Raw genomic sequence first — 46395 nt, 5'->3', positions numbered from 1 at the left:
CGTAATGAATTACGCATGTTCACTCAGAGACTTGGTATTCATTTTTCGTCCGAGGACGTTAAGAATCCATGTCACTTTGAGTGCCCACACAGATTGTCTGATAAATTGTTAAAGAGCAGTGCAACGCGGCTTTCGCTCACCGTTGCGAGGTCCCGTATATTACGTTTTCCTCATTCAGAGTCAAGTGATTATTTTCGCTTTTCTCTGTTGGCGTTCATCTCTGAACCCCGCTAACCCGGCGGCCTGTAAGCCGTTGTTCCGTGTCAGTGGAGGCGCATTATAGGGAGTTCTCAGACGTTGACAACCCCTCTTTTAAAAAAAACTTTCAACCGTCTCTTTTTTGCTCAAAACCGTGCTATAGCGCCAGTTTTTCGAGCGTTTCAAAGCCATAACGGCGTAAAACGGGTAAAAGTTGTTCAGTTTCTTTTGTTAACGCCATACAAAACGCGATATTCGCATCCGTAGATTTCGCATCCGGGGCTTCATGCTCCAGCAACCAGGCCGTACGACGGGCAATAGCCGCTCCGGAATCCACCAGGCGTGTCCCCTCCGGCAGCACCTCTAATAACTCTTCATGGAGTAGCGGGAAGTGGGTACAGCCCAACACAACGGTATCCGGGGGTTCAGGCATCCGCAGCCACGGACGAAGAATACGACGCAGCTCGTCGAGTGATACCGCCTTGCCATGCAGCTTCGCTTCCGCCATCTCTACCAGCTCAGCCGAACCGAGCATCGCAATCTGGCATTCGTTGGCGAAACGGTCGATCAGCTCGCGGGTATAAGGACGCTTTACCGTACCTCGCGTGGCCAGCAGGCCCACAATGCCGTTCGCCGTCAGACGCGCGGCAGGCTTTATTGCCGGGACGACGCCCACAACCGGGAACTGGAATTTTTCACGCAGGGCGGGAAGAGAAACGGTGCTCGCCGTATTACACGCGATAACGGCCAGCGCAAGGGGATAACGCTGTTGTACCGCAGTGACGATTTCCACCACGCGTTCGACAATAAAATCTTCGCTCTTTTCCCCATACGGGAAAGCGACGTTATCGAAGGCGTAGATGTAATGGAGATCCGGCAGGAGATGCCGAATCTCATCATAGACCGAAAGCCCACCGACGCCGGAATCAAACACCAGCACGGTAGGGCGCGGATTAGAAGGTGTAGCTGCCAGACAAGGTGTATTCCCGTCCTGCAGTTTGGTAGCCATAAACTGTCTCGTAATCTTTATCGAACAGGTTGGCTATTTTACCACGAACTGTAAGGTGTGAGGTGACAGGATACGAAACTGCGACATCCCACAGGCTTACACCGCCCATTTTTACTTTCTCAGACGGGTAAGTACCAAAGTCAGTGTCGTAACGCGTACCGAGATAGTGATAAGTCAGACTCCAGTCGAAATCATAGATCTGCGTGTCGAGCTGATATTTCACCTGCTGCTTAGCACGACGATCCAGAAGTTCGTTGGTTGCGGCATTTCGGGCATCTACGTAGTCATAGCCAACAGTATGCGTCAACGGACCCGTATCAAACGATGCTGTCGCTTCCACACCTTTAATGCGCGCTTTACCGACGTTGTAATATTGCTGAAGGTTATTATCGAAGTCGATGAGATTATCAACGTCATTACGGTAGCCGGATACGCGCCAGCTCACGCCCGCCGTCAGGCCTTCAAACGCACCTTCCCACTGCTTGCTCTCTTCTGGATCAAGATGGTCATTGCCATAGAAACCGTAGAGTTGACCCAGATTCGGTGCCTTATAGGCCGTACCATAAGAAGCAACGAAACGGTAACCCTCCACGAACTCCCAGGCCGCACTGCTTTGCCAGGTGCCATGACGACCGAACTGAGAGTTGTCATCGCTGCGAACCGCCCCTTCCAGGGTGAAGTCACCAAACTGCTGCAGCCCGGTCAGATAGACGCCGGTGTTACGCAGGTCGTAGCCGTTGGTCACGTAGTTTGTACCCGGCTCGGTGCTCTGCTTCTGCCAGTCAACGCCCGCGCCAATGTTCCCATGGCCAACATCAACGGAGTTGAGCCACTGGACGTTGTACTGCTTGATTTCATCCAGCGTGGCTGTCGAATCGTAGCGGCCTAAATTTGGGTCGTAGTTATAGTCCTTGCTGTGGCTATAGCTGGTGAGCAGTTGCGAATGAAAGATGTCATCGTTGAAGCGCAATCCTGCATCCCAGGTCTGGCTATAGAGCTGGCGGGTATCGACCAGCACGTCAGGCGTAAATGAGCTGTAGTAGCCGTCGTAGGCCGTACGGTTGCTGTAGCCAAAGCCGCGCACAAAACCGCTCCACTGGTCTGAGAATGCGTGATCCAGTGCGCCGTAGAGCGTTTTATTCATAAAGCCATCGCGATCGGTCTGGGCAAGGCCACCATTGTTGCCGTCCGCAACCACATCAAACCCTTTGGTATAGGTGTAATCACCCGCAAGCGTGACGCGCGTGCTGTCGCCCAGTGTTTGCTGAGTACTGCCGCCATAATTCTGATAGCCGTGTGAGCCTACGCCAGCATTCAGCGTGGTACCGTCCTTCGCACGAGTAGTAATAATGTTTACGACACCACCAATCGCGTCTGAGCCGTATACCGCCGAACGCGGTCCACGAACATATTCGATTCGCTGCACCAGGGAGATTGGGAACTGGCTGAGATCGGACGACCCCGTGACGCCCGCCTAGTTAAGGCGGATCCCATCTACAAGGATCAGGACGTGGCTGGAGTTGGTGCCACGGATAAAGAGAGAAGAGAGTTGCCCCATCCCACCACTTTGCGCCGTATCCACGCCGGGCAGGCGACGCATAACGTCCAGCACCGAGGTTGACTGCCAGCGGTCAATATCGGCACGCGTCACAACCGAGGTTGCAGCCAGAATAGTTTTTTCAGGTTGTTCAAAACGATTTGCCGTCACCACCAACGAGTCTGCGCTATCCTTCGCCCAGCCCGAAAATGCCGTGACGGACAACGCCGTCAGCAGCGTTACTTTTTTAATCATTGTTAAAGCATCCACAATATAAGAAGGATGCCGCAGGCCTCATCGATAGCACGCGATGATGAAACCAAATGCGACGTGATCCCGGCAGGTCTTCGGGCTAGGTGGCTATATAAGGATGAAGACTTCCCATTTTCACAGTGTCTACAACGCTCATCCCGCCAGTCTTTACCGCTGCGCGTCAGCTCCAGATTTACACTGGATTCCCTTTTCACTCTCAGGAGACCGGAAACAGAATGCTACAATTAGACACGTATGGATGTCCAGACAGCTATTGGCCATTAACTCTGGACATCCCCTGAACAATGCCTACAATCGCCGCGTAATTCTTTATCACTCAGGACGCATCATGACCCCAGAACACCTCCCGACAGAACAGTACGACGCGCAGCTGGCAGAGAAAGTCGTCCGCCTGCAAAGTATGATGACGCCTTTCAACGCGCCCGTTCCCGAGGTGTTCCGCTCTCCTGTCAGCCACTACCGCATGCGTGCCGAGTTCCGCATCTGGCACGACGGTGACGACCTGTACCACATCATTTTCGATCAGCAGACAAAATCCCGCATTCGCGTGGACAGCTTCCCGGCAGCGAGCGAGCTTATCAATCAGCTGATGACGCTGATCGTTGAAGGCGTGCGTAACAACCCGGTACTGCGCCACAAGCTGTTCCAGATTGACTACCTGACCACGCAAAGCAATCAGGCGATTGTCTCCCTGCTGTACCACAAAGCCCTGAACGACGAGTGGCGCGAGCAGGCGGAAGCGCTGCGCGATGCGCTACGTGCGCAGAACATCAACGTTCACCTGATTGGCCGCGCGACAAAAACCAAAATCATGCTGGATCAGGACTACGTCGACGAGCGTCTGCCGGTGGCGGGTAAAGAGATGGTGTATCGTCAGGTCGAGAACAGCTTCACCCAGCCGAACGCTGCAATGAACGTGCAGATGCTGGAGTGGGCACTGAAGGCGACGGAAGGATCAACGGGCGATCTGCTTGAACTCTACTGCGGTAACGGCAACTTCTCGCTGGCACTGGCGCGTAACTTCGATCGCGTTCTGGCAACGGAAATCGCCAAACCGTCGGTGGCCGCCGCGCAGTACAACATTGCCGCCAACCATATCGACAACGTGCAGATCGTTCGTATGGCCGCAGAAGAGTTCACGCAGGCAATGAACGGCGTACGCCAGTTTAACCGTCTGGAAGGAATCGATCTGAAGAGCTACCAGTGTGAGACGATTTTTGTCGACCCGCCGCGCAGTGGCCTGGACAGCGAAACCGAGAAGATGGTGCAGGCGTACCCGCGTATTTTGTACATCTCCTGTAACCCGGAGACGCTGTGCAAGAACCTGGAAACGTTAAGCCAGACGCACAAGGTTGAACGTCTGGCGCTGTTCGATCAATTCCCGTATACGCACCATATGGAGTGCGGCGTTTTACTCACGGCGAAGTAATGAAGACCTTGTAGGGCAGGTAAGCGAAGCGCCACCTGCCAAAAAGCCGGATGGCGCTTCGCTTATCCGGCCTACAATGACAAAAACCTTTACTCCGGTAATTGGCTCTTACGGCTACGCATGCGCGAGCCAATCCAGAACACCAGCGCAACAGACAGTACCGCAGGGAAGAAGTTAGAGCCGATATCCGGATACTCCGCGCGCACCACCGTGCTGTACAGCAATACGCCCAGAATAAAGCAGGCGGCGGCCAGCCCCGGTAACCCCACCGGCATGGTGCGGTTCAGGTAGCGTTGATGCAGGCAGTACACCGTCAGCACCAGCGCAATAAGCGGGAAAATCGAAAACGGCACGATGGAGCTAAAAATAGCGGCGAACGTACCATTAATGGATAAGCCAGCGATCAATGCCAGCAACAGCGTCCCTTTATCCTGACCTGACTGTTTCATTACTCACCTTCACTCTTCGGTTTGATGTGCCAGTTTCTCTTGTTCACGGCGATACCAGTAGTACGCGCCTTTGGAGATCATCCTGAGCTGCAATACCAGTCGCTCTTCAAGCTGCTTGCGTTGTTCAATGCTGACGTCCAGCGCTTCGGCACCTGCGCTGAAAACAATCGTCACCATCGCCTCGGCCTGTGCTTCGGTAAACGCACGCGGCATATGGTTTTCGAGTTCAAGATAGTCGGCAAGTTCCGCGATGAAGTGCTGAATTTCACGCGCGACGGCGGCACGAAACGCCGCCGACGTGCCCGAACGCTCGCGCAGAAGCAAACGAAACGCGTTGGGGTTGTTGCCGATAAATTCCATAAAGGTCGACACGGAGGTACGGATCACGCTGCCCCCTTTGGCGATACGCTGACGCGCCTGGCGCATCAGCTGGCGCAGCATCAAACCGCTCTCGTCGACCATGGTCAGGCCCAGTTCATCCACATCACGGAAGTGACGATAGAAGGACGTTGGCGCAATCCCGGCCTCGCGTGCGACTTCGCGCAGGCTCAAACTGGCAAAACTTCGCTCAGCACTCAGTTGACTGAATGCGGCTTCCACCAGCGAACGCCGGGTTTTCTCTTTTTGTTGTGCTCTTACGCCCATCACGATAGTTGAATCCTTCCAAAGGCCTGATGGCACTATACCAGAGAATAAAATTAATCTGTTTACCTGGCTTTGTGAATGATTGTTTACGTGCGGTTTGTGCTCCACTGCCGGAAAAAAGCACAACGATAATTGGGTTACTCGGGCAATGATGTTATGATTCTGTTGCTTTTATGTATAAGAACAGGTAAGCCTTACCATGCCACATTCCTACGATTACGACGCAATAGTTATTGGTTCCGGCCCCGGCGGCGAAGGCGCTGCTATGGGTCTGGTGAAACAGGGAGCCAGAGTAGCGGTCATTGAGCGCTACCATAATGTCGGCGGCGGTTGTACCCACTGGGGCACCATCCCTTCGAAAGCCCTCCGCCACGCCGTTAGCCGCATTATCGAATTTAACCAGAATCCTCTTTACAGCGACCACTCCCGACTTCTTCGTTCCTCTTTTGCCGACATCCTGAATCACGCGGATACCGTCATTAACCAGCAGACGCGCATGCGTCAGGGGTTTTATGAGCGTAACCACTGTGAAATTTTGCAGGGCAACGCGCATTTTGTGGATGAACACACCCTGGCACTCGAATGCCACGACGGGTCGGTTGAAACCATCACCGCTGAAAAATTTGTGATTGCCTGCGGTTCACGCCCGTACCATCCGGCCGACGTGGACTTCTCGCACCCGCGCGTCTACGACAGCGACTCGATTCTGAGCCTGCACCATGAACCCCGCCACGTCATTATCTATGGCGCAGGGGTCATTGGTTGCGAATATGCGTCGATCTTCCGCGGAATGGACGTCAAAGTTGACCTGATCAACACCCGCGACCGCCTGCTGGCCTTCCTCGATCAGGAGATGTCGGACTCCCTCTCCTACCACTTCTGGAACAGCGGCGTCGTGATTCGTCACAACGAAGAATACGAGAAGATCGAAGGCTGTGACGACGGGGTGATCATGCACCTGAAGTCCGGCAAGAAGCTGAAAGCGGACTGCCTGCTGTACGCCAACGGCCGTACCGGCAACACCGATTCCCTGCAGCTGGAAAATATCGGGCTTGAAACCGACAGCCGCGGTCAGCTGAAGGTCAACAGCATGTATCAGACCGCCCTGCCGCACGTTTACGCGGTCGGCGACGTGATTGGCTACCCAAGCCTGGCCTCCGCCGCTTACGACCAGGGCCGCATTGCCGCTCAGGCGCTGGTGAAAGGCGAAGCGACGGCGCATCTGATCGAAGATATCCCGACGGGTATCTACACCATCCCGGAAATCAGCTCAGTCGGCAAAACCGAGCAGCAGCTGACGTCAATGAAGGTGCCTTACGAGGTGGGTCGTGCGCAGTTTAAACATCTGGCGCGGGCGCAAATCGTGGGGATGAGCGTGGGAACGCTGAAGATCCTGTTCCATCGCGAGACGAAAGAGATCCTTGGGATTCACTGCTTTGGTGAACGCGCCGCGGAAATCATTCATATCGGCCAGGCGATCATGGAGCAGAAAGGTGGTGGTAACACCATTGAGTACTTCGTCAACACCACCTTTAACTACCCGACCATGGCGGAAGCCTATCGGGTAGCCGCGCTGAACGGCTTAAACCGCCTGTTTTAACGCGCTGTCAAAATGGCCATCCATCGCACCGCGGATGGCCTCTGCCAGCTGCTCATAGCGGCTGCGCAGCGGTGAACCCGGGCGATAAACCAGGCCAATTGTACGACGCGGCTCTGGCTTAATGCACGGCAAGTAGACCACGCCATCACGTTTACGCTCGTGCGGCACCGCCAGCGCAGGCAGCAGCGTAATACCGCTTCCCGCCGCGACCATATTTCGCAGCGTTTCCAGACTGGTTGCGCGGAAGTGGGTATCTTCATCAGCACCCGCTTCGAAACAGAAGCCCATCGCCTGGTCGCGCAGGCAGTGGCCATCTTCCAGCATCAGCAGCTTTTCGCCCGCCAGATCGGCCATCGGCACGCGATCGCGGTTCGCCCACGGGTGATCTTCATAGATCGCCAGCATCATCGGCTCATCGAACAGCGGCACTTCAATAAAGGCTTCACTCTCTTTTACCAGTGCCAGAATGGCGCAGTCGAGCTTGCCGCTGTCCAGCTGCGCCAGCAGCTGATGCGTCTGCGCTTCATGCAGGTACATTTCGAGTTTCGGGAACGTCTGGTGCAGCATCGGAATGATGTGCGGTAACAGGTACGGGCCAACGGTTGGGATCAGGCCAATATGCAGCGGGCCGGACATGGCCTCCCCCTGCTGGCTTGCCATTTCCTTGAGCACTTTGACCTCGCGCAGCACGGTGCGCGCCTGATCCACCAGCAGAAGACCTGCCTGTGTGAACAGAACCTTACGACTGGTGCGCTCCAGCAGCATCACGCCCAGCTCGTCTTCAAGCTTGCGGATCTGGCCGCTCAGCGTGGGCTGGCTGACGTGGCAGGAATCTGCCGCGCGGCGAAAGTGACGATGCTCGGCTAACGCTACCAGGTATTCAAGATCACGAATATTCATTATTCATCCTCCGTCGCCACGATAGTTCATGGCGATAGATAGCATAGCAACGAACGATTATCCCTATCAAGCATTCTGTTGAATAATACACCACATAGACGAGGCGGCACGTGTTTGACCCTTGACGTCCCCGCACCGTCAGCGAGTTTCTCTCAAAACTCGAACAACTAAAGCCAACGTGAACTTTTGCGGACCCCGTGGTCCGCTTTTTTTTTGCGTAAAAAAGCCCAACTCAGGGTTGGGCTGGGGTTTTGTAGATCGGGTAAGGCGAAGCCGCCACCCGACGTTTCAGGCATCAAATCAGGCGGTTTTTCGCCTCCGCAATGGCCTGCGCCACCTGCTTAGGCGACACGCCGCCTTTCGCCGCACGCTTGTCGAGGCAGGACTGCAGCGCCAGTATCGGATAGACGTCATCCCCGATAACCGCACTGAATTTTTGCAGGTCGGCCAGCGCCAGATCTTCCAGCGGTTTACCCTGACGAATGGCTTCCACTACCGCTTCACCGACAATATGGTGCGCTTCACGGAACGGTACGCCCTTCGCCACCAGATAATCCGCCAGCTCGGTCGCGTTCGCATAGCCCTGCTGCGCCGCTTCCTGACAGCGCGGACGCTTCACCTGAATGCCGTCCAGCACCAGCGCGCCCATATGCAGACAGTCGAGCCAGGTGTCGAGCGCGTCGAACAGCCCTTCTTTGTCTTCCTGCATATCTTTGTTGTACGCCAGCGGCAGCCCTTTCAGGGTCATCATCATACCGGTCAGCGCGCCCTGCACGCGGCCACATTTCCCGCGGATCAGCTCCAGCGCGTCCGGGTTTTTCTTCTGCGGCATCAGGGATGAGCCTGACGTCACGCGGTCGGACAGCTCAACGAAGCCCGCTTCACCGGAGTTAAAGAAGATCAGGTCTTCGGCAAAGCGCGACAGGTGCACCATCCCGATAGAGGCATTGGAGAGCAGCTCCAGCACGTGGTCGCGGTCAGAGACGCTGTCCAGGCTGTTACGGGTGGCGGAGGCAAAGCCCAGCCAGCCTGCCAGCTGCTCGCGGTCGATTTCGTAAGCGGTACCCGCCAGCGCGCCGCTGCCCAGCGGGCTGACGTCCAGACGCTTCAGGGTATCCTGCAGACGGCTTTCGTCACGCGCCAGCATCTCAACGTAGGCCAGACACCAGTGCGCAAAGGTCACCGGCTGCGCGCGCTGCAGGTGGGTATAACCCGGCATCACCGCGTCCTGATTGTTCTGTGCGGTCTCCACCAGCGCGGTCTGCAGCTGACGGTTAGCCGCCAGCAGCTCCGCGACGGTATCTTTACACCACAGCTTCAGGTCGGTGGCGACCTGGTCGTTACGGCTACGCCCGGTGTGGAGCTTTTTACCCAACTGACCGACCTTGTCGATCAGTTTGCCTTCCACCCAGCTGTGAATATCTTCGGCATCGCTCTGCAGGATTTGCTGCGGATCCAGACGCACCTCTTCCAGCAGGTTGTTCAGCGCCTCTTCCAGCTGCAGCTGTTCCTCCGGGGTCAGCACGCCAACGGTCACCAGCGCTTTGGACCAGGCCACAGAGCCGACGATATCCTGTTCGGCCAGGCGGTAGTCGAAGCGCAAAGAGTCGTTGAACTGTTTGAACCGCTGATCCGCTGCCTGTGTAAAACGCCCACCCCAAAGTGCCATAACGAATTTCCTTAATGATGATATTTTTGCCCGGTGGCGCTGCGCTTACCGGGCCTACAAAATTCACGTAGGCCGGATAAGCGAAGCGCCATCCGGCACAGAATCTTAAGCCAGAATACGCGTGCCAATCGGCGTGCCGTTAAACAGCGCCGGCAATTGCTCCGCGTGACGCCAGGAGGCGATATCAACCGGGCGGCCCAGCGTGCGCGCCGCATCCAGCGCGGCGTTCACTTTGACGATCATGCCGTCGGTGATGATGCCCTGCGCAATCAGCTGCTCGGCTTTTGCCGCAGTCATTTCCGCAATGCGCTGGCCTTTACCGTCCAGAATGCCGCTCACGTCGGAAAGCAGAATCAGGTCCGCGCCCAGCGTTGCCGCCAGTGCAGTTGCCGCCTGGTCAGCGTTTACGTTCATCAGCTCGCCCTCTTCGGTCACGCCGATAGAGCTCACCACCGGCAGGAAACCGCCTTCCAGCAGCGTGTTAATCAGCTTAGGCGAACCCGGCTGCGCCAGTCCAACGTGACCGAGCGCTTCGTCGAGCTGGGTCACTTTTACGCTGTCGCCATCGCCCAGATAGAGGCCAACGGAGGCAATGCGGTGTTTCTTCGCCCAGGACAGCAGGGTTTTGTTCGCCGTACCCGCCAGCGCACCGGTGATAATGTCAATCTGATCCGCAGGCGTCACGCGCAGGCCGTTCTTCTTGATCACCGGCAGGTTGAGCCCTTTCATCAGCTCATCCACCACGCAGCCGCCGCCGTGCACAATCACCAGCGGACGTTGGTGTGATTCGCGATAGTTCACCAGCGCGGTAAACAGACGCTCCAGCGCTTCTTCGCTGTCCAGCAGTACACCACCGAGTTTGATAATTAATGGGTTCATCATCACACCTTAAATAAGAGCCTGCGTTTCCGGGAAACCGAAACGAATATTTGCACACTGCATTGCCTGAGCGGCAGCGCCTTTCAGTAAGTTATCTTCTGCGGCCACCACGATGAGATGCTCACCCTGCACGGCAAAGCCGATGTCGCAGAACGGCAGGCCGACCACATTTTTCAGCGCCGGCACGCCTTTGTCGTACAGGCGCACCAGCGGTTTGTCCGCATACGCCTGCGTGAAGACCTCATTCACCTGCTCTTTGGTCACGCCCGGCTTCAGGCGGCAGGTAATGGTTTCGAGGATCCCACGCGGGAAGCTGCCCAGGTGCGGGGTGAAAATGACGTCCGCGCCCAGATGCGTCGTGATTTCAGGATGATGACGGTGGTTAAACACGCCATACGGCTGAAGGCTCACTTCGCAGAAGCTGTTGGAGATGGCGGCCTTGCGCCCTGCTCCGCTCACGCCGCTGGTGGCGTTGATCACCGGCCACTGGTTCAGATCCAGCAGCCCGGCTTCGATCAGCGGTTTCAGCGAAAGCTGTGCCGCCGTCGGGTAGCAGCCCGGGACAGCAATCAGATCCGCTTCTTTCAGTTTGTCAGCGCTCCACTCCGCCAGGCCGTACACCGCTTTTTCAAGCAGATCCGGATGCTGATGGGTGAAACCGTAATATTTTTCGTAGAACGCGCCGTCGTTAACGCGGAACGCGCCGGAGAGGTCGAAGACCACGCAGCCAGCCGCCAGGAACTGCGGCGCCAGGTCGTGGCTGACCTCGTGCGCGGTGGCTAAAAACACCACGTCGACGCCGTCGGTAAACTCGCTGATGTCAGACATGGGCTGCAAAGGCAGATCGACCAGCCCCTTAAGCTGCGGATGCAAATCGGAAATTAACTTTCCTGCATCATTGCTTTGCGCTGACACGGTCAAAGCGGTTATGGTCATATGTGGATGGCGATTCACGTAGCTTACAAGCTCTGCGCCCGCATAACCGCTAGCGCCTACAATCAGCGTATTCAACATCGGGTTCCTTTATGCTCAACGTTAATGTATTTTTATTCACATTTATTGCATGAATATTGATACTATCACGACCTAAGGTGTGTCAACAATGAAAATGAACTTACCGCCATTTATCGAGATCTACCGCGCCCTGATTGCCACACCGTCCATCAGCGCAACGGAAGAAGCGCTGGATCAGAGCAATGAGTCTTTAATCAATCTGCTGGCGGGTTGGTTTAGCGATCTTGGGTTTAACGTTGAGGTTCAGCCCGTCCCCGGCACTCGCCACAAATTTAACCTGCTCGCCAGTACCGGAACCGGTGCGGGCGGCCTGCTGCTGGCCGGTCACACCGACACCGTGCCGTTTGACGATGGCCGCTGGACGCGCGATCCGTTCACCCTGACCGAGCACGACAACAAGCTCTACGGTCTGGGCACCGCAGACATGAAAGGCTTCTTCGCCTTTATCCTCGACGCGCTGCGTGACGTGGACGTGACGAAGCTGAAAAAACCGCTCTACATTCTGGCGACCGCTGATGAAGAGACCAGCATGGCGGGCGCGCGCTACTTCTCAGAAAACACGTCGATTCGTCCGGATTGCGCGATCATCGGCGAGCCTACGTCTCTGCAACCGATTCGCGCACATAAAGGCCATATCTCTACCGCCGTGCGCGTGCTCGGCCAGTCCGGCCACTCCAGCGATCCGGCGCGGGGCGTCAACGCCATTGAGCTGATGCATGACGCCATCGGCCGCATCATGACCCTGCGCGACGATCTGAAAGAGCGTTACCACTATGAGGCGTTCACCGTGCCGTATCCAACGCTCAATCTCGGCAGCCTGCACGGCGGTGATGCCTCGAACCGTATCTGCGCCTGCTGCGAGCTGCACATGGACATCCGACCGCTGCCGGGCATGACCCTGAGCGATCTGGATGGTTTACTGAACGAAGCGCTGGCCCCGGTGAGTGAGCGCTGGCCGGGCCGTCTGACGGTCTCGGAACTGCACCCGCCGATCCCGGGTTATGAATGCCCGCCGGACCATCAGCTGGTCGAAGTGGTGGAAAAGCTGCTCGGTGAAAAGACTGACGTGGTGAATTACTGCACCGAAGCGCCGTTTATTCAGACGCTGTGCCCGACGCTGGTTCTTGGCCCTGGCTCCATTAACCAGGCGCACCAGCCGGATGAGTATCTTGAAACCCGCTTTATCAAGCCCACCCGCGAACTGATTACCCAGGTTGTACATCATTTCTGCTGGCATTAATGACCTTTCCCCTCTCGGAAGAGAGGGGAAAATCCCGCGATCTCCGTCACATTTCCATAAGCATCTCTTATCTGACGCAATGCGAATTAAATTTCGTAAATTGCCCACATTTATTCGTTTGCTGAACCGTTTTCGCAGCAATTGACGACGGGGGTTTTACGTGGCTTTATAAAGGGAGATGACAAAATAATGTCCAGAAGATTTTCGCCTGGGCATAAACAAAAATGATGGGGTGACTGGGTTTTTATGAACGAACAATATTCCGCGTTGCGTAGTAATGTCAGTATGCTCGGCAAAGTGCTTGGAGATACCATCAAAGATGCGTTGGGGGAGAACATCCTCGACCGCGTTGAAACCATCCGCAAGCTGTCTAAATCTTCCCGTGCCGGTAACGAGGCCAGTCGTCAGGAGCTGCTCACCACCTTGCAGAACCTCTCGAACGACGAGCTGCTGCCCGTTGCACGCGCATTCAGCCAGTTCCTGAACCTGGCCAACACCGCTGAGCAATACCACAGCATTTCGCCAAACGGCGAAGCGGCCAGCAACCCGGAAGTCATTGCCCGCACCCTTCGTAAACTGAAAGACCAGCCAGACCTCAACGAAGCCACCATCAAAAAAGCAGTGGAGTCACTTTCGCTGGAGCTGGTACTGACCGCTCACCCAACCGAGATCACCCGTCGCACCCTGATCCACAAAATGGTGGAAGTGAACAACTGCCTGAAGCAGCTGGATAACAAAGACATTGCCGACTATGAACGCAACCAGCTGATGCGCCGCCTGCGCCAGCTGATTGCTCAGTCCTGGCACACCGATGAAATTCGTAAGCATCGCCCAAGCCCGGTCGACGAAGCTAAATGGGGCTTTGCGGTGGTGGAAAACAGCCTGTGGGAAGGGGTACCGAACTACCTGCGCGAGCTGAACGAACAGCTGGAAGCGAACCTGGGCTACCGTCTGCCGGTCGACTTTGTGCCGGTCCGCTTTACCTCCTGGATGGGCGGCGACCGCGACGGCAACCCGAACGTCACCGCAGAAATCACCCGTCACGTCCTGCTGCTGAGCCGCTGGAAAGCGACCGATCTGTTCCTGAAAGACATTCAGGTACTGATCTCCGAGCTGTCGATGGTAGAAGCGACGCCGGAACTGCGCGCGCTGGCCGGTGAAGAAGGTGCCAGCGAGCCGTACCGTTTCCTGATGAAAAAACTGCGTGGTCAGCTGATGGCCACTCAGGCCTGGCTGGAAGCGCGCCTGAAAGGCCAGCGTCTGCCAAAACCAGAAGGGCTACTGAGCCAGAACGAACAGCTCTGGGAGCCGCTGTACGCCTGTTATAAATCGCTGCAGGCCTGCGGGATGGGCATCATTGCCAACGGCGAACTGCTCGACACCCTGCGTCGCGTGAAGTGTTTCGGCGTGCCGCTGGTACGTATCGATGTTCGTCAGGAAAGTACCCGTCATACCGAAGCGCTGGGCGAGCTGACCCGCTACCTCGGCATCGGCGACTATGAAAGCTGGTCCGAAGCCGACAAGCAGGCGTTCCTGATCCGCGAGCTGAACTCCAAGCGCCCTCTGCTGCCGCGCAACTGGGAGCCAAGCAACGATACCCGCGAAGTGCTCAACACCTGTAAAGCGATCGTGGACGCACCGAAAGGATCGGTCGCCGCCTATGTGATCTCCATGGCGAAAACCCCGTCCGACGTGCTGGGCGTTCACCTCCTGCTGAAAGAAGCGGGCATCGACTACGCCCTGCCTGTCGCCCCGCTGTTTGAGACCCTCGATGACCTGAACAACGCCAACGACGTGATGAGCCAGCTACTGAACATCGACTGGTATCGCGGCTTTATTCAGGGCAAACAGATGGTGATGATCGGCTATTCCGACTCCGCAAAAGATGCGGGCGTAATGGCGGCATCCTGGGCGCAGTATCAGGCGCAGGACGCACTGATCAAAACCTGCGAGAAAGCCGGTATCGAGCTGACGCTGTTCCACGGACGCGGTGGCTCAATTGGCCGTGGCGGCGCGCCTGCTCACGCGGCGCTGCTGTCACAGCCGCCGGGAAGCCTGAAAGGCGGCCTGCGCGTGACCGAGCAGGGCGAGATGATCCGCTTCAAGTACGGCCTGCCGGAAGTGACCATCAGCAGCCTGTCGCTTTATACCAGCGCGATCCTCGAAGCCAACCTGCTGCCACCGCCGGAGCCAAAAGAATCCTGGTGCCGCATCATGGACGAGCTGTCAGGCATCTCCTGCGATCTGTACCGCGGCTATGTGCGTGAAAACAAAGATTTCGTCCCTTACTTCCGTTCAGCCACGCCTGAGCAGGAGCTGGGTAAACTGCCGCTGGGCTCGCGTCCTGCCAAGCGTCGTCCGACCGGTGGCGTAGAATCTCTGCGCGCCATTCCGTGGATCTTCGCCTGGACGCAGAACCGCTTAATGCTGCCCGCCTGGCTGGGTGCCGGTGCCGCGCTGCAAAAAGTGGTGGAAGACGGTAAACAGAGCGAACTGGAAACCATGTGCCGCGACTGGCCGTTCTTCTCTACCCGTCTGGGAATGCTGGAGATGGTCTTCTCGAAAGCCGACCTGTGGCTGGCGGAATACTACGATCAGCGCCTGGTGAAGCCCGAGCTGTGGGCGCTGGGCAAAGAGCTGCGCGAACTGCTGGAAGGCGACATCAAAGTGGTGCTGGACATCGCTAACGACTCACACCTGATGGCGGACCTGCCGTGGATTGCCGAGTCTATCCAGCTGCGTAACATCTACACCGACCCGCTGAACGTCCTGCAGGCAGAGCTGCTGCACCGTTCGCGTCTGGCGGAAGAAGAAGGGAAAGAGCCGGATCCACGCGTTGAACAGGCGCTGATGGTGACGATTGCGGGCGTTGCGGCGGGTATGCGTAACACCGGCTAATGCTTTACGCCCGGCGGCGCTGCGCTTGCACGGGCCTACGATAAGTAGGCCGGGTAAGCGTTAGCGCCACCCGGCAAATTTCGGTAGTCTCCTTATGCATTCCGATATCACCCAGATTTTGACAGACCTGGTGAACCGCACGTTACCGCTGGGTCAGATTCATTTCTCAGCGCTGGCTGAACAGCATCCCCGAACCTCTCCCTGCCTCGGCATTACCCTTGACACACCCTGCGAGGCGATTTTTTCTTTTTTTGGACAAATTACGCATCCTGCGCCTCACGTCCTGAGCATACATTTCGGTAAGCAGCAGCTTACAATCGAGTTACAGCATGACAATGTGCTCTTACAACAACTCCAGGTTGCCCGACGTGGTCCGCGAACGGGGGCTTTTCTTCTGCAAACGCTCACCGAATTACAGATGCAGCCAGAAGAGCAGGACACAGCAAGGCTGGTGGTTTTAAGCCTGCTCAGCCACTGCCGGGATCTGCTTGGAAGCGAAATTCACACCGACAGCCGCAGCCGGGCACTGTTCGAAGCCGTTCGGAGCTATATCGAAGAAAATTATGCCTCTTTGTTAACTCGCGAATCCGTGGCACAGGCGTTCTACATCTCACCAAACTACCTTTCCCATCTATTCCAGAAAGTCGGCAGCGTCGGATTCAATGAATATTTAACAAAAACGCGCCTGGAACATGCGCGTCAGCTGCTGAAAGGCTACGATCTCAAAATTAAAGATATCGCCACACGCTGTGGATTTACGGACAGCAACTACTTTTGCCGTCTCTTTCGCAAGCACACCGAACGTTCCCCTTCCGACTATCGACGCCAGTACCACAGCCAGCTGATCGCCAAAAAGTAGCATTGTGATCGCTCTCTCACTTCGCCAAGGACATTACATTTGTCCAGTATTTGGCAAAATTGACCTGTATTCGCCGCGCCTGGGTGCGCCGTATCCTTTATTCAACCTTTCTGACTTAAGGAAAAATAATGGAACTGTACCTGGATACCGCCAACGTGGCGGAAGTTGAACGCCTGGCGCGCATTTTTCCCATTGCGGGCGTCACCACCAACCCGAGCATCATTGCCGCCAGCCGTGAATCCATCTGGGACGTGCTGCCGCGCCTGCAACAAGCCATCGGGCCGGAAGGCACGCTGTTTGCTCAAACCATGAGCCGCGATGCCGAAGGCATGGTGGCAGAAGCCAAACGTCTGAGTAACGCCATTCCGGGCATTGTGGTGAAAATCCCGGTGACGGCTCAGGGACTTATCGCAATTAAGGCCTTGAAAAAAGAGGGGATAACCACGCTGGGCACCGCCGTTTACAGCGCGGCGCAGGGCTTGCTCGCCGCACTCGCAGGGGCGAAATATGTCGCGCCGTACGTCAACCGCGTCGACGCGCAGGGCGGTGACGGCATTCGCATGGTTCAGGAACTGCAGTCCCTGCTGGAGCTGCACGCGCCGGACAGTAAAGTGCTGGCCGCCAGCTTCAAAACGCCGCGTCAGGCGCTCGACTGCCTGTTGGCAGGATGTGAAGCAATCACGCTTCCCTTAGACGTAGCGCAACACATGCTCGGTACGCCGGCGGTAGAGTCAGCCATAGAGAAGTTCGAGCAGGACTGGAAAAACGCGTTTGGTAACCTCAACCTCTAAGGGAGAACTGTTATGGACCGTATCATTCAATCGCCGGGGAAATATATCCAGGGCGCGGATGTGCTGACCCGTCTCGGCGAATATCTGAAACCCCTGGCAAACCGCTGGCTGGTCGTCGGCGATAAGTTTGTGCTGGGTTTTGCCGAAGAGACCCTGCGCCAGAGTTTTAAAAAAGCCGAACTGCATGCCGAAATCGCGCCGTTTGGCGGCGAATGTTCGCAAAATGAAATCGATCGCCTGAAAAAGCTGGCCGACAGCGCCGACTGCCTGGCGGTGCTGGGTATTGGTGGCGGTAAAACGCTGGATACCGCGAAAGCGCTGGCTCACTTTATGGACGTGCCGGTCGCCATTGCGCCGACTATCGCGTCCACCGACGCGCCGTGCAGCGCCCTTTCCGTTATTTACACCGACAGCGGCGAGTTCGATCGCTACCTGATGCTGCCGCACAACCCGAACATGGTCATTGTGGATACGAAAGTGGTTGCAGGTGCGCCTGCACGTCTGCTGGCCGCCGGGATTGGCGACGCGCTGGCGACCTGGTTTGAAGCACGCGCCTGCTCGCGCAGCGGCGCGACCACTATGGCCGGGGGTAAATGCACACAGGCGGCATTAGCGCTCGCCGAGCTGTGCTACAACACGCTGGTTGAAGAGGGTGAAAAAGCGATGCTGGCGGCGGAACAGCATGTGGTGACGCCTGCGCTGGAACGCATTATCGAAGCCAACACCTATCTCAGCGGCGTCGGCTTTGAAAGTGGCGGGCTGGCGGCGGCACACGCTATTCATAACGGCATGACGGCGGTGCCGGACGCGCATCACTTCTATCATGGGGAGAAAGTGGCGTTTGGTACGCTGACGCAGCTGGTGCTGGAAAACGCGCCGGTAGAAGAAATTGAGACCGTCGCGGCGCTTTGCCACAGCGTAGGGCTGCCGATCACCCTGGCACAGCTGAACATCAAAGAGGATATTCCGGCCAAAATGCGTCTGATCGCCGAAGCCTCTTGCGCGGAAGGAGAAACGATCCACAACATGCCGGGGGGCATCACGCCGGATCAGGTGTATGCGGCGCTGCTGGTGGCAGACCAGTATGGACAGCGATTCCTGCAGGAGTGGGAGTAATAAAAAAGCCGGGTGGCGCTGCGCTTACCCGGCATACATGGCACTTTAATTTGTAGGCCGGGTAAGGCGTAGCCGCCACCCGGCACACTGGCTACTTCACGTCAAACCGATCCAGATCCATGACCTTCGCCCAGGCGGCAACGAAGTCGCGGACAAACTTCTCATGCGCATCATCGCTGGCGTAAACCTCGGCCAGCGCGCGCAGGACGGCGTTAGAGCCGAAGACCAGATCGGCGCGGGTGGCGGTATATTTCACTTCACCGCTGGTGCGATCGCTTCCGGCAAACAGCTCATTGGACTCATCGGTCGCCTTCCACTGCGTGTTCATATCCAGCAGGTTCACGAAGAAATCAGTGCTCAGCACGCCCTCACGGTTGGTGAACACGCCGTTCTTGCTGCCATCAAAGTTGGCACCCAGTACGCGCAGGCCGCCGATCAGCACCGTCAGTTCTGGCGCAGTCAGCGTCAGCTGTTGGGCTTTATCAATCAGCAGAGACTCCGTGGTGGACACATCCACCTGCGCACGGTAGTTGCGGAAACCATCGGCAATCGGTTCGAGCAGGTTAAACATCTCGATATCCGTCTGATCCTGACGCGCATCAACGCGGCCCGGCGTGAACGGTACGGTGACATACACACCTGCCGCTTTTGCGGCCTGCTCAACGCCTACCACGCCCGCCAGCACGATGATATCGGCCAGGGAGGCTTTGTTGGTGGTGCGCTGGATAGCTTCCAGGGCTGGCAGCGCGCGAACCGCCGCAGCGTTCACGTCCCAGTCACGCTGAGGCGCCAGCGCCAGACGCGCGCCGTTGGCACCGCCACGCTTATCGCCACCGCGGAAGGTCGAGGCTGACGCCCAGGCAACGGAAACCAGTTCGCTCACGGAGAGACCAGAGGCAGCAATTTCCGCCTTCAGGCTTTCAATGTCTTCTTTCGTCGGATTGAACACCGCCTGCGGCAGCGGGTCCTGCCAAATCAGATCTTCTTTCGGCACTTCCGGGCCAAGGTAACGCGATTTTGGCCCCATATCACGGTGGGTCAGCTTGAACCAGGCACGCGCGAAGGCTTCGTTGAAGGCCTGCGGATCGTTCAGGAAGCGGCGGGAAATCTTTTCGAATTCCGGGTCGAAGCGCAGCGTCAGGTCGGTGACCAGCATGGTAGGCTTGCGTTTTTTCGACGGGTCGAACGGATCGGGCATGATTTCCGGCGCATCCACGGCTTCAAACTGAATCGCCCCTGCCGGACTGCGGGTCTGTACCCATTCGTATTTGAACAGGTTCTCGAAGAAGTAGTTGCTCCACTGGGTCGGGGTTTGTGACCAGATGACTTCCAGACCGGAGGTAATGGCATCAGCGCCAACCCCCGTGCCGTGCGTGCTGGCCCAGCCCAGGCCCTGTGCTTCAATCGGTGAGGCTTCGGGGTCGGTACCCACGTGGGTGGCTTCACCCGCGCCGTGAGTCTTCCCGAGGGTGTGGCCGCCTGCAATCAGCGCGACGGTCTCTTCGTCGTTCATGCCCATGTTGCCGAAGGTTGCGCGAATCGCTGCCGCCGCTGACAGCGGTTCACCGCTGGCGTTCGGCCCTTCCGGGTTCACGTAGATCAGGCCCATTTCGGTGGCTGCCAGAGGACGCTTAGCCAGCGCTTCCGGGTCACGGTGGGTCAGCCAGGCTTTTTCATCACCCCAGTTCACGTCCAGATCCGGTTCCCAGACGTCTTCACGCCCGGCACCAAAACCAAAGGTACGGAAGCCGGAGTTCTCCAGCGCCACGTTACCCGCGAGGATAAACAGGTCGGCCCAGGAGATTTTTTGTCCGTATTTTTTCTTGATAGGCCACAGCAGACGGCGCGCTTTATCGAGGCTTACGTTATCCGGCCAGGAGTTCAGTGGCGCAAAGCGCTGTTGACCGCGTCCTGCCCCACCGCGCCCGTCCACGGAGCGATAGGTACCCGCACCGTGCCACGCCATACGGATAAACAGGCCCGCATAGCTGCCCCAGTCGGCAGGCCACCACGGTTGAGAGTCGGTTAAAAGTGCTTTGAGGTCGCCTTTAAGGGCAGAGTAATCAAGCTTGCTGAATTCTTTGCGGTAGTCGAAGTCTTCACCCAGCGGGTTCGAACGATTGGAATGTTGGTTAAGAAGATCGATGCGGAGTTGTTTTGGCCACCAGTCGCGGCTGCCTGTACCTGCGCCCGCGCTGTGATCGACGCCGCCCTGATGGAACGGGCATTTGCCGACTGATGCCGCTTTATTGGTCTCGTCTGACGTGCTCATCGCTATGCTCCCTTTTACAGTGTTACCGTTACGATATACACCACTAGCAATAAGTTATAGTTGAATTAATCCACAGATTCGATAGCTGATACCTTTTAACTTTTTACCCTGTTAAAAAGCCCTCTATTTAAGAGGGCTTTCGGTGTTTTACGCGGGGCGAACGCCCAAAGTATGGCAGATGGCATAGCTCATCTCCGCGCGGTTTAGCGTGTAGAAGTGGAAGTCTTTCACCCCTTCACGGCTTAAGATTTTCACCATGTCCATGGCGATATTGGCCCCCACCAGCTTGCGGGTTTCCGGGTCATCGTCCAGACCTTCGTACATTTTGGACATCCACAGCGGAATGCGCACGTTGGTCATATCGGCGAATTTCTTCGCCTGTTTGAAGTTAGAGACCGGCAGAATGCCCGGGATAATTTCAACGTCGATGCCCGCGGAGACGCAGCGGTCACGGAAGCGCAGGTAGCTTTCGACATCAAAGAAGAACTGGGTTATAGCGCGGTTGGCACCAGCCTCCACTTTACGCTTGAGGTTAAGCAGATCCGCCTGGGCGCTTTTCGCTTCCGGGTGAACCTCAGGGTAAGCAGCCACGGAGATATCGAAATCTGCCACCTCTTTCAGCAGCCCGACCAGGTCGGCCGCATACATCTCTGGCTTGCCGCTGCCGGGCGGGAGGTCGCCGCGCAGTGCGACAATATGACGGATGCCGTTATTCCAGTAGTCCTGGGCGATGGCACGCAGCTCGTCGCGGGTAGCGTCGATACAGGTGAGGTGCGGCGCCGCTTCCAGACCGGTACGATCTTTGATGCCTTTAATGATGCTGTGCGTACGGTCACGCTCGCCAGAGTTCGCACCGTAGGTCACGGAGACAAACTTTGGTTTCAGGCTGCTGAGACGATCGATAGAGCTCCACAGGGTTTGCTCCATTTCACTGGTGCGCGGCGGGAAAAATTCAAAAGAGACGTTAATCTGACCGTTTACTTCGGCCAGGCTCTGGTTCAGTGCTTCCCGCTGGTTGGCGTGAAAAAAGCTCATACCCTACCCCTATCAATCGCGTGTCATTGTCTGTTGTTTTGTGAACTTCTATACGTTTAGACGTCCAGATGTAAAAATGACGGAAAAGCGGAGGGACGTCAATAGAAATAATCAACAATAACGGTGAGGTTTGCTCAGGGAAGATGAGGGAAATTCATGATGGGGGTGAGTGCATCAGACTGCACTCACCCTAACCCTCTCCCACAGGGAGAGGGAAATTGAGTTTTTACAGCAGCTTAGCCAGACGGTTGATGTCGGACTGGATCGCCCCTGCGGTGACGTCGCGCCCGGCGCCCGGGCCGCGGATCACCAGCGGGTTATCGCGGTACCAGCGGCTTTCGATGGCGAAGACGTTATCGCACGGCAACAGCGCCGCCAGCGGATGTTCAGGACGCACCGCCTCGACACCGACGCGCGCTTTTCCGTTGGCCTCAAAACGTGCCACGTAGCGCAGCACCAGCCCCATCTCGTTCGCCGCTTCCAGACGCTGCACCATCTGCTCGTTAAGCTCTTCACCATTTTCAAAGAAATGATCCACAGAACCCTCTTCACAACCGGCAGGCACCAGCGACTCGACGCGGACGGAATCCGGCTCGATGTCATAACCGGCTTCGCGCGCCAGGATCACCAGCTTACGCATCACGTCTTTACCGGAGAGGTCAACGCGCGGATCGGGTTCCGTTAAGCCCTGCTGCCACGCCTGATCCACCAGGTCAGTGAACGGCACGGTGCCGTCAAACTGCAGGAACAGCCAGGAGAGCGTGCCCGAGAAGATACCGCTCAGCGCCAGAATGCTGTCACCGCTTTCAATCAGGTCACGTACCGTGTGGTTAACCGGCAGGCCAGCCCCAACCGTGGCGTTGTAGAGCCAGTGGCGTCCTGTTTTTTCAAACGCGTCGTGGATCTGGCGGTATTTATCGGTGCTGCTTGCCCCCGCCAGCTTGTTGGCGCTGATGACGTGGAAACCGTGGCTGGCGAAATCAAGATACTGATCGGCAAGCTGTTCGCTGGCGGTAACGTCCAGCACCACCAGATCGTCATACGGGTGCGCGCGCATCCACAGGAACAGCGACTCTTCATCCTGCTCAACGGCTTCATCATTAAAGAAGGCAAGCGCGCGGCTGGCATCCAGCCCTTCGTAGTTCAGCAGGCTGCGGCGACTGTCCACCACGCCTGCGAGAATAAATTCAAACCCGGTACGCGCCGAGAGCGTGACCTGTTCGCGGGCGAACAGCTCCAGCCAGCGGGAACCGATGTTGCCTTTACCAAACAGCACCAGGCCGATGCGTTTTTCCGCGCGGAACAGAGAGGTATGCAGACCCTGAATCAGGCTTTCGGTTGGCCCTTTGCGCAGAACGGCAACCAGGCTGATGCCCTCTTCCGACTGCCAGGTGAACTCTACCGGCTGGCCTTTCAGCTGCTGCCAGAAGCGGTGGCAGTGCAGCGGGTTACGGGTGACGCCCGCGCCCACCATCGCCACCAGCGCCAGCCCCTGACGCAGGCGAAGTTCGCCCGGCAGGCCCGCTTCATCCAGAATTTTCAGCGCGCTGTCCGCCACTTCTGCGGTATAGCAGAACTGCAGCAGCTGGCGGTCATTATGAACACCCACGGCCAGCGGACGCACCTGGGCGCGTTTCAGGATCGTGTCGATCTCTTTATGTGCCAGCCTGAAGTCCTGGCCCGCAGGAACCTGGAACTCAATCAGGCAGATGTCGTCGTGGCTGGTAACAATACGCGCCCCGGTTCCGGAGGCCAGCACGCGCTCAATGCGCGTGGAGCCTTGATCCGGGGTGTAGCTGCAGCGCAGCTGCAGGTCAATATCGCTACCGGAAACCGGCTGCAGCGTACGGGCGTGCAGCACCGGTGCCGCCAGACGCGCCAGCTCGCTGGCTTCATCCAGGCGCAGCAGCGGCAGCAGGCAGGCATCTTTTACTTTGCGCGGGTCCGCGCTATAAACACCGGCCACGTCGCTCCAGATGGTGACGCGGGACACGCCCGCCAAAGCACCGATTTGCGTCGCCGAGTAGTCGGAGCCGTTACGGCCCAGCAGCACGGTTTCACCCGCGTTGCTGCGGCTGATAAAGCCGGTGACCACAATGCGTTTGCCCGGATGCTGCACCAGCAGCTGTTGCAGCAGCGGGTAGGATAACCCTTCATCCACCTGCGGCTGCGCGGCGCGTTCGGCACGCAGGAAATCACGCGCGTCGAGCCAGGCGGCGTCCACGCCCAGGTGTTGCAGAACCGCAGCCATCAGGCGCGCGGACCATACTTCACCGTGGCCCACCACTTCGGCATACACCGCATCGGTAATGCCGCTGTCCAGCAGGGCAGCCAGACGCTCAAGATCGTGCGTAAAGGCGCTGATCAGCCCGTCCGCCACGTCCGCAGGCAGCAGGCCGGCAATCAATTCGCTCTGATAGCGACGTAATGACTGTTGCACCTGATGCGCAGAAAGGCGATCGGTCTGGCTCAGTTTCAGCCAGCTAATCAACTGGTTGGTGGTGCTGCCCGCCGCCGAGACAACCATCATGTCACCCGGCTGTGAATATTCCGTCATGATCCCTGCGACACGCAGGTAACATTTCACATCAGCAAGACTACTACCACCAAACTTGTGCAGCTGACGACCCTTCGCCCCTGCCTGCGCTATCACACTCATGATTACCCCTTGGCTGCGACCCGGAAGCCATTTTCCAGATCGGCAATTAAATCTTCAGAATCTTCGATACCGGTTGAGATCCGCAGCAGCGTCTCAGAAATCCCGGCGGCGGCACGTGCTTCGGGTGCCATACCTGCGTGCGTCATGGTCGCGGCGTGGGAGATCAAGCTTTCAACCCCACCTAAGGATTCCGCCAGCGTAAACAATGACAGCCCGCTCAGGAAGCGACGCAGCGTTTGCTCGTCACCGTCCAGTTCAAAACTTAACATCGCGCCAAACCCTTTCTGCTGGCGCGCGGCAATCTCGTGCCCCTGGTTTTCCGGCAGCGACGGGTGATACAGCTTCTTCACCAGCGGCTGGGTTTTCAGGAAGTCGACAATCGCCTGAGCATTACGCTGCGCCACGTCCATGCGCGGCGACAGCGTACGGATGCCGCGCAACAGCAGGTAGCTGTCGAAGGCGCCTGCGGTGACGCCAATATTATTGGCCCACCATGCCAGTTCGGTGACAACGTCAGGATCTTTGGCAATCACCACACCTGCCACCACGTCAGAATGGCCGTTCAGATATTTAGTGCATGAATGCAACACCAGATCGGCACCCAGTGCGAGTGGGTTCTGAAGGGCCGGACTGAGGAACGTATTATCCACTACACTTATCGCTCCCGCATCCCTTGCGAGCTGACAAATTTTCGCAATATCGACAACGCGCAACAATGGATTGCTTGGACTTTCTACCAGAACCAGCTTCGGTTTCTCTGCCAGCGCCTGTTTCAGCGCCTGTTCATCGTTTTGATCGACAAACAGCACGCGATAGCAGCCGCGTTTTGCCAGGCTATCAAACAGGCGATAGCTGCCGCCGTAGCAATCGTGCGGCGCAACCAGCAGGTCGCCGGGTTTAAGGAACACCGTGGTCACCAGGTGAATGGCGGACATCCCCGTGTTGGTTAATACGGCGCCTGCGCCCCCTTCCAGCTCGGCCAGCGCGCGCTGGGTTACATCACGCGTAGGGTTGCCACGACGCGAGTAGTCATGCGCGCGGGGTTCATTAAATCCGGTGAAATTGTAGGTACTGGAAAGATGAATGGGCGGGACAACGCAGCCGTACTGCTCGTCATCATTTAATCCGCTACGCACTGCGATAGTGGCCTGTTTACGCGTCATGGTGAGGGCTTCCTGGCGAATGAGGTGAAAAGTCAGGCACCAGAGTAAACATTGAAAGTATGGACGTCAATACATCTGGACATCTAAACTTCTTTGCGTATAGATTGAGCAATGCGCAAATAGCCGTTAAAATTATATGCTTTAGTGCACGCTGCAGCGGCAATATCCGTGCCACGGTATCGTCTCTACGGTAAACTAGGCAAGATTGCGGTTCAAAACGGGTGGTTACTGGTTTTGCACCTTTAGATAAATGACTGAGAGGATTAAAGGTATCTCATGGCTGAATGGAGCGGCGAATATATCAGCCCATACGCTGAGCACGGTAAGAAGAGTGAGCAAGTAAAGAAAATTACGGTTTCCATTCCTCTGAAGGTGTTGAAGATCCTCACCGATGAACGTACGCGTCGTCAGGTGAACAACCTGCGCCACGCAACCAACAGCGAACTGCTGTGCGAAGCGTTTCTGCATGCGTTTACCGGTCAACCGTTGCCGAACGATGACGATCTGCGCAAAGAGCGTAGTGATGAAATCCCGGAAGAGGCGAAGGTGATCATGCGTGAACTGGGTATTGACCCGGAGACGTGGGAATACTGAGAAGCGGATACAAAAAAGGCACCTTGCGGTGCCTTTTTTTCGGGAAACTTATTTAGCGCCCGGGATGCTGAAACGCTTGTTGAAGCGGTCAACACGGCCACCGGTTGCAACATCACGCTGCTTACCAGTGTAGAACGGGTGGCATTTGCCGCACACGTCCAGGTTCAGATCGTGACCCACGGTAGAGCGGATCTGGATAGAGTTACCGCAAGAACAGTTTGCAGTAATCATTTCGTATTTCGGGTGAATATCTTTTTTCATGGGAGAACCTCAGTTAAGGCCGCGTCGCTTTTCCAGCCCTAACGCCAGACACCACGCGATGTTGATTGTAAGTTCTTTGGCGTAAAGTACACCAAAGGCGGCGAATCATACAGAATTTGACCAACGTATGCAAACTGATCCGCACGCCGCTTTTACTAATGTGTATACTAACGCGCCACTTTTCAAGTCAGGAAGATTCGATGCCCGTCGCTCACGTTGCCCTGCCCGTTCCGCTTCCCCGCACCTTTGACTATCTGCTGCCCGACAGCATGAGCGCCAAAGCGGGCTGTCGCGTGACCGTGCCGTTTGGCAAACAGCAGCGCGTGGGGATCGTCGTCTCCGTCAGCGATAAGAGCGAACTGCCGCTTAACGAACTGAAATCGGTCGTTGAGGTGCTGGACAGCGAGCCCGTCTACTCCACCAGCACCTGGCGACTGCTGCTGTGGGCGGCGGATTATTATCATCACCCCATCGGCGACGTCCTGTTCCACGCCCTGCCAATTATGCTGCGTCAGGGCAAGAGCGCCAGCCATGCGCCAATGTGGTACTGGTTTGCCACGGAGGAAGGCCAGGCCGTCGACATCAACAGCCTGAAGCGCTCGCAGAAACAGCAGCAGGCGCTGGCGGCGCTGCGTCAGGGGAAAATCTGGCGGCATCAGGTCGACGAGCTTGAGGTCAGCGAAACGGCGCTACAGGCATTAAGAAAGAAAGGGCTGAGCGACCTGGCAAGCGAGGCGCCTGCCCTTAACGACTGGCGGGAGAGTTTCTCCGTTTCAGGGGATCGCCTGCGTCTGAATACCGAGCAGGCCACCGCGGTAGGCGCAATTCATAGCGCCTCCGATCGTTTCTCTGCCTGGCTGCTGGCTGGGGTCACCGGTTCCGGCAAGACCGAAGTTTACCTGAGCGTGCTGGAAAACGTGCTCGCGCAGGGGAAACAGGCGCTGGTGATGGTGCCGGAAATTGGCCTGACGCCGCAAACCATCGCCCGATTCCGCGAACGCTTTAACGCGCCGGTTGAGGTTCTGCACTCCGGCCTGAACGACAGCGAGCGCCTCAGTGCCTGGTTGAAAGCGAAAAACGGCGAAGCGGCGATTGTAATTGGCACCCGCTCGTCGCTGTTCACGCCGTTTAAAAATCTTGGCGTAATCGTGATCGACGAAGAGCACGACAGCTCCTATAAACAGCAGGAAGGCTGGCGCTATCACGCCCGCGATCTGGCCGTCTACCGCGCGCACAGCGAGCAAATTCCCATTGTTCTGGGATCCGCCACGCCTGCGCTCGAAACGCTGCACAACGTGCGCCAGCGTAAATACCACATGCTGCGCCTGACGCGTCGCGCGGGGAATGCCCGTCCGGCCATTCAGCACGTGCTGGATTTGAAAGGTCAGCAGGTCCAGGCGGGGCTAGCGCCCGCGCTTATTACCCGCATGCGCCAGCATTTGCAGGCGGGGAATCAGGTCATTCTGTTCCTCAACCGTCGCGGATTTGCACCTGCCCTGCTGTGCCACGACTGCGGCTGGATTGCCGAATGCCCGCGCTGCGATCACTACTACACCTTCCATCAGGCCCAGCGTCATCTGCGCTGCCACCACTGCGACAGCCAGCGTCCGGTGCCGCGCCAGTGCCCGTCGTGTGGCTCAACGCATATTGTGCCGGTCGGTCTGGGGACGGAACAGCTGGAGCAGGCGCTTGGGCCCTTTTTCCCGGACGTGCCGATTTCGCGTATCGACCGGGACACCACCAGCCGCAAAGGCGCACTCGAACAGCAGCTGGCGGAAGTGCATCGCGGTGGCGCGCGCATCCTGATTGGCACCCAGATGCTGGCCAAAGGCCACCACTTCCCGGACGTGACGCTGGTCGCCCTGCTGGACGTGGACGGCGCGCTGTTCTCGGCAGATTTCCGCTCCGCCGAGCGCTTCGCCCAGCTTTACACCCAGGTTGCCGGACGTGCAGGACGCGCCGGTAAACAGGGCGAAGTGGTGCTGCAAACGCACCACCCGGAGCACCCGCTGCTGCAAACCCTGCTGCACAAAGGCTATGACGCCTTTGCCGAGCAGGCGCTGGCCGAACGCCAGACCATGCAGCTACCGCCGTGGACCAGCCACGTCATCATCCGCGCGGAAGATCATAACAATCAGCAGGCGCCACTTTTCCTGCAGCAGCTGAGAAACCTCCTGCAGGCCAGCCCGCTGGTGGATAGTCAGCTGTGGATTTTGGGCCCGGTGCCTGCCCTCGCGCCAAAACGCGGCGGCCGTTTCCGCTGGCAGATCTTGCTCCAGCACCCCTCGCGTATTCGTCTTCAGCATATTGTTAGCGGCGCGCTGGTGCTGATTAACACCCTGCCCGAAGCGCGAAAAGTGAAGTGGGTCCTGGACGTCGACCCTATCGAAGGCTGAAGCTGGATCGAAAAATTTAACGCTCCTCACACTTTTTATGAAAATTCTGTAACCGATTCCATTAACTATCTGTAAAAATGGTGATGTCAGAAGTTCGGTGTTCAGGCGAGGAGAAGACGTTGAAGTCCAGGAAAGAGGTTGCCACAGCGACCATGAAAGACGTTGCCGAGAAAGCACAAGTCTCAACGGCAACCGTGTCCCGCGCATTAATGAACCCGGACAAAGTCTCCCAGGCGACCCGTAACAAGGTTGAGCAGGCAGCGCTGGAAGTGGGTTACTTCCCACAGGCGATGGGACGTAACGTGAAGCGCAATGAATCGCGCACTATCCTGGTGATTGTGCCGGACATCTGCGATCCGTTCTTCAGCGAGATTATCCGCGGTATTGAAGTCACGGCGGCGGAGCAGGGGTACCTGGTCCTGATTGGCGACTGCGCCCATCAGAACCAACAGGAAAAAACCTTCATCGACCTCATCATCACCAAGCAGATCGACGGCATGCTGCTGCTTGGCTCTCGCCTGCCGTTTGATGCCAGCATCGAAGAGCAGCGTAATTTACCGCCGATGGTGATGGCCAACGAGTTTGCGCCAGAGCTGGAGCTGCCGACGGTCCATATCGATAACCTTACCGCCGCGTTCAACGCCGTAAACTATCTCCAGGAGCTGGGGCACAAGCGTATAGGCTGCATTGCCGGGCCGGAAGAGATGCCGCTGTGTCACTACCGCCTGCAGGGATACGTTCAGGCGCTGCGCCGTACCGGCGCTACGGTCGATCCGCATTACATTGCGCGCGGAGACTTTACCTTCGCAGCCGGTGGACAGGCGCTGGAAAAGCTTCTGGACCTGCCTGAACCGCCAACCGCCGTATTTTGTCACAGCGACGTGATGGCGCTGGGTGCATTATCGTATGCCAAACGCCGCGGCCTTCGCATACCGATAGATTTATCCATCATCGGATTCGATAATATTTCGCTTTCGGAATTTTGCGATCCGCCGCTCTCAACGGTCGCTCAGCCGCGCTACCAAATCGGCCGCGAAGCGATGCTGCTTCTGCTGGATCAGCTTCACGGTCAAACAGTTAGCAGCGGCTCACGGTTGCTGGACTGCGAACTGATCGTCCGCGGCACGACCCAGGCATTGACTTAAAGTAAACGTCTTTCGGATACCCTTATCTGGTCAAAGCCCCGCCGCTTAAGTAACATGGCGGACTGACGAACGAATAAATACAGCGAAACGATAGTGGCACAACGAGATTATGTACGTCGCGGCCAGCCGGCACCTTCGCGACGCAAAAAGAGTAGCTCAAGAAAAAAGCAACGTAACCTGCCTGCTGTCTCGCCAGCAATGGTCGCTATTGCTGCGGCTGTAGTCGTCGCCTTTATTGGTGGCCTGTACTTTATCACGCACCATAAAAAAGAAGAGTCTGAGGCGCTTCAGGCCAGTAAAGTCGCCGGAAATGGCCTCCCTCCGAAGCCTGAAGAGCGCTGGCGCTATATCAAAGAGCTGGAAAGCCGTCAGCCTGGGGTACGTGCGCCAACGGAACCTTCTGCGGGTGGTGAAGTACAGAATGCGAATCAGCTGACGGATGAACAGCGTCAGCTGCTGGCACAAATGCAGGCCGATATGCGCCAGCAGCCTACGCAGCTGAACGAAGTGCCGTGGAATGAGCAGACGCCGGAACAGCGTCAGCAAACGCTGCAGCGTCGCCAGGCACAACAGCAGATTCAGCAGCAACAGCAGTGGGCGCAAACCCAGCCGGTACAGCAGCCGAAGGCACAGCCGCGGGTAACGGAACAGCCGTATCAGCAGCCGACGCGTACGGTGCAGTCTCAGCCTGTCCAGCAGCAGCCTAAAGCGCAGCAGCAGAAGCAGGCGGCTCAGCCGTATCAGGATCTGCTCCAGACGCCAGCGCATACCACTGCGCAGCAGCCGAAAACGCAGCAGGCCGCGCCGGTCACGAAAGAGACCGAAGCGCCGAAGCAGACGGCGGAGAAAAAAGACGAACGTCGCTGGATGGTACAGTGCGGTTCGTTCAAAGGTGCGGAGCAGGCGGAAACGGTGCGCGCGCAGCTGGCCTTTGAAGGGTTTGATTCGCGTATTACCACCAATAACGGCTGGAATCGCGTGGTGATTGGTCCGGTCAAAGGCAAAGAAAATGCCGATGGCACCCTTTCTCGTTTGAAAATCGCCGGTCACACAAACTGCATTCGACTCGCCTCCGGGGGTTGAAACCCCCAAAATCCCCCCCATCTATCATTTAATTCAGCCCTGGGCACAGGCTCAGGGCTTCTGTTTCCCGATTCTGTAACCAGGGGGTCTGCTCGTGACAACAATAGTAAGTGTACGCCGTAACGGCCATGTGGTAATCGCCGGTGATGGCCAGGCCACGCTGGGTAATACCGTCATGAAAGGCAACGTGAAGAAAGTGCGTCGTCTCTACAACGACAAAGTGATCGCCGGCTTTGCAGGCGGCACGGCGGATGCCTTCACGCTGTTTGAACTGTTTGAACGTAAACTGGAAATGCACCAGGGTCATCTGGTGAAAGCCGCCGTTGAGCTGGCAAAAGACTGGCGTACCGACCGCATGCTGCGCAAGCTCGAAGCGCTGCTGGCGGTCGCTGATGAGACCGCATCGCTTATCATCACCGGTAACGGTGACGTGATTCAGCCGGAAAATGACCTGATTGCCATCGGCTCTGGCGGCCCTTATGCCCAGGCTGCTGCCCGCGCACTGTTGGAAAATACCGACATGAACGCGCGTGATATCGCGGTGAAGGCGTTGGATATTGCAGGTGATATCTGCATCTATACCAACCACAACCACACCATCGAAGAATTGACCTCCAAAGCGTAAGGATCTCCCATGTCTGAAATGACCCCACGCGAAATTGTCAGCGAACTGAACAAACACATTATCGGCCAGGATAACGCCAAGCGTTCCGTGGCTATCGCCCTGCGTAACCGCTGGCGTCGTATGCAGCTTGACGAAGAGCTGCGCCACGAAGTGACGCCGAAAAACATTCTGATGATCGGCCCGACCGGCGTCGGTAAAACCGAAATCGCCCGTCGTCTGGCGAAGCTGGCCAACGCACCGTTCATCAAAGTTGAAGCCACCAAGTTCACCGAAGTGGGCTATGTGGGTAAAGAAGTGGACTCCATCATCCGCGATCTGACCGACTCGGCGATCAAAATGGTGCGCGTCCAGGCCATTGAGAAAAACCGCTATCGCGCGGAAGAGATGGCCGAAGAGCGCATTCTCGACGTGCTGATCCCACCGGCAAAAAACAACTGGGGTCAGGCTGAACAGCAGGCGGAACCGTCTGCGGCGCGTCAGGCGTTCCGCAAAAAGCTGCGTGAAGGCCAGCTGGATGATAAAGAGATTGAGATCGATCTCGCTGCCGCGCCAATGGGTGTGGAAATCATGGCACCTCCGGGAATGGAAGAGATGACCAGCCAGCTGCAGTCCATGTTCCAGAACCTGGGCGGTCAGAAGCAAAAAACGCGTAAGCTGAAAATCAAAGACGCGATGAAGCTGCTGATTGAAGAAGAAGCGGCGAAGCTGGTGAATCCGGAAGAGCTGAAGCAGGACGCTATCGACGCGGTTGAGCAGCACGGTATCGTGTTTATCGACGAAATAGACAAAATTTGTAAGCGCGGCGGCAACAGCTCCGGCCCGGATGTATCCCGCGAAGGCGTTCAGCGCGACCTGCTGCCGCTGGTAGAAGGCTGCACCGTCTCAACCAAGCACGGCATGGTGAAAACGGACCACATCCTGTTTATCGCATCAGGTGCCTTCCAGGTTGCCAGCCCGTCGGATCTGATCCCGGAACTGCAGGGCCGTCTGCCTATCCGCGTTGAGCTGCAGGCGCTGACGACCGAAGACTTCGAACGTATCCTGACCGAGCCAAACGCCTCTGCAACCGTTCAGTACAAAGCGCTGATGGCGACCGAAGGCGTGAACCTCGAGTTCACCGAAGACGGTATCAAACGTATTGCCCAGGCCGCATGGCAGGTGAACGAAACCACCGAAAACATCGGTGCGCGTCGTCTGCATACCGTGCTGGAACGCCTGGTGGAAGATATCTCTTACGACGCGAGCGATCTGAACGGTCAAACCGTTACCATTGACGCAGAATATGTGAGTAAACATCTGGATGCGTTAGTGGCAGATGAAGATCTGAGCCGTTTTATCCTATAATCGCGGTTACTGGATTCTCATCACGTTTAATGGGGGCTAATGCCCCCATTTTTATTGGCTAAATACTTATGACTGACATCAGCCGTACTCAGGCGTGGCTCGAAAGTCTGCGCCCTAAAACACTCCCTCTGGCCTTTGCCGCGATTATCGTCGGTACGGCGCTTGCCTGGTGGCAGGGTTATTTCGATCCGCTGGTTGCCGCGCTGGCATTGATTACCGCCGGCCTGCTGCAAATTCTCTCCAACCTCGCCAACGACTATGGCGACGCGGTGAAAGGCAGCGACAAACCTGACCGTATCGGGCCGCTGCGTGGGATGCAAAAAGGGGTGATTACCCAGGCGCAGATGAAACGCGCGCTGATTATCACCGTGGTGCTGATCTGTTTATCGGGTCTGGCGCTGGTGACAGTGGCGTCTAAGACCCCCAGCGATTTTATTGGCTTCCTGGTGCTGGGTTTATTGGCCATTATCGCAGCCATCACCTACACCGTCGGCACGCGTCCTTACGGCTACATTGGGCTCGGGGATATCTCCGTACTGGTGTTCTTCGGCTGGCTGAGCGTGATGGGAAGCTGGTACTTACAGGCGCATACGGTGATCCCTGCGCTGTTCCTGCCTGCGACCGCCTGCGGTCTGCTGGCGACCGCGGTGCTCAACATCAACAACCTGCGCGATATCGACAGCGACCGGGAGAACGGCAAAAACACCCTGGCGGTCCGTCTGGGGCCGGTGAATGCGCGTCGCTACCATGCCTGCCTGCTGATGGGTGCTCTGGTCTGCCTGGCGCTGTTTAACCTGATTTCCCTGCACAGTCTGTGGGGCTGGCTGTTTGTGCTTGCCGCGCCGCTGCTGATTAAGCAGGCCCGTTTTGTGATGCGTGAACGCAGCCCGGCCGCCATGCCGCCGATGCTGGAGCGCACGGTAAAAGGCGCGCTGCTGACTAACCTGTTGTTCGTCATCGGGATTGTCTTAAGCCAGACGCTCAGTTAGCTGACAAATATCAATTAACAATTGATGATTTTGCCAACAACGCATTTCGCACGATATACTGAACACATTCGCAGCAACTGAGCGTTAAACCTATGAAATACGATACCTCCGAGCTTTGTGACATCTACCAGGAAGATGTCAACGTCGTTGAACCGCTGTTCTCCAACTTTGGTGGGCGGTCGTCGTTTGGCGGACAGATCGTCACGGTGAAATGTTTCGAGGATAACGGGTTGTTGTACGATCTGCTCGAACAGAACGGCCGTGGCCGCGTACTGGTGGTCGATGGCGGTGGTTCCGTACGCCGCGCATTGATTGATGCTGAACTGGCCGGTATTGCCGCACAAAACGAGTGGGAAGGCATTGTGGTGTACGGTTCCGTGCGTCAGGTGGACGATCTGGAAGACCTGGATATCGGGATTCAGGCCATCGCGGCCATACCGGTAGGGGCGGCAGGTGACGGCATCGGCGAAAGCGACGTGCGCGTTAACTTCGGCGGCGTGACCTTCTTCTCCGGCGACCATCTCTACGCCGATAATACCGGCATTATCCTTTCCGAAGATCCGCTGGATATCGAGTAATAAAACCGTAAGCGTGAACCATAAAAAAACCGCCAACAGTAATGTGGCGGTTTTTTTGTCCCTCGGGATTCGCGGTCCGTTGGGAAGGCTTGCAACCTTTGACCAGGATTTTTATCTTACCCTGATTCAAATCTCAGGTAATCCCCTCGACCCTTTATAAATTCCTAATTATCTATACAGACCTTAACTACGCTGCTGTTGCTTACTATGATGCTGCGTCCCTTTCCGCCATCTCGCACATGGGCATCGGTCCAGGGAAAGGTGTCTTCACAACCGTAAAGCAACCCTTGATCAGGCTTGTGTCCACCGACTTATCACCGGTGGTGAACGGTGGAGCGGTTAGCTGCAGGGACCGCATAATGAAACGCTATTTATGTATCGCGTTCATTGTCGCCAGCGTACTCGTTGTAAAGAGTGATGAACCGAATGTGTTCGTTGCTTTTACTATGATAGCGCAGGACAAGTAGCGTTAAGGCCGCCTCTGGCGGCCTTTTTTATGGTGATCGCCGACTGACATCAAACCATAAAAAAAGCCGGGTGGCGGCTTCGCCTTACCCGGCCTACTCATTAATCCCAATGGGAATTAAACCTCTTCCATACGTCCCAGCAGCGCCTGCAGGCGATCCTGCCAGCCGTTCTGCTGTTCGCGCAGCTGGTTGTTTTCGCGCTCCAGTTCTTCGCGGCTGTGCTGCGCGTTCTGTATTTCCTGCGCCAGGCTGCTGTTCTTCTCTTTCAGCTCTTCAATTTCCATCTGCAGCAGGGTGATGGTGTCAATCGCCTGCTGTACTTTCGATTCCAGTTTCTCAAACACTTCTAAAGACATGATGCTACCTCTCCTGAATTGCAAGGCGACGCTTTAACATAAACGCGCACGACATATACCGTCGATTGTATGGAGCGCGGCGCTCTGTGTCCAGCGACACACCGCGCAGATCGCGGTTTGCAACACTTTTAGGTCTGGTCCTGGTGCGTTCGCGTCATATACCCCTAAATTGTTAACTGATTCGTTAATGAAATGATTCAGCTCACATTCCTGTACTGATCCTGTACTGCTGCAAAAATGTGCTTTATGGCGCGAAAACGCTCATTTTATTGACGCAGACCACACATTTCGATTTCGATATTTCTCGTTTTTGCTCGTTAACGATAAATTAACACTATGTCTACAGGGCATCGTGGCTGTCACGGGCGGCCATGCTAACAATAAACATCAATTTCTTCAGGATTCCGATTATGAGTCAGACATCAACCTTAAAAGGCCAGTGCATTGCCGAGTTCCTTGGTACCGGGTTGTTGATATTCTTCGGAGTGGGCTGTGTCGCTGCACTGAAAGTGGCGGGTGCCAGTTTTGGTCAGTGGGAAATCAGTATCATCTGGGGTCTGGGCGTGGCGATGGCCATCTACCTGACTGCAGGGGTGTCTGGTGCACATCTTAACCCGGCGGTGACTATCGCACTGTGGCTGTTCGCGTGCTTCGACGGACGCAAAGTAGTTCCTTTCATTCTTTCTCAGTTTGCCGGCGCGTTTTGCGCAGCGGCGTTAGTTTACGGGCTTTATTACAATCTTTTCATCGACTTCGAACAGACGCATCATATGGTGCGCGGCAGCGTCGAAAGTCTGGATCTGGCAGGCATCTTCTCAACCTATCCAAACCCGCATATCAATTTTGTGCAGGCGTTCGCAGTTGAAATGGTGATTACCGCTATTCTGATGGGCGTTATCCTGGCGCTGACCGACGACGGAAACGGCATTCCGCGCGGCCCGCTGGCCCCACTGCTGATTGGCCTGCTGATTGCGGTGATTGGTGCCTCCATGGGCCCGCTGACCGGCTTCGCGATGAACCCGGCGCGTGATATCGGACCTAAAGCGTTCGCCTTTATCGCAGGCTGGGGCGACGTCGCCTTCACCGGTGGCAAAGACATTCCTTACTTCCTGGTACCGCTGTTTGCGCCAGTTGTCGGGGCTGCGCTGGGTGCGTTCAGCTACCGCAAATTAATTGGTCGCCATTTACCGTGCGACACTTGTGTGGAAGAGGAGAAGGAAACGACTTCTACCGCACAACAAAAAGCTTCGCTGTAATCTGACTACGGGACACATACCATGACCGAAAAAAAATATATCGTTGCGCTCGACCAGGGCACTACCAGCTCCCGCGCTGTCGTAATGGATCATGACGCGAACATCGTCAGCGTGTCACAGCGCGAATTTGAGCAAATTTATCCTCGTCCAGGCTGGGTCGAACACGACCCAATGGAGATCTGGGCGTCACAAAGCTCCACGCTGGTCGAAGTGCTGGCAAAAGCCGATATCAGTTCCGACGAGATTGCCGCGATTGGTATCACTAACCAGCGTGAAACGACGATTGTCTGGGAACGTGAAACCGGTAAGCCTATTTACAACGCCATCGTCTGGCAGTGCCGCCGTACCTCTGAGATCTGCGAGCAGCTGAAGCGCGACGGCATGGAAGAGTACGTGCGCAGCGCCACCGGTCTGGTGGTTGACCCGTATTTCTCCGGCACAAAAGTGAAGTGGATCCTCGACCACGTGGAAGGTTCACGCGAGCGTGCAAAACGCGGCGAGCTGCTGTTCGGCACCGTCGACACCTGGCTTATCTGGAAGATGACCCAGGGACGCGTCCACGTCACCGACTACACCAACGCCTCGCGTACCATGCTGTTCAACATCAACACCCTGGAGTGGGATGACAAGATGCTGGACGCGCTGGATATCCCACGCGCGATGCTGCCTGACGTGCGCAAGTCTTCTGAGGTTTACGGCCAGACCAACATCGGCGGTAAAGGCGGCACCCGTATTCCTATCGCCGGTATTGCCGGTGACCAGCAGGCGGCGCTGTTCGGCCAGCTGTGCGTCAAAGAAGGGATGGCGAAGAACACCTACGGCACCGGCTGCTTTATGCTGATGAACACCGGCGAGAAAGCGGTGAAATCAGAAAACGGCCTGCTGACCACCATCGCCTGTGGACCACGCGGCGAAGTGAACTATGCCCTGGAAGGTGCGGTGTTCATGGCCGGTGCGTCTATCCAGTGGCTGCGCGACGAGATGAAGCTGATCAGCGATGCGTTCGACTCCGAGTACTTCGCGACCAAAGTGAAAGACACCAACGGCGTGTACGTGGTGCCTGCGTTCACCGGTCTGGGCGCGCCGTACTGGGATCCGTATGCACGCGGCGCAATTTTTGGCCTGACGCGTGGTGTTAACTCTAACCACATTATTCGCGCCACCCTGGAATCCATCGCCTACCAGACGCGCGACGTGCTGGAAGCGATGCAGGCGGACTCCGGCATTCGTCTGCACGCCCTGCGCGTGGACGGCGGTGCGGTCGCGAATAACTTCCTGATGCAGTTCCAGTCCGACATTCTGGGCACCCGCGTTGAGCGTCCTGAAGTGCGTGAAGTCACGGCGCTGGGCGCGGCGTACCTTGCCGGTCTGGCGGTAGGCTTCTGGCAGAACCTGGACGAGCTGCAGGAAAAAGCGGTGATCGAACGCGAATTCCGCCCGGGCATCGAAACCACCGAGCGTAACTTCCGCTACAGCGGCTGGAAGAAAGCGGTGAAACGCGCCCTGGCGTGGGAAGAGCACGAAGAGTAATCATATATTCCCTCTCCCCTGGGGAGAGGGTCAGGGCGAGGGGACCGCACCGGTCCCCTCGCCCCTCCCCACTCTGTGATAAACTTCGTGCAATTCCTTTTGATTGTACGAGTACCTCATGAAACGTGAACTTGCTATCGAGTTTTCCCGCGTCACCGAAGCGGCTGCCCTTGCAGGCTATAAGTGGCTGGGTCGTGGTGACAAAAATACCGCAGACGGCGCAGCCGTCCATGCCATGCGCATTGTGCTTAACCAGGTCAACATCGACGGCACCATCGTGATCGGCGAAGGCGAGATCGACGAAGCGCCAATGCTCTACATCGGTGAAAAAGTCGGTACCGGCAAAGGTGATGCCGTGGATATCGCCGTCGACCCGATCGAAGGTACGCGCATGACCGCAATGGGTCAGGCCAACGCCCTGGCGGTGCTGGCCGTGGGCGATAAGGGCTGCTTCCTCAACGCGCCGGATATGTACATGGAAAAGCTGATTGTCGGTCCTGGCGCGAAAGGCGCAATCGACCTTAGCCTGCCGCTGGAAGAGAACCTGCGTAACGTCGCCCGCGCGCTGAACAAACCGCTGAGCGAACTCACCGTCACCATTCTGGCCAAACCGCGCCACGACGCCACCATCGCGCAGATGCAAAAGCTCGGCGTGCGCGTGTTTGCCATTCCGGATGGTGACGTTGCCGCCTCAATCCTGACCTGCATGCCGGACAGCGAAGTAGACGTGCTGTACGGCATCGGCGGCGCGCCGGAAGGCGTAGTCTCTGCAGCAGTGATCCGCGCGCTGGACGGCGATATGCAGGCTCGTCTGCTGCCCCGCCACGAGGTGAAAGGCGACAGCCAAGAGAACCGCCGTATCGGGGAAAACGAGCTGGCACGCTGCGAAGCGATGGGCATCGAGGCCAACAAAGTGCTGGCGCTGCATGATATGGCCCGTAGCGATAACGTGGTCTTCTCGGCGACAGGTATCACCAAAGGCGATCTGCTGGACGGCATCAGCCGCAAGGGCAATATGGCCACCACTGAAACGCTGCTGATCCGCGGAAAATCACGCACCATTCGCCGCATCCAGTCTATCCACTATCTCGACCGCAAAGACCCGGACGTACAGACGCACATTCTGTAAAACCGTTTGATCGATAGAGCTTTCCGGCCCAAATGGGCTGGAAATCTCCCCGTTAAGTACGGAAGATAGAACAGAGAAACAGCACAGGAGAAGATCATGGCGGACTGGGTAACAGGTAAAGTCACAAAGATACAGTTCTGGACCGATGCGCTATTTAGTCTCACCCTGCATGCTCCCGTCCACCCGTTTAAAGCCGGGCAATTTGCGAAGCTGGGGCTGGATGTCGACGGCGAGCGCGTGCAGCGCGCCTACTCTTACGTTAACGCGCCTGATAACCCGGATCTCGAGTTCTATCTGGTCACCGTACCGGACGGTAAACTCAGCCCGCGCCTTGCCGCCCTCAAGCCCGGCGACGACGTGCAAATCGTGAGTGAAGCAGCAGGCTTCTTTGTGCTCGAAGAGATCCCGGATTGTGACACGCTCTGGATGCTGGCAACCGGTACGGCCATCGGCCCTTATCTCTCTATTTTGCAGTACGGCAAAGACCTGGAGCGTTTTAAAAACATCGTGCTGGTTCACGCTGCGCGCTACGCCGCAGACCTGAGCTACCTGCCGCAGATGCAGACGCTGGAACAGCAGTACGGCGGAAAGTTAAAGATTCAGACGGTGGTCAGCCGCGAAACCGTAGCAGGAACGCTGACCGGTCGCGTGCCGGCGTTAATTGAGAATGGTGCCCTGGAAGAGGCGGTGGGTTTACCGATGACGGCTGAAACCAGCCACGTCATGCTGTGTGGCAACCCGCAGATGGTACGCGACACGCAGCAGCTTCTGAAGGATACCCGGCAGATGACGAAACATCTTCGCCGCCGACCGGGCCATATGACCGCCGAACACTACTGGTGATCAGCGATATTTCACCTCAACGGTGTCTTTACCGTATTTGTTTTCGCTCTGGGTGCCAATAAACGCGCCCAGATCGACAACCATCATCACGAAGATGACCGACGGCAGCAGCCTGCCCACCACCCACGGCAGGATGGACGGAAGCATCGCCCAGTTTCCCGCCACCAGCATCCACGCCAGAATAATCAGAAATGCCCACGCGCCGGAGCGGCCGCGATCGTGCAGGCGTTTCACCACGACAGCCGCCGTTGGCCAGAGCAGGCAGACCAGCGCGAAGGCCGCCGTTTGCGTGCTCAGCCACGCGTTATAGGCGACGAAAAACAGAAGCAGCATGGCGACAACCCACGTCACCATCCAGATCCAGAAATCACGGCGTCCAATACGCCCTTTGAATGAAAACAGCCACTGCTGTATGGTCATGTAAGGTTCCTTATTATCGTTTAGCCCGCATTTTACCCTGGAGTTGTGACCTTTTGACAAGCCGACCAGATATCGTTTTAATCATGAGCACTTACGGCCAGGGGCAATGTTGATGAAAAGTTCGGCACATTCTCTATTCCTGTGTTTAGCGCTGCTCAGCGCGGGTTTTACCCTGCACGCCGCCGAAACCACAGCCCCGACCACAGCACCGTACCTGCTGGCGGGCGCACCGTCGTTCGATCAGTCCATCAGCCAGTTTCGTGAAGCCTTCAATCAGGCCAATCCCACGCTGCCGCTGGATGAGTTTCGTGCCATTGATGGCCCCCGCGACACGCCTACCCTGACCCGTGCGGCAAGCAAGATTAACGAGAATTTGTATGCCTCCACGGCGCTGGAGCGCGGGACGTTAAAAATCAAAAGCATGCAAATCACCTGGCTGCCGATACAAGGGCCAGAGCAGAAAGCCGCGAAGGCGAAAGCGCTGGAGTACATGAGCGCGGTCCTGCAGGCGTTTAGCCCTGCGCTGACGAAAAAGCAAAGCCAGCAAAAGCTGCAAAAACTCCTCACCGCCGGTAAAAACAAGCGTTACTACGCCGATACCGAAGGCGCAATCCGCTATGTGGTGGCGGACAACGGCGAAAAAGGACTGACCTTCGCTGTTGAACCGATTAAGCTGGCACTATCTGACACTCTCGGCGGGGCGAATTAATGACAAAAAGCAAAGCCTTTCGAGGGAAAATCTCTATACTGATTCACAGACCATGCTGCCCGACAGGGTGGCCATATTCCTTAATTCGCTTATTGAGCGTGGAGAATTGAAATGCGACATCCTTTAGTGATGGGTAACTGGAAACTGAACGGCAGCCGCCACATGGTAAACGAACTGGTTGCGAACCTGCGTAAAGAGCTGGCTGGCGTGACCGGCTGCGCGGTTGCTATCGCTCCGCCGGATATGTACCTGGATCTGGCTAAACGTGCCGCTGACGGCAGCCACATCATTCTGGGCGCGCAGAACGTTGACGTTAACCTGTCTGGCGCGTTCACCGGTGAAACGTCCGCTGAAATGCTGAAAGATATCGGCGCGAAATACATCATCATCGGCCACTCCGAGCGTCGCACCTATCACAAAGAATCCGACGAGTTCATCGCGAAGAAATTCGCCGTGCTGAAAGAGCAGGGTCTGATCCCGGTTCTGTGCATCGGTGAAACCGAAGCAGAAAACGAAGCGGGCAAAACTGAAGAAGTGTGCGCACGTCAGATCGACGCAGTGCTGAAAACGCAGGGCGCAGCAGCGTTCGAAGGCGCGGTTATCGCTTACGAGCCAGTCTGGGCGATCGGCACCGGCAAATCAGCCACCCCTGCGCAGGCTCAGGCGGTTCACAAATTCATCCGTGACCACATTGCGAAAGCTGACGCCAAAGTGGCTGAGCAAGTGATCATCCAGTACGGTGGTTCCGTTAACGCGTCTAACGCTGCTGAGCTGTTCACCCAGCCAGACATCGATGGCGCGCTGGTTGGCGGTGCATCCCTGAAAGCGGACGCTTTCGCGGTGATCGTTAAAGCGGCAGAAGCGGCTAAACAGGCGTAATTGCCTTTGTGGCGGGTGGCGCTTCGCTAACCCGCCCTACGGTTCTGTAGGCCCGGTAAGCGTCAGCGCCACCGGGCTTTTTTACAGCCGTCCCAGCAGGCTAAACCACAGATAATCCAGCGGCAGCAGCACCAGATACGTTGCCACCGCCAGCGCCAGACAGAGCACCATCCCCGCCCTGGCAGGCACTTTTCCTAACCCCATCGCCACCACGATCGGCGACGCCTGATACGGCAGCAGCGGCGTAGAATAGCCCAGCACCTGAATCATGATCACCGACAGCAGCGGGAAGCCGGTCGCATCCGAGAAGCTCTGCGCCAGGGTGGTATACAGCGCCGGAACGCCGTTAGCGGTCATGATGAAGTTGAGTGCGGTGGTAATACCGGTCAGCGCCAGGAAGCTGGTGAACGGTCGGTCTGCATCGAGCGGCATAATACGGAGCAACGCCTCGCCCACCGCCGTTCCGATACCGGTTTGCGTCACGACGATTGCCAGCCCCAGTATACCGGCAACGTAGATACAGGTGCGCATATTCACCCCCGCAGAAAACTCCTCCCCGGTGATAAAACCGATGCGCGGCAGCATAACGATGACCGACGCCGCCAGCCCGGTCCAGGCGGGCCCCACGCCGTGCCAGCTCTCCGTCACCCACATCCCCAGCACTATCGCCAGCAGCCAGGCAAGACGCTTTTCATCCCGGCCCATGGGTTCAGACGGCGCCTGTTCCTGCGGCGGTTTTGGGCTGCCGGGAAAAAGCCAGCAGATCAGGCCAATCAGGATCAGGCCTTTGAGAATGCCCAGCACCGGCGTGTGCAGCAGCAGATACGGGACATAGTTCAGGTGGATGCCGTACGAACCTTCTGCCGCACCGCTCATCACCAGATTAGGCACGTTAGCGGGCAGAATCGTCGCCGAAAGCTGGAACGTCCCGAACCCTACCGCCAGCGCCAGACCAAACCAGGCGCGGGAGCCGTCAGCGATACCGGCGCGTTTCGCCATTGCGGCGACAATCGGCATCAGCAGCGCAATACGTCCCATATTCGACGGCATCACAAACGCCAGCGCATAGCTCAGCAGCACCACGCTCGCTACCATTAATACCCAGGAGTCGGTGAGCTTTGCCGACAGCGCCCGGGCGGCCCGGTCCGCCAGCCCGGTTTTACGTATCGCCACGCCGAGCACGAATCCGCTGAAGACCAGCCAGAAAGCCGACGAGGCAAAACCACCGAAGATCGTCTCCGGCGGGGCGATCTTCGCGGTCATTGCCGCCGTGAAGAACAGCAGCGCGGTAATGAACTCCGGCAATAGCGACGTCGCCCATAGTACGATGGTGACGCCCACAATCAGTGAAGGCAGCAACAGAGGATACGTTGACCAGAGCGACATACCTGTCTCCTGTAGAATTTTTCAGCAAGTCTACGGCGACAGGCAGGGCGAGTAAACGCTATTTATGGTGGGGTCAATTCAGGATAGCGCATTGATGATCCTGCAGTTCCTCAGCAGACGCGCGGTTAAGCATCAGCAGGTTGCGCTCGGTGGCCAGCAACACAAACGAACCATCTGACTGCTGCGCCATTGCCAGCGCGAAGCGCCCCATATGGTCGCGCGCTTCCGGCAGCTCTTCAGCCAGCATCATGAACGGGCTGCGCTGCACCAGTTCATTCTCCGTCACCCGACGAGCAAGATACTCATGCCCTTCCAGGCCGCCAGGAAGGGGCAGCCACTGGGTGCTGATGTCTCCCTGTGCCGCGTTCAGCTTCTCGCGCACGTCCGGGCGCAGGCAGGAGATATGAATGTGAAAATGGTTCTGCGTGCGCCCTGTCGGCGAGTTAATCGTCAGTGAAATGGCGCTGTCGGGCACCTCGCTTCCACGCTTCAGGGTCATAAAGCTACGCGACTGCCAGGCCAGCCAGAAAAAGTTCGGCGTATGCGCTTCGGTCAACAGCGGGCTTTCGGTGCCGTTGATGCGATATGTCGGCATCAGCAGGTATTGCAGCGGCCCGTTGCGGTCTTTAAAGACTACATAGCCTGCGTCAGGCTTCACCTGCGCACACGGTGCCGGGTTACGGTGCTGCAGTTGATTCGGCAGGCACTGGTCGAGAACGATATGTCGCAACGCATTCGGATTACCCGCTTTCATCCAGTACCAGCCGCCAGCGGCAAGGGCGATGACAATGAGGATCAATAAGATAATTTTTTTCACGACGCGTTCCCTGTTTTCAATAGAGGCAAAAGAGTAACGCAAAATGATGACCAAATAAAAAACCCGGCGGATTTCTCACGCCGGGTCACCGTGTCGTTTATTTATGTTCAGCGCTGGCTAATCTGGTCAAAGGTGCCGCCGTTAGAGAAGTGCTCTTTCTGCGCTTTCGTCCAGCCACCGAAAACATCATCAATGGTGAAGAGCTTCAGTTTCGGGAATTCGCCGTCATATTTCTTCGCCACAGCCGCATCGCGTGGACGATAGAAGTTCTTCGCTGCAATCTCCTGACCTTCCGGCGAGTAGAGGTACTTCAGGTAGGCTTCCGCCACCGCTTTGGTGTCTTTCTTCTCAACCACTTTATCGACAACAGAGACGGTCGGCTCAGCCAGAATAGATTCGCTTGGGGTCACGATCTCAAACTTATCTTTACCCAGTTCGTTGGTCGCCAGCAGGGCTTCGTTTTCCCACGCAATCAGCACGTCACCAATGCCGCGCTCCACGAAGGTGTTGGTTGCACCGCGCGCGCCGGAGTCCAGCACTTCGACGTTTTTGTACAGCGCTTTCACGAATTCCTGGGCTTTAGCCTGGTCACCGTTGTTGTGGTGCAATGCATAGCCCCAGGCGGCCAGATAGTTCCAGCGTGCGCCGCCGGAGCTTTTCGGGTTAGGGGTAATAACTGACACGCCCGGCTTAATCAGGTCATTCCAGTCATGGATCTGTTTCGGGTTGCCTTTACGTACCAGGAAAACGATGGTCGAGGTGTAGGGCGCGGAGTTATCCGGCAGGCGTTTGATCCAGTTTTTGTCGATACGGCCACGCTCGGCGATCGCGTCAACATCATAGGCCAGCGCCAGGGTCACCACGTCGGCTTCAATACCGTTGATGACGGAGGTCGCCTGCTTGCCAGAACCACCGTGAGACTGGCGAACCACGACATTGTCGCCGGTTTCCTGCTTCCAGTGTGCCGCAAACGCTTTGTTGTATTGTTCATACAGTTCACGCGTCGGGTCGTATGACACGTTCAGTAACTGGATATCCTTAGCCAGAACGCTGGTCGATGCCAGCAATAATGTTAAACCCACGCCCCATTTATTCATCGCCCAGCTCTCTTGTGTAGTGTTTTGATGAATGCAGCGTGCCAGAAAGCGAATCGAGGATTAAAGAATAAAAAAAGATTGGCTATAACGTAGTGGAATAAAAAAGCGTGCACGCATAAAAAAGCCGGGTGGCGGCTACGCCTTACCCGGCCTACGAGTCGTGCTTTTGTAGGCCCGGTAAGCGCAGCGCCACCGGGCAACAGAGCCAATCAGTACAGTTTTTTCGCGCAGTCCAGCCAGTCACCTTTGAACGGACGCTTCATGTTTTCAATCGCGTCGATGATGTCATGGTGAACCAGTTTCTCGTTCTGAATACCGACGCAGCGGCCGCCGTGGCCCTGCAGCAGCAGTTCGATTGCGTACGCACCCATACGGGACGCCAGAATACGGTCATACGGGCCAGGGGAACCGCCACGCTGGATGTGCCCCAGTACGGTTGCACGGGTTTCACGCTTGGTTTCGGTTTCGATGTACTTCGCCAGCTCGTCTACGTCACAGATGTGCTCGGTGATAGCCACGATCGCATGTTTTTTGCCTTTCGCGATGCCGGCTTTGATTTCAGCTACCAGATCTTCACGGCTGAATTCCACTTCCGGAACCACGACAAACTCACAGCCACCCGCAATTGCCGCAGCCAGGGTCAGGTCACCGCAGTAACGCCCCATCACTTCAACGATAGAGATACGCTGGTGGGAAGAAGAGGTGTCACGCAGGCGGTCAATCGCTTCCACAACGGTGCCCAGCGCGGTGAAGTAACCGATGGTGTAGTCGGTGCCTTTGATGTCGTTGTCGATAGTGCCCGGCAGGCCGATGCACGGGAAGCCCATTTCAGTCAGACGTTTTGCACCCATGTACG

The 46395-nt window shown here is 56.8% G+C and carries 39 protein-coding genes, 1 pseudogene and 1 riboswitch (1 of these 41 only partly in view); of the genes and pseudogenes, 21 read left to right on the top strand and 19 right to left on the bottom strand.

The window, feature by feature from the left end; translation table 11 throughout:
- Window positions 1-355: 355 nt before the first annotated feature.
- Together murI and btuB are read right to left on the bottom strand one after the other, a co-directional pair.
- On the bottom strand, window positions 356-1207 hold the full coding sequence (gene murI, locus ACOTXT_RS08585) for a glutamate racemase (protein ID WP_008501780.1): 852 nt from the start codon (window positions 1205-1207) through the stop codon (window positions 356-358).
- Window positions 1152-2999, bottom strand: a pseudogene (btuB, locus tag ACOTXT_RS08580) (TonB-dependent vitamin B12 receptor BtuB). Before btuB ends, murI begins: the two are co-directional and overlap by 56 nt.
- Window positions 3000-3065: 66 nt before the next feature.
- Window positions 3066-3241: riboswitch (cobalamin riboswitch) on the bottom strand.
- Between the two features lie 104 nt (window positions 3242-3345).
- Here btuB and trmA point away from each other — a divergent pair.
- Entirely contained in the window at window positions 3346-4446 is a 1101-nt protein-coding gene (gene trmA / locus ACOTXT_RS08575; RefSeq protein WP_248276285.1) for a tRNA (uridine(54)-C5)-methyltransferase TrmA, read from the top strand.
- 89 nt (window positions 4447-4535) lie between these two features.
- Here trmA and ACOTXT_RS08570 read toward each other — a convergent pair whose 3' ends face one another.
- Both ACOTXT_RS08570 and fabR read right to left on the bottom strand, forming a co-directional pair.
- On the bottom strand, window positions 4536-4895 hold the full coding sequence (locus ACOTXT_RS08570) for a YijD family membrane protein (protein ID WP_008501783.1): 360 nt from the start codon (window positions 4893-4895) through the stop codon (window positions 4536-4538).
- A 9-nt stretch (window positions 4896-4904) separates the two neighbouring features.
- Window positions 4905-5543: an HTH-type transcriptional repressor FabR gene (fabR, locus tag ACOTXT_RS08565; protein WP_008501784.1), complete on the bottom strand. Its 639-nt coding sequence runs from the start codon at window positions 5541-5543 to the stop codon at window positions 4905-4907.
- A 196-nt stretch (window positions 5544-5739) separates the two neighbouring features.
- Here fabR and sthA point away from each other — a divergent pair, with 196 nt between their 5' ends.
- Window positions 5740-7140 carry a Si-specific NAD(P)(+) transhydrogenase gene (sthA, locus tag ACOTXT_RS08560; protein WP_008501785.1) on the top strand — a complete coding sequence of 467 codons (1401 nt, stop codon included), beginning with the start codon at window positions 5740-5742 and terminating at the stop codon, window positions 7138-7140.
- On the opposite strand, the gene oxyR is transcribed toward sthA, so the two are convergent.
- From oxyR to argC, 4 genes are all read right to left on the bottom strand, one after another.
- Window positions 7123-8040 (bottom strand): DNA-binding transcriptional regulator OxyR, encoded by a 918-nt coding sequence (oxyR, locus tag ACOTXT_RS08555; protein WP_008501786.1) that lies wholly within the window; start codon window positions 8038-8040, stop codon window positions 7123-7125. The two genes, sthA and oxyR, sit on opposite strands and share 18 nt — an antisense overlap.
- 295 nt (window positions 8041-8335) lie before the next feature.
- Window positions 8336-9709, bottom strand: coding sequence for an argininosuccinate lyase (gene argH / locus ACOTXT_RS08550; RefSeq protein ID WP_248202889.1), 1374 nt, complete (start codon window positions 9707-9709; stop codon window positions 8336-8338).
- Between the two features lie 105 nt (window positions 9710-9814).
- Window positions 9815-10591 carry an acetylglutamate kinase gene (gene argB / locus ACOTXT_RS08545; RefSeq protein WP_088728450.1) on the bottom strand — a complete coding sequence of 259 codons (777 nt, stop codon included), beginning with the start codon at window positions 10589-10591 and terminating at the stop codon, window positions 9815-9817.
- A 6-nt stretch (window positions 10592-10597) separates the two neighbouring features.
- A complete protein-coding gene (argC, locus tag ACOTXT_RS08540) occupies window positions 10598-11602 on the bottom strand; it encodes an N-acetyl-gamma-glutamyl-phosphate reductase (RefSeq protein WP_333164993.1) in 1005 nt (334 codons plus the stop codon).
- Window positions 11603-11690: 88 nt separating this feature from the next.
- Between argC and argE the strand changes: the two genes are divergently transcribed.
- From argE to gldA, 5 genes are all read left to right on the top strand, one after another.
- Complete coding sequence (argE, locus tag ACOTXT_RS08535; protein ID WP_008501790.1) at window positions 11691-12842, top strand: acetylornithine deacetylase; 1152 nt, start codon at window positions 11691-11693, stop codon at window positions 12840-12842.
- A gap of 246 nt (window positions 12843-13088) precedes the next feature.
- Complete coding sequence (gene ppc / locus ACOTXT_RS08530; protein WP_023326306.1) at window positions 13089-15740, top strand: phosphoenolpyruvate carboxylase; 2652 nt, start codon at window positions 13089-13091, stop codon at window positions 15738-15740.
- Between the two features lie 94 nt (window positions 15741-15834).
- Window positions 15835-16599, top strand: a complete 765-nt coding sequence (locus tag ACOTXT_RS08525) for an AraC family transcriptional regulator (protein WP_333164990.1) — start codon at window positions 15835-15837, stop codon at window positions 16597-16599.
- Between the two features lie 128 nt (window positions 16600-16727).
- Window positions 16728-17390: a fructose-6-phosphate aldolase gene (fsa, locus tag ACOTXT_RS08520; RefSeq protein WP_021242818.1), complete on the top strand. Its 663-nt coding sequence runs from the start codon at window positions 16728-16730 to the stop codon at window positions 17388-17390.
- 12 nt (window positions 17391-17402) lie between these two features.
- Complete coding sequence (gldA, locus tag ACOTXT_RS08515) at window positions 17403-18506, top strand: bifunctional L-1,2-propanediol dehydrogenase/glycerol dehydrogenase (protein WP_333164987.1); 1104 nt, start codon at window positions 17403-17405, stop codon at window positions 18504-18506.
- 91 nt (window positions 18507-18597) lie between these two features.
- Here gldA and katG read toward each other — a convergent pair whose 3' ends face one another.
- The 4 genes from katG to metB form a co-directional block, all read right to left on the bottom strand.
- Complete coding sequence (gene katG, locus ACOTXT_RS08510) at window positions 18598-20778, bottom strand: catalase/peroxidase HPI (protein WP_023293593.1); 2181 nt, start codon at window positions 20776-20778, stop codon at window positions 18598-18600.
- 147 nt (window positions 20779-20925) lie between these two features.
- The gene (gene metF / locus ACOTXT_RS08505) at window positions 20926-21813 is read right to left on the bottom strand and encodes a methylenetetrahydrofolate reductase (RefSeq protein ID WP_008501796.1); all 888 of its coding nucleotides are present in this window, start codon (window positions 21811-21813) and stop codon (window positions 20926-20928) included.
- A 226-nt stretch (window positions 21814-22039) separates the two neighbouring features.
- Window positions 22040-24472, bottom strand: coding sequence for a bifunctional aspartate kinase/homoserine dehydrogenase II (locus ACOTXT_RS08500; RefSeq protein WP_008501797.1), 2433 nt, complete (start codon window positions 24470-24472; stop codon window positions 22040-22042).
- Between the two features lie 2 nt (window positions 24473-24474).
- Complete coding sequence (metB, locus tag ACOTXT_RS08495; protein ID WP_021242813.1) at window positions 24475-25635, bottom strand: cystathionine gamma-synthase; 1161 nt, start codon at window positions 25633-25635, stop codon at window positions 24475-24477.
- A gap of 276 nt (window positions 25636-25911) precedes the next feature.
- Between metB and metJ the strand changes: the two genes are divergently transcribed.
- Window positions 25912-26229 carry a met regulon transcriptional regulator MetJ gene (gene metJ / locus ACOTXT_RS08490; protein ID WP_003862042.1) on the top strand — a complete coding sequence of 106 codons (318 nt, stop codon included), beginning with the start codon at window positions 25912-25914 and terminating at the stop codon, window positions 26227-26229.
- Between the two features lie 48 nt (window positions 26230-26277).
- On the opposite strand, the gene rpmE is transcribed toward metJ, so the two are convergent.
- On the bottom strand, window positions 26278-26490 hold the full coding sequence (rpmE, locus tag ACOTXT_RS08485) for a 50S ribosomal protein L31 (protein ID WP_003862040.1): 213 nt from the start codon (window positions 26488-26490) through the stop codon (window positions 26278-26280).
- Between the two features lie 200 nt (window positions 26491-26690).
- Here rpmE and priA point away from each other — a divergent pair, with 200 nt between their 5' ends.
- The 7 genes from priA to rraA all read left to right on the top strand — a co-directional run bounded on the left by priA (window position 26691) and on the right by rraA (window position 34650).
- Window positions 26691-28886 (top strand): primosomal protein N', encoded by a 2196-nt coding sequence (priA, locus tag ACOTXT_RS08480; RefSeq protein WP_025912299.1) that lies wholly within the window; start codon window positions 26691-26693, stop codon window positions 28884-28886.
- 119 nt (window positions 28887-29005) lie between these two features.
- Window positions 29006-30031 (top strand): DNA-binding transcriptional regulator CytR, encoded by a 1026-nt coding sequence (cytR, locus tag ACOTXT_RS08475; protein WP_333164981.1) that lies wholly within the window; start codon window positions 29006-29008, stop codon window positions 30029-30031.
- Between the two features lie 93 nt (window positions 30032-30124).
- Window positions 30125-31114 carry a cell division protein FtsN gene (ftsN, locus tag ACOTXT_RS08470; protein WP_032622950.1) on the top strand — a complete coding sequence of 330 codons (990 nt, stop codon included), beginning with the start codon at window positions 30125-30127 and terminating at the stop codon, window positions 31112-31114.
- A 94-nt stretch (window positions 31115-31208) separates the two neighbouring features.
- Window positions 31209-31739: an ATP-dependent protease subunit HslV gene (hslV, locus tag ACOTXT_RS08465; RefSeq protein WP_008501802.1), complete on the top strand. Its 531-nt coding sequence runs from the start codon at window positions 31209-31211 to the stop codon at window positions 31737-31739.
- 9 nt (window positions 31740-31748) lie between these two features.
- Complete coding sequence (hslU, locus tag ACOTXT_RS08460) at window positions 31749-33083, top strand: HslU--HslV peptidase ATPase subunit (RefSeq protein ID WP_008501803.1); 1335 nt, start codon at window positions 31749-31751, stop codon at window positions 33081-33083.
- A 68-nt stretch (window positions 33084-33151) separates the two neighbouring features.
- Window positions 33152-34072, top strand: coding sequence for a 1,4-dihydroxy-2-naphthoate polyprenyltransferase (gene menA / locus ACOTXT_RS08455; RefSeq protein ID WP_008501804.1), 921 nt, complete (start codon window positions 33152-33154; stop codon window positions 34070-34072).
- Window positions 34073-34164: 92 nt separating this feature from the next.
- Window positions 34165-34650 (top strand): ribonuclease E activity regulator RraA, encoded by a 486-nt coding sequence (gene rraA, locus ACOTXT_RS08450; protein ID WP_008501805.1) that lies wholly within the window; start codon window positions 34165-34167, stop codon window positions 34648-34650.
- A 583-nt stretch (window positions 34651-35233) separates the two neighbouring features.
- Here rraA and zapB read toward each other — a convergent pair.
- Window positions 35234-35473 (bottom strand): septal ring assembly protein ZapB, encoded by a 240-nt coding sequence (gene zapB / locus ACOTXT_RS08445; protein WP_333164978.1) that lies wholly within the window; start codon window positions 35471-35473, stop codon window positions 35234-35236.
- Window positions 35474-35883: 410 nt separating this feature from the next.
- Here zapB and ACOTXT_RS08440 point away from each other — a divergent pair, with 410 nt between their 5' ends.
- The 4 genes from ACOTXT_RS08440 (at window position 35884) to fpr (ending at window position 40231) form a co-directional block, all read left to right on the top strand.
- The gene (locus ACOTXT_RS08440; RefSeq protein ID WP_014885705.1) at window positions 35884-36729 is read left to right on the top strand and encodes an MIP/aquaporin family protein; all 846 of its coding nucleotides are present in this window, start codon (window positions 35884-35886) and stop codon (window positions 36727-36729) included.
- 21 nt (window positions 36730-36750) lie between these two features.
- Window positions 36751-38259 (top strand): glycerol kinase GlpK, encoded by a 1509-nt coding sequence (gene glpK / locus ACOTXT_RS08435; RefSeq protein ID WP_008501808.1) that lies wholly within the window; start codon window positions 36751-36753, stop codon window positions 38257-38259.
- Window positions 38260-38377: 118 nt separating this feature from the next.
- A complete protein-coding gene (gene glpX, locus ACOTXT_RS08430) occupies window positions 38378-39388 on the top strand; it encodes a class II fructose-bisphosphatase (protein WP_333164975.1) in 1011 nt (336 codons plus the stop codon).
- 96 nt (window positions 39389-39484) lie between these two features.
- The gene (gene fpr / locus ACOTXT_RS08425; protein ID WP_262818598.1) at window positions 39485-40231 is read left to right on the top strand and encodes a ferredoxin--NADP(+) reductase; all 747 of its coding nucleotides are present in this window, start codon (window positions 39485-39487) and stop codon (window positions 40229-40231) included.
- Here fpr and ACOTXT_RS08420 read toward each other — a convergent pair whose 3' ends face one another.
- A complete protein-coding gene (locus tag ACOTXT_RS08420; protein ID WP_008501811.1) occupies window positions 40232-40651 on the bottom strand; it encodes a DUF805 domain-containing protein in 420 nt (139 codons plus the stop codon).
- 112 nt (window positions 40652-40763) lie between these two features.
- Here ACOTXT_RS08420 and ACOTXT_RS08415 point away from each other — a divergent pair, with 112 nt between their 5' ends.
- Window positions 40764-41360, top strand: a complete 597-nt coding sequence (locus ACOTXT_RS08415; protein ID WP_063418378.1) for a DUF1454 family protein — start codon at window positions 40764-40766, stop codon at window positions 41358-41360.
- Window positions 41361-41471: 111 nt separating this feature from the next.
- Window positions 41472-42239, top strand: coding sequence for a triose-phosphate isomerase (gene tpiA, locus ACOTXT_RS08410; RefSeq protein ID WP_003862019.1), 768 nt, complete (start codon window positions 41472-41474; stop codon window positions 42237-42239).
- Between the two features lie 81 nt (window positions 42240-42320).
- Here the strand turns inward: tpiA and ACOTXT_RS08405 are convergent, their stop codons facing one another.
- The 4 genes from ACOTXT_RS08405 to pfkA all read right to left on the bottom strand — a co-directional run.
- Window positions 42321-43625: an SLC13 family permease gene (locus ACOTXT_RS08405; RefSeq protein ID WP_045372015.1), complete on the bottom strand. Its 1305-nt coding sequence runs from the start codon at window positions 43623-43625 to the stop codon at window positions 42321-42323.
- 73 nt (window positions 43626-43698) lie between these two features.
- Window positions 43699-44442: a CDP-diacylglycerol diphosphatase gene (locus ACOTXT_RS08400; protein ID WP_025912303.1), complete on the bottom strand. Its 744-nt coding sequence runs from the start codon at window positions 44440-44442 to the stop codon at window positions 43699-43701.
- 107 nt (window positions 44443-44549) lie between these two features.
- The gene (locus ACOTXT_RS08395; protein WP_021242803.1) at window positions 44550-45539 is read right to left on the bottom strand and encodes a sulfate ABC transporter substrate-binding protein; all 990 of its coding nucleotides are present in this window, start codon (window positions 45537-45539) and stop codon (window positions 44550-44552) included.
- Window positions 45540-45748: 209 nt separating this feature from the next.
- Window positions 45749-46395, bottom strand: partial view of a 6-phosphofructokinase gene (pfkA, locus tag ACOTXT_RS08390; protein ID WP_008501816.1) — the 3' portion only. It continues 316 nt past the right edge of the window; 647 of the gene's 963 nt are visible here — the last part of the coding sequence; the start codon falls outside the window, past its right edge — the gene reads right to left on this strand; the stop codon is at window positions 45749-45751.

The organism is Enterobacter cloacae complex sp. IR5422 (assembly GCF_049238165.1).
Taxonomy (GTDB): Bacteria; Pseudomonadota; Gammaproteobacteria; order Enterobacterales; family Enterobacteriaceae; genus Enterobacter; species Enterobacter roggenkampii.
Note: the sequence above shows the minus strand (reverse complement) of the source record. Positions and strands in the feature narration are given on the sequence as shown.

What these genes read in the sequence shown, in the direction of transcription:
- ACOTXT_RS08570 (WP_008501783.1), bottom strand. Translation starts at nt 4,895, where the DNA reads ATGAAACAGTCAGGTCAGGATAAAGGGACGCTGTTGCTGGCATTGATC.
- gldA (WP_333164987.1), top strand. Translation starts at nt 17,403, where the DNA reads ATGGACCGTATCATTCAATCGCCGGGGAAATATATCCAGGGCGCGGAT.
- ACOTXT_RS08500 (WP_008501797.1), bottom strand. Translation starts at nt 24,472, where the DNA reads ATGAGTGTGATAGCGCAGGCAGGGGCGAAGGGTCGTCAGCTGCACAAG.
- menA (WP_008501804.1), top strand. Translation starts at nt 33,152, where the DNA reads ATGACTGACATCAGCCGTACTCAGGCGTGGCTCGAAAGTCTGCGCCCT.
- glpK (WP_008501808.1), top strand. Translation starts at nt 36,751, where the DNA reads ATGACCGAAAAAAAATATATCGTTGCGCTCGACCAGGGCACTACCAGC.
- trmA (WP_248276285.1), top strand. Translation starts at nt 3,346, where the DNA reads ATGACCCCAGAACACCTCCCGACAGAACAGTACGACGCGCAGCTGGCA.
- sthA (WP_008501785.1), top strand. Translation starts at nt 5,740, where the DNA reads ATGCCACATTCCTACGATTACGACGCAATAGTTATTGGTTCCGGCCCC.
- argB (WP_088728450.1), bottom strand. Translation starts at nt 10,591, where the DNA reads ATGATGAACCCATTAATTATCAAACTCGGTGGTGTACTGCTGGACAGC.
- hslU (WP_008501803.1), top strand. Translation starts at nt 31,749, where the DNA reads ATGTCTGAAATGACCCCACGCGAAATTGTCAGCGAACTGAACAAACAC.
- argE (WP_008501790.1), top strand. Translation starts at nt 11,691, where the DNA reads ATGAAAATGAACTTACCGCCATTTATCGAGATCTACCGCGCCCTGATT.
- fsa (WP_021242818.1), top strand. Translation starts at nt 16,728, where the DNA reads ATGGAACTGTACCTGGATACCGCCAACGTGGCGGAAGTTGAACGCCTG.
- tpiA (WP_003862019.1), top strand. Translation starts at nt 41,472, where the DNA reads ATGCGACATCCTTTAGTGATGGGTAACTGGAAACTGAACGGCAGCCGC.
- rpmE (WP_003862040.1), bottom strand. Translation starts at nt 26,490, where the DNA reads ATGAAAAAAGATATTCACCCGAAATACGAAATGATTACTGCAAACTGT.
- ACOTXT_RS08395 (WP_021242803.1), bottom strand. Translation starts at nt 45,539, where the DNA reads ATGAATAAATGGGGCGTGGGTTTAACATTATTGCTGGCATCGACCAGC.
- metF (WP_008501796.1), bottom strand. Translation starts at nt 21,813, where the DNA reads ATGAGCTTTTTTCACGCCAACCAGCGGGAAGCACTGAACCAGAGCCTG.
- ACOTXT_RS08525 (WP_333164990.1), top strand. Translation starts at nt 15,835, where the DNA reads ATGCATTCCGATATCACCCAGATTTTGACAGACCTGGTGAACCGCACG.
- fpr (WP_262818598.1), top strand. Translation starts at nt 39,485, where the DNA reads ATGGCGGACTGGGTAACAGGTAAAGTCACAAAGATACAGTTCTGGACC.
- katG (WP_023293593.1), bottom strand. Translation starts at nt 20,778, where the DNA reads ATGAGCACGTCAGACGAGACCAATAAAGCGGCATCAGTCGGCAAATGC.
- ppc (WP_023326306.1), top strand. Translation starts at nt 13,089, where the DNA reads ATGAACGAACAATATTCCGCGTTGCGTAGTAATGTCAGTATGCTCGGC.
- ACOTXT_RS08420 (WP_008501811.1), bottom strand. Translation starts at nt 40,651, where the DNA reads ATGACCATACAGCAGTGGCTGTTTTCATTCAAAGGGCGTATTGGACGC.
- ACOTXT_RS08440 (WP_014885705.1), top strand. Translation starts at nt 35,884, where the DNA reads ATGAGTCAGACATCAACCTTAAAAGGCCAGTGCATTGCCGAGTTCCTT.
- glpX (WP_333164975.1), top strand. Translation starts at nt 38,378, where the DNA reads ATGAAACGTGAACTTGCTATCGAGTTTTCCCGCGTCACCGAAGCGGCT.
- oxyR (WP_008501786.1), bottom strand. Translation starts at nt 8,040, where the DNA reads ATGAATATTCGTGATCTTGAATACCTGGTAGCGTTAGCCGAGCATCGT.
- metJ (WP_003862042.1), top strand. Translation starts at nt 25,912, where the DNA reads ATGGCTGAATGGAGCGGCGAATATATCAGCCCATACGCTGAGCACGGT.
- priA (WP_025912299.1), top strand. Translation starts at nt 26,691, where the DNA reads ATGCCCGTCGCTCACGTTGCCCTGCCCGTTCCGCTTCCCCGCACCTTT.
- rraA (WP_008501805.1), top strand. Translation starts at nt 34,165, where the DNA reads ATGAAATACGATACCTCCGAGCTTTGTGACATCTACCAGGAAGATGTC.
- argC (WP_333164993.1), bottom strand. Translation starts at nt 11,602, where the DNA reads ATGTTGAATACGCTGATTGTAGGCGCTAGCGGTTATGCGGGCGCAGAG.
- ACOTXT_RS08415 (WP_063418378.1), top strand. Translation starts at nt 40,764, where the DNA reads ATGAAAAGTTCGGCACATTCTCTATTCCTGTGTTTAGCGCTGCTCAGC.
- murI (WP_008501780.1), bottom strand. Translation starts at nt 1,207, where the DNA reads ATGGCTACCAAACTGCAGGACGGGAATACACCTTGTCTGGCAGCTACA.
- zapB (WP_333164978.1), bottom strand. Translation starts at nt 35,473, where the DNA reads ATGTCTTTAGAAGTGTTTGAGAAACTGGAATCGAAAGTACAGCAGGCG.
- ACOTXT_RS08405 (WP_045372015.1), bottom strand. Translation starts at nt 43,625, where the DNA reads ATGTCGCTCTGGTCAACGTATCCTCTGTTGCTGCCTTCACTGATTGTG.
- argH (WP_248202889.1), bottom strand. Translation starts at nt 9,709, where the DNA reads ATGGCACTTTGGGGTGGGCGTTTTACACAGGCAGCGGATCAGCGGTTC.
- metB (WP_021242813.1), bottom strand. Translation starts at nt 25,635, where the DNA reads ATGACGCGTAAACAGGCCACTATCGCAGTGCGTAGCGGATTAAATGAT.